Raw genomic sequence first — 54,987 nt, 5'->3', positions numbered from 1 at the left:
CCGGCACGACCACGCAACCGGCCAGGGACAGGCTGCCCACCAACAGCAGGGCGAGGGCAAACATCGATGTAAGGCGCATGAGGCGTTCCTCGGTCTGGGAAGTAAATCCCGGAACGCCCTGCTCGATGCCGCGATGACACGCCGCCGGCGTGCTGCGCGCCGACCGTTCAGCCTGGCGGCAGCTGCCTGAGCCGCTGCACGGTATCGCGGTAGCGCTGCGCGATGCGCGCCTCGTCATGGTGACGGAAATCCCGCACCACCCAGCGCCCGCCGCTCATCACGTCCCGCACCAGCGGCGTGTTGCCGGCGAAGATGAAGCTGTCCAGCAGAGCGGGCTCCTCGCGCGCGGCGAGCAGCGGCGAGCCATCGTCGAGCACCAGCAGGTCGGCGCGATGGTCCGGCAGCAGTGCGCCGACCGGCAGGCCCGAGGCCTGTGCGCCGCCCTTCAGCGCGGCACGCCAAAGCGTCTGGCCGACGCTGGCGCCTTCGCGGCGCGCCGCGATGTTGCGGTGGCGCGTGGCCAGGCGCTGGCCGTATTCGAGCCAGCGGAGTTCCTCCACCGGCGACACCGAAATGTGCGAGTCCGAGCCGATGCCCAACGTGCCGCCCGCGTCCGTGTAGTCGGCCAGCGGGAACAGGCCATCCCCCAGGTTGGCCTCGGTGGTCGGGCACAGCCCGGCGACCGCGCCGCTGCGCGCCAGGCGGGCGGTTTCCTTTTCGCTCAGGTGCGTGGCATGCACCAGGCACCAGCGCGCGTCGACCTCGGCGTGGTCGAGCAGCCATTCGACCGGGCGTGCGCCACGGATCGACAGGCAATCCTGCACTTCGCCGATCTGCTCGGCGATGTGGATGTGGATCGGCGCGTCCTGCGCCAGGCCGCTGGCGAACACGGCCTGCAGCGCGTCTTCCGGTACCGCGCGCAGGGAGTGCAAGGCGATCCCAACCCGCAGGTCCGGGGTCTGCCGGGCGCGCAGGGCTTCGAGCAGGCGCAGGTAGGCGTCGACCTCATGGCCGAAGCGGCGCTGCCGCGCACCCAGCGGCCGTCCATCGAAACCGCCGCGCATGTAGAGAACCGGCAGCAGGGTCAGCGCGATACCCGCCTCGCGCGCCGCATCGACGAGCGCCAGCGACATCGCCTCGGCCGGCGCGTAGGGCGTTCCATCAGGGCGATGGTGCAAGTAGTGGAACTCGCAGACCTGGGTATAGCCGGCCTTGAGCATTTCCACGTAGAGCTGCGCGGCGATCGCCTTCAACTCGTCCGGGCCGACCGCGGCGGCGAACGCGTACATGGTCTCGCGCCAGCTCCAGAAGCTGTCATCCGCCTTTCCCCGCCGCTCGGCCAGCCCCGCCATGGCGCGCTGGAACGCGTGCGAATGCAGGTTGGGCATGCCAGGCAGCACCCAGCTTCCAAGCGTCTCGGCGGGACCGTCCTCCACCGCCTGCAGCATGCCGTCGGCGTCGATGCCGAAGATGCCGTCGCGGGTCCAGCCCTCGCCCTGCCACAGATGGCCGGCATGGCAACGGCGGATGCGGTTGGATGGGGTCATGGACGTCTCCCTGGCAGACGTCCAAGTGTAGCGCCCGTCGGCCTTCCGCCCCGGCAACGGTTCCACGACACACCGTTTCGGATACTGGCGCGCATGCCCAAGAAGACACCCGAGCAAACCGCCAAGCTGCTGCTGCGCCAGGCCCGCCCCGAGGACGTGCCGGCGCTGGTCGCCCTCACCGGCCGGGTCTACTCGCCCGAATGGGGTCATTCGGCCGAGATGCTGCGCTCCCAGCAGACGCACTTTCCCGAGGGCCAGTTCGTCGTCGAATACGCCGGCGCGGTGGTCGGCTACTGCGCGACCTTCCGCATCGACGAAGCCACCGCGCTCAAGCCGCACACGTGGGCACAGATCACCGGCGGCGGCATGGGCTCGCGCCACAAGGCCGACGGCGACTGGCTGTACGGCATGGAAGTGGTGGTGCACCCCGACTACCGCGGCATGCGCATCGGCCAGCGGCTTTATCACGCCCGCAAGCGGCTGTGCACGGACCTGAAGCTGCGCGGCATCGTGTTCGGCGGACGCATTCCCGGGCTGGCGAAGAACATCGGCCGCTATGGCAGCGCCGAGGCCTACGTGCAGGCGGTGGTCTCGGGCGAACGGCGGGACGCTACCTTGAGCTTCCAGCTCGCCAACGGCTTCGAGGTGATCGGCCTGCTGCGCGGCTACGTGCCGTCGGACCATGAGTCGCTCGGCTGGGCGGCGCATCTGGTATGGCGCAATCCGAGTCTGCTCGATCATCCCGACATCCCATCCATTCCCTCGCCCAAACACCTGCCCGACCTGGTGCGCGTGGCATCGGTGCAGTACTCCCAGCGGCGCATCCGCTCGTTCGAGGAATTCGCCACGCAGGTGGAATACTTCACCGACATCGCGGCCGACTACAACGCCGATTTCGTGACCTTCCCCGAGCTGATCACGCTGCAATTGCTGTCGATCGAGAACGAGGAGCTTTCGCCGGTCGACACGATCCGCAAGCTCAGCCAGTACACGCCGCAGGTGAAGGAACTCTTCGGCCGCCTGGCGGTGCGCTACAACATCAACATCATTGCCGGCTCTCACCCCACCGAACAGCCCAACGGCGACATCCACAACGTCTGCTACGTGTGCCTTCGCGACGGCTCGCTGCACGAGCGCGAGAAGCTCCATCCCACCCCCAGCGAGCGCAACGTGTGGAACATCACCGGCGGCGAGAGCGCGGCGACCATCCAGACCGACTGCGGCCCGATCGGCGTGATGATCTGCTACGACTCGGAGTTCCCCGAGGTCGCGCGGCACCTGGTCGACCAGGGCGCGCTGATCCTGTTCGTACCCTTCTGCACCGACGTGCGCGAAGGCTACCTGCGCGTGCGTTACTGCTCACAGGCCCGGGCGATAGAGAACCAGTGCTACGTCGTGCTGTCGGGCAACGTGGGCAACCTGCCGGGCGTCAACAATTTCGACATCCAGTACGGCCAGAGCTGCATCCTCACGCCCAGCGACTTCCCGTTCGCGCGCGACGGCGTGGCCGCCGACTCCACGCCGAACATCGAGACGGTGCTGTTCGCCGACCTGCGACTGGAAAGCCTCGCTCGCGCGCGCAACGCCGGCGCCGTGACCAACCTCAAGGACCGCCGGTTCGACCTGTACGAAATGCGCTGGCGTCCCAATCCCTTGTAGGAGCGCCATGGGCCGCGACAGGAGGTCGGCGTCCTGGCCGTCATCCGCAGTCTGCGATAATGCCCCGATGCCCCCATCCAACCCCCGCCTGCAGGCCCTGCTCGGCCACGAATTCTTCGCCCCGCACCAGTGGAAGCGGCGCATCGCGCTGTGGAGCGGCGCGGTGCTGGTGGCGCTGGCCGCCATCCTGTTCGCCAAGGCCAGCACCTGGGCCTACCAGTTGTTCCTGCGCATCCTGGCGCACGGCGTGTGGATCCCGCTGATCCTGACGCCGGTAGTCTTCGGGCTGTTGTCGTGGGTGACGTCGGGACGGTTCCGGGCCACCCGCGGCAGCGGTATCCCGCAGGCGATCGCGACGCTGCACGTGGAAGACGAATCGTTCCGCAGGAACATGCTTTCGTTGCCGATCGCGGCAGGCAAGATGTTGCTTACGCTGATTGCGCTGGCCGTCGGCGCCTCGATCGGGCGCGAGGGGCCGACCGTGCACGTGGGCGCAGGGCTGTTCTATACCTTCGCCCGGCGCTTCGGTTTCAGCGACCCGAAGGCCGCCTCGCGCTTCATCCTGGCCGGCGGCGCCGCAGGTATCGCGGCGGCATTCAATACGCCGCTCGCCGGCGTCGTGTTCGCGATCGAGGAACTTGCTGGCACCTTCGAGCACCGCTTCAGCGGATTGCTGCTTACCGCGGTGATCGTCGGCGGCGTGGTGTCGTTGGGAATCATGGGCAACTACGCGTACTTCGGCGAGGTCGACGTCAACCTGCCGCTGGGTCACGCATGGCTGGCGGTGCTGTTGTGCGGGGTCGTCTGCGGGCTGCTCGGCGGCCTGTTCGCGCGGCTGATCCTGCTCAGCAAGCGCGGCCCGCTGGCGCGCGTCGGCGCGCTGCGCGCGCGCTGGCCGGTCGCCTTCGCCACCGGCTGCGGACTGGTGCTGGCGGTGCTGGGCGTGCTGTTCCACGGATCGGTGTACGGCACCGGCTACGACCAGGCGCGCGCCATCGTGCAGCAAGCGGCGGTGACGCCGGGCGCAAGCTTCGGGCTGGCCAAGCTCGGCGCCAACGTGGTGTCGTACTGGGCGGGTATTCCGGGCGGCATCTTCTCGCCTGCCCTGGCGGTGGGCGCCGGGCTCGGCCAGAACATCGCCCACTTCCTGCCGGGGGTGCCGGCCGCCGCGGTGGTGTTGCTGGGCATGAGCGCGTACCTCTCGGGCGTGACCGGCGCGCCGCTCACCTCGGCCGTCATCGCGATGGAGCTGACCGACAACCAGTCGATGGTGATCCCGGTCATGGCCGCCTGCCTGCTGGCCCGCGCCGTTTCGTCGCTGCTCAGCCCCACGCCGGTCTACAAGGATTTCGCCGAACGCCTGGTGCAGGAGTTCGAGCGACAGCAAGCCGCCCGGCACGTTCCGCCCGAGCCCGTCGAGCACGTCGGGCGCAGCAGCGCCTTCGATGAACCGGCGGCTCCCGCCGACGCACCGCAGGAGAAGCCGTGACCACGCCGCGCTGGGATCATTTGCTGGTCGACGCCACGTTGGCCACCTTCGTTGGCGAACGTCCGTTCGGCGTGGTCGAACGCGGCGCGCTGGCCATCAAGGACGGCCGCATCGCGTGGTCAGGTCCCGCCGCGGAACTCCCCGGTGCCGCGGATACATTGGCCGCGACCGTCGAAACCCTCGACGGCGCGCTGGTCACGCCCGGGCTGATCGACTGCCACACGCACCTGGTGTTCGGCGGCGACCGCGCGCACGAATTCGATCTGCGTCTGAATGGCGCGACGTACGAGGAGATCGCCCGCGCCGGCGGCGGCATTGCCTCGACGGTGGCCGCCACCCGTTCGGCGGACGAGGACGAACTGCTGCGCCAGAGCCTGCCGCGCGCGCGCGCGCTGCTTCGCGACGGCGTGACCACACTGGAAATCAAGTCCGGCTACGGGCTCAACCTCGACACTGAACGCCGCATGCTGCGGGTGGCGCGGCGCATCGGCGAAACGTTGGGCATCGGCGTGCGCAGCACCTTCCTCGGCCTGCATGCGCTGCCACCGGAGTACCGCGAGCGGCGCGAGGAATACGTGGCGCAGGTGTGCGACGTGATGTTGCCGGCGCTGGCCACCGAGGGCCTGGTGGACGCGGTCGATGCCTTCTGCGAAGGGATCGGCTTCACCCGCATGGAAACCGAGCGCGTGTTCGAGCGCGCCAGGTCGCTCGGCCTGCCTGTGAAGCTTCATGCCGAGCAGCTCTCCGACCTGGACGGCGCGGCGTTGGTCGCAAGGTACCGTGGGCTGTCCGCCGACCATCTGGAGCACCTGAGCGAGTCGGGGGTCCGCGCGATGGCCGCCGCCGGCACCGTGGCCGTGCTGCTGCCGGGCGCCTTTTACGCCCTTCGCGAAACGCATCTGCCACCGATCGACATGCTGCGTGCGCACGACGTGCCGATGGCGATCGCCACCGACTGCAACCCGGGCACCTCGCCGCTGCTTTCGTTGCGATTGGCTGCGAACATGGCCTGCACGCTGTTCCGGATGACGCCCGAAGAAGCCTTGCGAGGGGTCACCGTCAACGCGGCGCGCGCGCTGGGCCTGGCCGACCGGGGATCGCTGGCCGTGGGGCAGCGGGCGGACCTCGCCGTCTGGAAAGCCCGCATGCCCGCACAGCTGTGCTACTGGATCGGCGGCGATCTGCTGCAGTCGCTTTGGAGCGCAGGCGCTCCCGTCAGGCTGTAGCGCTCGCCTACCTTCCCGCCTGACGGGAAGTATCCGGGCCGGGTCGCCGGATCAATCCTCCGGCGTCTTGGCCGGAATGAACGGCGAGACCGGATCGCTGGCCGGGAAAGTTTCCTCCACCGCTTCGTCGGTGAGTTCGCTCTCGTGTGCCTTCCGGCCCTGCCGCTCGGTTTCGGTTTCCGGGCGCTGCGGTTTGTTGCAATCGGGGTGCTGCACGTCTTTGCGGTCGTGACTGCTCATTTTCTGGCTCCGCTGAGTGTTGTCCCATTCCGACAGGCGCGCGTCGATGCGGGTGATGTCGGCCTTGGCCACCTCCTGCATGCACGCCAGCGCACGCTGGTTGCGCAGGGTGGTCTGCGAGGCGATGCCGTCGGCCGGCACCCACAACGGGAACTGGCGCATCTGCGCGTCCAACGCGGTGCGCAGCACGCAGTCGTCCCCGGCGATGCCGACCACGGCGAGCGCCTTGATATCGAGTTTTTCCAGCAACGTGGACAGCGGCGTTTCGTAGAACGCCGAATGGCGCGGCTTGAGAACGAAATAGTCTTCGACGCCCGGAAGCAGCCCGTCGCTCAGCTCGGCGCCGCGGGAACCGACGCGCCGGCAATGCTCGATGACCTTGGCCAGGTCGGCATGCCAACGCCCGAAGTTGTCGTTGGCGTAGATCACCGGCAGGTCGTGCGCGTGGTACCAGTCGCGCACGTGTCCGATCGCCGTGGCCACCGGCATGGCCTGCTCCAGCAACTCCTCGCCTCCTACGAATTCGAGGTCGTTGAGCATGTCGATGATGACCAGGGCGCTACGCCGCGGCTCGAAGGCATCCTCGTGTTGGCGCCGGCTTGGATTTGCCATGTTGGCCGCCGCCACCTCAGGCCGCTTCCAGCCGCTTCTTCAATTCCATCTTGCGCTGCGCCATCTGTTCGCCCAGTTCGTCCAGCGCCTTCTTGCCCAGCAGCGCCTTGGCGCGCTTGAACATTTCCTTTTCTTCCTCGTCGGCGTGGTGCTCGAACAGTTCCTTGAGCACCTTGGCTCGACCGGAAAATTTCTCGCTGTCGACCTCGGTCTTGAGAAGGTCCGGCAACACCAGGTCGCCGGCGGCGCGATGTTCCTCCAGCGCCTCGAAATACATCTTCGCGTCGTCCTTGCCGTCGCCTGCTGTCTTGAACGCCGGGTAGAAGATCTCTTCCTCGATGGCGTTGTGCATACGCAGGTCGGCTTCGATCTTTTGCACCAGTTCCCTGCGCTTCTTCACGCCGCGCGTGGTGGTGCCGACCAGCTCATCCAGCAGCGCCCTCATGGTCTCGTGGTCCTGCTTCAAAAGCTCGATTGCGTTCATGCCTGCTCCGGTCCCACCCCTGCCAGCCGCACGTTTCCATGTGCGCGGTGAAGCGCGTGTCTTCCCAGGTTAATCGCCGCGGAACGCCAAAAAAAAAGCCCCGCTCATGGCGGGGCTTTTTCGATCCGCGAGCGGAAAGCTCAGGCGGACTTTTTCTTCGGCGCTGCCTTCTTGGCGGCGGCCGGCTTGGTCACGGTGGCCTTGGCGCCAACCACGGCCGGCTGCGCATCGTGCGCACGGGTGTTGCCGTAGCTGCCGCGGTAGGTCTTGCCGCGACGGGTCTTGCGATCGCCCTTACCCATGGGAACTCCTTGATTCGTAATGCGTGAACGGCCAGCCATCGTAGCAGCGAAGAGGTAAAGCGCAAGAGCGACGAAAGAGCTTTACCGCCTGCCCGACACGCTCAGTGGTGCCCGTGCCCCAGGCAGTCGCGCGCACGGTCCGTGCACGGACCCGCGTCCACCTGGACCGTCACGTGCAGGATCCCGAATTGCTTGCGCAACTGCCGATGGATTGCCGCCACCGCTCCGGCCTCCTCGCCATCCCGTACCTGCGCATGCAGCGTGGCCATGCGCGAGCCGGAAGCAAGCTGCCACACGTGCAGGTGGTGGATGTCGCGGATCGAGGCGTCGGCCTGGCGCAGGGCCTGCTCGACCTCGCCCACGTCCAGGTCTTCGGGCACGCCCTCGAGCAGGATGTGCGCCGACTTGCGCAGCAACCGCCAGGCGCCCCCCAGGATCAGCAGGGAGACCAGCAGCGAGAGCACCGGGTCGGCCCAGTTCCAACCCATGAAACGCACCGCCAACGCGGCCAGCACGGCACCGAACGAGCCGAGCAGGTCGCCCATCACGTGCAGGCTGGCGCCGGCCATGTTGACGTCGTCGTGGGCGTGGCCGTGCAATACGCGCAACACCAGCAGGTTCACCAGCAGGCCCACTACCGCCACCACCAGCATCACGCCGGAAAGGATCGCTCCCGGATGCAGCAGGCGCGTGACCGCCTCGTAGGCGATAAATCCCACGAGCACGAACTGGGTCAACGCATTGACGAAACCGGCCAATACCTCGAGCCGCCCGTACCCGTAGCTGCGGCGCGCATCGGCCGGACGCAGCGCAAGCCGTGCGCCGATGAATGCCAGCGCTAGCGCCAGCGCGTCGACCGTCATGTGCCCGGCGTCGGCAAGCAACGCGAGCGAACCCGACCACAGGCCGCCAACGGCCTCGGCCACGAGCATCAGCAGAGTCAGCAGGAAGGCCGCCAGAAGCTTGCGTCCGCGCACGCTCGAGTGGTCGTGTTCGTGGTGGCCGTGCGAATGGTCGTGCGGCCCGTGCTCGTGCGATTTGCTCATCGCGGCATCGTAGGAACGCCCCCGCGCGTTACACAATCACCGACGCTCAATGCGCGCAACCGGCGTCGTGCACGTGGGGAAGCCGGCGATCGAGCCGCAGGTTGATGAAGTGCGCGCTCGCCAGTAGCACGCCGCCGCAGGTGACCAGCACGCTATGCAGCGCGACCGGATACCGCTCGGCCACGGTGACGCCCAGCAGCAGCAACGTCAGCCCGGGAAACGCCAGCATCAGCGATCCGGGTCGGCGGTGCCTGCGGTAACCGTTGACCAGGGTCAGCAGGGCCAGCGCGCAGGCGAACACGACGAACGCCCGCTCGAACCGGTGATCGGCCAGGAACTCGAGCCCGACCAGCGGCAACACCGCGAGCACGAACGGCAAGGCCGCGCAATGGATCGCGCACAGGAACGAGGCGACCGCGCCGAACCGATCGGCGATCTGCCATGCGCGTGATATCGGTGGTCGGGCCATCGTCGGCATCGGTAGGAGCTGGCTGCAATGTTACTTTATAACGCGATCTGCTGCCACGATGCTGTAACGGATCGTCAACCCAGCTGTCGCCGCCGCGTTCTAGAATGGCTGAATGCAAGCCATACGGGTCGCAGCCCGGACATGCGAGCTTGCAGGCGAGTTAAGCGGTTTTCCGGTGCGGCACAGTTCCCTCCCCGCCAACACCGGGAAAAGCGGGGCGCGATACAGGATGTATCGCGCCCCGCACTTTTGCTTGCGCCCTGAAACGGTCATGTCATTCCCGCCGTGATCGCGGGCGGTCCGATCGATTGCGCAACCGCGGGTCGGGCTTTTCCTGGTCAGCCCTCGCGGCACTGCTTGCAGAGGCCGTGGACCTCCAGCGTCTGGGCCTGCGGCCGGAAGCCGAAAGCCCGCGCCTGCGCCTCGATCAACTCGGCCACCCGTGCATCGCAGACCTCCTGCGCACTCGCGCAGCTGTCGCAGATCAGGAACGGCACCTGGTGCGCCTCGGCGGGGTGGTGGCAGGAGACGTAGGCGTTGATCGACTCGAGCTTGTGGATGAAGCCCTGCTCGAGAAGGAAATCCAGCGCGCGATAGACAGTGGGTGGCGCGGCATTCCCGTGGCGTTCGCGCAGTTGATCGAGCAGGTCGTAGGCCTTGACCGGCTTGCCCGCCGCGGCGACAAGCGCCAACACTTCCCTGCGCAAGGGAGTGAGCCGCAGTCCGCGCTCCTCGCTGGCCTGTTCGACCGCCGCGACGAAACTCTCGGCGTCTTCGACGTGATGTGAGTGGAGCTTGGCTGACACGATCGGCCCATCCGGGTTGATGCCGCGATGATACCGCGCGCCCGGCAACGCCGTGGAAAGGCCGATGCGACCTCGACGACCTCGCCGCAAGGCTTGCCCTCCTACCTGACCTGCGCCTGCGGCAACTGCCGTTGCGGCTGGCCAGGCTGCACAGTCTGGACCGCCTGCGGGAATGTCTGGTGGTTGCCGGAAACTCGCCCGAACCTAGCGGCCACGCAACCGACCATTCGGCAACGGCGGTGGCATCTTGCGCCGAGGCCGGCGCAGAACGACCAGCCAGCCGATCGGGCCCAGCACGAATGCCCAGGCGATGCCCTCGGCGGTGCGACCGCGCCACCAGCCCAGCAGCGCACCGACGGCGAGGAACAGGAGGTTCCACCAGATCAGCGCGCTCCAGGGGACCAGCGCCATCAGGTTGAGGAAGATACGCAGGAACGCATCGGGGGCGTCGGGATCGACACCCTGCGTGGCGCGGGCAAGGAGTTCGTCCATCCCGCGCGCCCTGGGCTCAGCCCTGCGCGCGGGCGATCGCGTCGTCGATGCGCTTGAGCGCCTCGGCGCGCCCGGCCAGGAAGATCGTGTGGTCGATCGACGGCGAGACCTGCGTGCCGGTCATCGCCACGCGCAGCGGTTGGGCGATCTTGCCCATGCCGAGCTCGAGCTTCGCGGCGATCTGCTCGATCGCCTGGTGGATCGGCTCGGGCCTCCATTCGACGTCGGCAAGCAACGCCTTGGCCTGCTCGAGCACGGCCACGGCGCTCTCGTTCTTCAGGTGCTTGGCGACCGCCTTGTCGTCCCATTCCGCGATCGGCGCGTACCAGATCTTCGCGCGCTCGGCCATTTCCTTGAGCGTATGCACGCGGTCGCGCAGCGCAACGATCACGTCGGCGGGCGCGGGGCCGTTGGAGATGTCCACGCCGGCGCGCGCCAGGTGCCACTCGAACTCGGGCGCGAGCTTGTGGGGATCGTCGGACTTCAGGTAGTGCTGGTTCAGCCAGGCGAGCTTCTCGGTATCGAAGCGCGAGGCGGCCTTGTTGACGTCGGAGATGTCGAACAGGCGTATCATGTCCTCGCGCGAGAAAATCTCCTGGTCGCCGTGCGACCAGCCCAGCCGCACCAGGTAATTGAGGATCGCGTGCGGCAGGTAACCCGCGTCGCGGTATTCCATCACGCTGACCGAGTTGGTGCGCTTGGAGAGCTTCTTGCCCTCCTTGTCCAGGATCATCGGCAGGTGCGCGAACTCCGGCACCGGCGCGCCCAGCGCCTTGTAGATATTGATCTGACGCGGCGTGTTGTTGACGTGGTCGTCGCCACGGATCACCTCGGTGATGCCCATGTCGATGTCGTCGACCACCACCGCGAAGTTATAGGTCGGCCAACCGTCGGAACGAAAGATCACCAGGTCGTCCAACTCGGCGTTGGCCCACTCGACGCGACCCTTGACCTTGTCCTCGAACACCACCGAACCCTCGGTCGGGTTCCGGAAGCGGATGACGCGGTTGGGATCCTCGCGCAGCGGCTCGTTGCGGTCGCGGTAGTAGCCGTTGTAGCGGGGCTTCTCGCCCTTGGCCATGGCCGCCTCGCGCATCGCCTCGATCTCTTCCTTGCTCTCGTAGGCGTAGTACGCCTTGCCTTCGGCGAGCAGGCGGTCGGCCACTTCCTTGTAGCGCGCCAGGCGATGGGTCTGGTAGATCGGTGCCTGGTCGGCGGACAGATCGAGCCACTGCATGGCATCCAGGATCGCCTGCACGGCTTCATCGGTGGAGCGCTCGCGATCGGTGTCCTCGATGCGAAGCAGGAACTCGCCGCCGCGACGGCGCGACTCCAGCCAGCAATAAAGCGCGGTGCGGGCGCCGCCGATGTGCAGGAAGCCGGTAGGGCTGGGAGCGAAGCGGGTGCGGACGGTCATGGGAATTCTGCGGCTGCGGAGGGCAAACGCAGGATTTTAGCCGATTGCCGCGACTTGGCTGCGGCGGCCCGCAGCGAGGCAGTCACGGCCTTCGCTGGCAACCCCAGCTTGTGCAGACGAGCGTGTTCGGGTCGCGCTCGATGGCGCCCAGCGTTGTCGCGGAAACATCCTTTCCTGGCGGCATGATCTGCGCCGACGGATCGTCCATGACGATCTGCGGCGTCTCGGGCGCGGGACGCCGCAGCACGTATTTCACGATGAACAGCGGGCGATGCGAGCGAGCGCCGGCCGGTACCGGGTGGACGACATCTGTCGATCCGGTGGTGGCTTCCTGCGCTTCCATGGCGACGGTCGCCCATACGGAAACCGGCAAGGCCAGGACCAGGGCGACCATCAACGTCAACGGCTTCATTCGGCACCTCCGGCGGGTGCGCTCACTTCACGTGGATGGTAATCCTTTTGGACACCACGGGCGGCGCGAACGGCACATGGTTGGCGTCGCCCAGCTCCAGCTGCAGCGTATGCGTGCCGGGGGTGAGCTTGAGCGTGGCCTGGGTCTGGCCGCCGCCGAAGTGCATGTGGTGTTCGTCGTTGGGAATCGGCCGGCCCGCAAGCGGCAGGTCGGTCGCATCCACCAGCAGGTGGTGGTGCCCGGTGTGCTCCTTGCCTACGCCAGCAGGCGCCACGCCCATGCCCTTCAGGCCGAAGCGCACCGTGACCTCGCGACCGACGGTGGCACCGTCGACGGGCGAGATGATGTAGGCCTCGGCACCGGCCGGTGCCTTGGTGACCGGGAGCGCAGGCGTCTGTGCAAAGGAAGCGGCGCCAACGATGGCGAACGCGGCGGCGAACATCATCCGTTTCATGCGTGGGATCTCCTCGGGCGTGGCAGGCCAGTATGCCGGCAGCATCCAACCGCGTCATGCCGCATCTGCGATCCGCATGGACGCGAAGGCGCGCTGGTCACTTCCTGCGCATCGTGTCGCCCTGCGCTTGTCGATCAAGCAGATAGGCCACCTATCCACAGGCTTACCCCAGCTGGCTCCACAAGCATTGTGGACAACCTGCGAAGGCGATGTTGCCGCTGCGTAAAAACTGACCAGCGCGTGCCAAGTAACTGACGACAAAGCCGCCTCCGCGGTTTGTCCACAGGGTTTACCGCAGGGCATCCACATCGGGTGTGGAAAACAGGACCCGCACAAACGACGATGCCGCCTTTCGGCGGCATCGTCGTTGTTCGTGGCGTTCGATCAGGCCGCGCGCGGCGCCTTCATCAGCAGGCCGAAAAGCTCGGCCAGCTTCTCGCGCATCTCGCGTCGGTCGACGATCAGGTCGATGGCGCCGTGCTCGAGCAGGAACTCCGAGCGCTGGAAGCCTTCCGGCAGCGTCTCGCGCACGGTTTGCTCGATCACGCGCGGGCCGGCGAAACCGATCAGCGCCTTCGGCTCGCCGATGTTGATGTCCCCAAGCATCGCCAGACTGGCCGAAACACCGCCCGTCGTCGGATTGGTCATCACGCTGATGTAGGGCACGCCGGCGTCGCGCATGCGCGCCAGCGCGGCGGAAGTCTTGGCCATCTGCATCAGCGAGAACAGCGCTTCCTGCATGCGCGCGCCGCCGGTGGCGGAGAAGCACACCAGTGCGCTCTTCTCGGCCAGTGCGCGCTCGGCCGCGCGGGTGAATTTCTCGCCCACCACCGAACCCATCGAACCACCCATGTAGGAGAACTCGAACGCGGTAGCGACCAGCGGGCGGCCCTTCAGGCGGCCGCTCATGGTGATCATCGCGTCCTTCTCGCCGGTGGCTTTCTGCGAAGCGACGATGCGGTCGCGGTACTTCTTCGAATCGCGGAATTTCAACGGATCGGTCGGTTCCAGGCTGGCCCACAGCTCCTGCGTGGAGCCCTCGTCGAGCAGGGCGAGCAGGCGCTCGCGCGCACCGATCGGGTGATGGTGGCCGCACTTGGGACAGACCATCAGGTTGCGCTCCAGCTCCGGCCGGTACAGCACCGTGCCACAGCCGCCGCACTTGTCCCACACGCCCTCGGGCACCTTGCCCTTGTTGGCCGGAGTGCTGTGCGTGCGTGCACGCGGGGTCATGATTTTCTGAAGCCAGTTCATGGGGACCTCGTCAACTATGCTGTGCCACACCGCGAGCCCCGGGCCCTCACCCGTTCCTCATCGAAAAGGAACGTGCGCAGGTCAGGGCGCGTCCAGTGCTGCGCGGATCGGCGCGAGAAACTCGCGCGCCCGCGTGGCGATGTCATCCGCTTCCGTGGCGCCGGCCAGGCGCTCTACCAGCGCACTGCCGATGACCACGGCGTCGGCGAATCCGGCGATCGCTTTCGCAGTCGCCGCATCGCGGACGCCGAAGCCGACCGCCACCGGCGCCTTCGCCCCGGCGCGCACTTCGGCCACGCGCGCGGCGATGTCCGCCGTGCTCAGCCGTGCCGCGCCGGTGATTCCGGCGAACGACACATAGTACAGGAAGCCCCGGGCCGCCTCGCACAACTTCGCCATACGCGCGGGTGCGGTGGTGGGCGCGGCCAGCAGGATCTGCTGCAGGCCTACGATGCGCAGCGGCTCCAGCACGGCCGACTCCTCCAGCGGGCAATCGACGACCAGCACGCCGTCGACACCCGCCTGCACGGCGTCCTGCGCGAAGCGCGCGTAGCCGTGCATTTCGATCGGGTTGAGGTAGCCCATCAGCACGACCGGCGTGTCCGCGTCGCGCTGGCGGAATTCGGCGACCCATCGCAACACATCGCCCAGGCCGACGCCGCTGGCGATCGCCCGCTCGCTGGCGTGCTGGATGACCGGACCGTCGGCCATGGGATCGGAAAATGGAACACCCAGCTCGATCAGGTCCGCGCCCGCCGCAACCAGGGCGTGCATCAGGGCGACGGCATGTTCGGGCGACGGATCGCCCGCGGTGACGAATGGAATCAGTCCGGTGCGGCTATCGGCTTCAAGCGCGGCAAAGCGCCGATCGATGCGGCTCATACCTGCACTCCCTCGCGCGCGGCGATGGTGTGCACGTCCTTGTCGCCGCGTCCGGAGAGGTTGCACAGCACCAGCGCGTCCTTCGGGTATTCGCGCGCGAGCTTCATCGCCTGCGCCACGGCGTGGCTGGATTCAAGCGCGGCGAGGATGCCCTCGGTACGGGCGAGCAGGTGGAACGCCTCCAGCGCTTCGTCGTCGGTGACGCCAACGTACTCGGCACGGCCGGTGTCCTTGAGGAAAGCGTGTTCGGGGCCGACGCCGGGGTAGTCCAGACCGGCCGAGACCGAGTGTGTCTCGGTGATCTGGCCGTTGTCGTCACAAAGCACATAAGTGCGGTTGCCGTGCAGCACGCCCGGCCGGCCGGCTGCCAGCGACGCCGCGTGATGTCCCGTGTCCATGCCCTCCCCCGCCGCCTCGGCGCCGACGATGCGCACGACCGCATCGTTGAGGAAGGCATGGAACAGGCCGATCGCGTTGGAACCGCCGCCCACGCAGGCGGTGATCGCATCGGGCAGACGGCCGTAGCCCTCCAGCATCTGCTCGCGCGCCTCGCGTCCGACGATGGCGTTGAAGTCGCGCACCATCTGCGGATACGGATGCGGTCCGGCCACGGTACCGATGATGTAGAAGGTGTCGGCCACGTTGGTGACCCAATCGCGCATGGCTTCGTTGAGCGCGTCCTTGAGCGTTTTCGAACCCGAGGTGACGGGCACCACTTCCGCACCCAAGAGCTTCATGCGATAGACATTGATTTTCTGCCGCTCGATGTCGACCGCGCCCATGTAGACCACGCACTGCATGCCGAAGCGTGCGGCCACCGTGGCGCTGGCCACGCCATGCTGCCCGGCGCCGGTCTCGGCGATCACGCGCTGCTTGCCCATCCGTCGCGCGACCAGGGCCTGCCCGATGGTGTTGTTGATCTTGTGCGCGCCGGTGTGGTTGAGGTCCTCGCGCTTGAGCAGGATCCGCGCGCCGCCGACATGCTTCGACAGCCGCTCGGCGTGGTAGATCGGGCTCGGACGGCCGACGTAGTACTTGAGATCGCGGTCCAGTTCCGCCAGGAAATCCGGATCCCGGCGCAGCCGCTGGTAGGCCTCGGTCAGTTCGGCCAGCGGCGCCATCAGCGTCTCGGCGACATAGCTGCCGCCATAGGCGCCGAACCGGCCGTGCTCGTCCGGCCAGCGGTGGAAATCCTGGGTAGCGGGCATGGGGGGCTCCATCGGCAGCGGCGGGTCGCCGCAGGAAGCCTCACACCTTAGTGCCGGCCAGCCTTGTGAAAAAGCGAAAAATTCGTAGCCGCGTGTGAGCTAGACTCACAGCATGTCGGACCGCGACCTGCCCTCGCTGCATGCCCTGCGCGCCTTCGAGGCCGCCGCCCGGCTGGGCAGCATGAGCCTGGCGGCGCAAGAACTGCACGTCACCCACGGCGCCGTGAGCCGGCAGGTGCGTTCACTGGAAGAGGCGCTGGGCCAGCCCCTGTTCCTGCGCCAGGGCCGAGGTATCCAGGCCACCACCGCAGGGCGGCGCTTGCAGGAAAGTTGCCATGCCGCGTTCGGACAGTTGCGCGAAAGCTGGGCCCGGTTGCGGCGTGAGCAAGCGGACGCGGCCCTGGTACTGGGCTGCTCGGGCAGCGTGCTGGCGCGCTGGGTGATTCCCCGGCTGGAACGCCTGCGGCACGACCTGCCCGCGCTGACCCTGCACCTGGCAGCGCAGGAGGAACCGGCCTCCCTGGCTGGGGTGGACGTGGCCCTGTTGCTGGAAGCACCACCCTGGCCGGCCTCGTGGCAGGTGTACGACCTGGCACCCGAGCGCATCGGCCCCGTGCTCAGTCCCCGCCATCCCGACCTCGAGCGCCTGCGCACCCTGCCCCCCGCCACGCTGTGCGACGAGCCGCTGCTGTACACCGCCTCGCGCCCGCAGGCCTGGCCGGACTGGGCAAGGGCGATGGGGCTGGCGCCGGAATCCATGCAGCAGACGCAAGCCCTGCCGCATCTTTATTTCCTGCTGGAGGCCGCCGCCGCCGGGCTGGGCGTAGCCATCGCCCCGCAACCGCTGGTCGCCGACGACCTGGCCAGTGGCCGATTGCTCGCGCCATGGGGTTTTCGCGAAACGGGCGGTCGCTGGGTCCTCGCCACCACGCGCGCGGGCGACGCGCGCCTGGAAGCGCTGGCCGCCTGGGCACGGAACGAACTGACCGAACGCGCTTGAGGTCCCTCTCCAGCGTGCGAGCGGGCGCAGCCCTTCCCGTGGCGGGAAGGCGGAAGGCGTCCGGCTTTCTACAGATATCGCTTTGCCAGTTCCCTTAGTCGCTCGAGCGACTGCGGCGTGCGCGTGCCCAATACGCCACGCCTCTCCTTCGGCAGGTGTTCCAGCGGATCGCAATCGTCAAACGCGTAGTGCTCCATGAGCCGCTTCCAGCCAGCCCTCTCGGTGGGTGGCAATCCACGGAAGGCCAGGATGGCGTGGTACAGCGCCGAAAGCGCATGGCCGGTGGTGTAGCCCGCCTCGTCCACGGAAAGCCACCAGTAATTCACCAGCGCGTTGAGCCGCTCCAGCGACTCGACGTGATGCCACCACAGCGGCGGCATGTAGATGGCATCGCCGGGGTGGAGCTCGGTCACCTGCGCGGCGGCAAGCGCCTGCTTCAAACGCGAAAAGCGCGGATCGTCCAGCCGGTCCAGGCGCGCCATTCCGATCATCGTGCTGGTGGGGGCGAAGTCGAGCGGACCGATGTACAGGTTGGGCAACTGCTCGGGCGGAAACAGCGTGAAGCGCCGCCGGCCGCACACCACGCAGGCAATGTTGTGCTGCGAGTCGAAATGCGTGGGCGTGGTGACACGGTTGCCAATCCACAATCGGGGTGGAACATCTGGGCCGATCAGCGGCAGCGCGTGGTGTTCCAGGAATCCGGGCAGGCAGGCGGCGATCGATGCGCTCTGGATCGCCAGGCCCGGCGGATGATCGACCCGGCTGTAGCTGGCCAGCCGCTGCAGGCCGAGCGTCAGCGGGATGCGGTAATGTTCGTAGTTGAAGCCGTCCAGCGCCTCGTTGTAGCCGATCAGGCCCTCGGCCTCGGGCGGCATCAGCAAGGTGTCTACCGGCGTGCCGTTGTCCAGCGCGGCCAGATCCTCGGCAAAGACGGTGTCCGATGTCTGCGCCAGCCTGACCAGCGGCCAGTCGCGAACCAGGCCGCGCATCACCAGCGGGCGGTCGCGAGCCATCAGGACCGCCCGGTCCGGCACTGCGCCGGCGTCGATTTCCTCGATGGCCTGCGGCAACGCCATGCTCAGCGTGGAACCTTATCCGCGGCGCGCACCGCCGCGATGAAGGCTTCCAGTTGCGCCGGATCCTTGATGCCCGGCGCCGATTCGATGCCGCTGGATACGTCGACGCCCCACGGTCGCGCGATGCGGATGGCCTCGGCCACGTTGCCGGGGTGCAACCCGCCGGCGAGGATCAGCGGCTGCGCTAGGCCGCGCGGCATCAGCGACCAGTCGAAGGCTTTGCCGCTACCACCCACCTCGCCCAGACCGTGGCCGTCGAGCACCAGTCCCGCCGCGCCCGGGTACGCGCGCAGCCGTGGCAACGCATCGCTCCCGTCGCCCATCGCGATCGCCTTGAGGTAGGGCCGTCCGAACTGCGCGCACCAGTCGTCGCGCTCGGCGCCATGGAATTGCAGCAGCGCCGGCTGCACCGCAGCGATCACCTCGTCGACGAAAACGGCATCCTCGTCCATGAACAGCGCCACGGTCGTGACCATCGGCGGCAGCGCGCGGGCGATCGCGCGGGCCTGGCCGATATCTACCCGCCGGCGGCTGCGTGCGGTGAAGATCAGCCCGATCGCGTCGGCGCCCAGTTCGGCGGCCAGCACGGCATCCACGGCGCGGGTCATGCCGCAGCACTTGATGCGGATCATGCGCTCACCTCCGCCGGCAGCCCCCAGTGCGCCTCGTAACGCGGGCCGAGAAAGGTCAGCCCGGAGGACGGCGCGGTCGGCCCTGCCACTTCGCGATCGCGCCCGGCAAGCAGATGCGCCAGCCAAGTGACGGCCTGTTGCCCGCGCCCTACCGGCAGCAGGGAGCCGACGATGTTGCGCACCATGTGATGCAGGAAGGCGTTGGCCTCGATCTGGACGATCACCTGCTCGCCCTCGCGCCGCACGTCCAGGCCCAGCACGCAGCGTCGCGCGTGCGCGGCCTGGCAGGACACCGCGCGGAAAGCCGAGAAATCGTGCTCACCCAGCAGCGCCTGCCCGGCCCGATGCATGGCCGATGCATCCAGCGGTGTCCGCTCCCACGTGACGTAGCGAGCGTCCAGCGCAGCGCGAACCGGGCGGTTGAGAATGATGTAGCGATAGCGCCGGCTGCGTGCGGAAAAGCGCGCATGGAAGGCACCAGGCACCGGCTGCGCCCACAGCACCGCCACGGCGGTGGGCAAGTTGGAACATGCACCCAGCACCCAGCTCCGCATGTCGCGCTCGGCGTCGGTATCGAAGTGCACTACCTGGCAACGCCCGTGCACGCCAGCGTCGGTGCGTCCGGCGCAGGTCACCGTGACCGGTTGCGCGGCCACGCGCGAGAGCGCCTGCTCCAGCGCGCCCTGCACGGTCGAACCGTGGGACAGGCGCTGCCAGCCGAGGAAATCGGTGCCGTCGTACTCGACGCCCAGGGCAATGCGCATGTGTTGGTTCCTGCGAAACAGCCCGGAAGCGTAGGGTGGGCTCCAGCCCACCGCAACCGATCCGGATGCGGAGAACGAAAACGGAAAGCCAGTTTACGCAGCCCGGACGCAAGAAGGGCCGGCATGGCCGGCCCTTCTTGCAAGCGATGGAGAACGCTTCAGGACAGCGAATCGAGCAGGCGCTGCGCCGCATCCCTCTGCATCTGCGTGCCCTCGTTCATGACTTCCTCGAGCATGGCGCGGGCGCCATCGGCGTCGCCCATGTCCATGTAGGCACGGGCCAGGTCCAGCTTGGTGTCGATCGGGTCGTCGCTGAACTGGCCCATTTCCTGCGGCTCGGCGGCGGTCGCGCTGCCGGTGGTGTCGTTCACCGGCTCTTCGAAGTTCCAGGTCGAGGGCGTCGCGTCTTCCACCGGGGCCGGCTCGACGTTCCGCATGACCGTAAGGTCCTCGTCCTCGTCGGCGACGCGGGCATCCATCGCGGGAGTCCCGGCCGGGGCCGGGCGTGTCGGGGTGAGGTCGAAATCGAAGTGGTACTCGCTGACCTTGGGACGCTCGCCGCCGGTCGGCTCGTCGTGGATCCCGGTTTCCTCAGCGTGGTCGGCGTAGTTGTCCAGATCGAACGGTTCCATCTCCTCGCCGATCACCTGGTGACGCTCGTCCTCGCGCGAATCGAACGCGTCCTGCGCACCCTGGCCGGCAAACAGCGGATGGCCCGGCACCAGGTCCTCGCCCATGGCAACCACGTCCTGCCACTCGTCCTGCTCGGGATCGACGATATGGGCGTGCATCGCCTCGGCCGCGGCTTCGAAATGGTCCACGTCCCGGCGGGAGTAGTACAGGCTCACCAGTTCCAGGTGCAGGCCGATGTCGTCCGGATGTTCTGCCAGCTGGTCGAGCAATTCGTCCTGGTCCGGATCCGCGCTAACGGGCGTGGACGTATCCGGCACCGCGCCGAAGCGGTCGGCCAGCGAGGGGGCAGTGGAAACGGCGCGCGGACCCGCCGGCTTGCGGCGACGACCCAGCAGCGCAAGCAGGATCAGCAGCAGGACCGCGCCACCGGCAGCGGCCCACGCCCACGGCTGCATGAACCATGGCTGCTCCGCCGACGCGGGGGGCACCGGCTTGCGGACCACCGGCTTGACCGGTTTGCTGGCGGGCTTGACTGCCGGGGCGGCCGCAGGAGCTGTCGCCGCGCTGTGTGCGGACGGTACGGAGGTCGTCGTGGCGAGGGAACGGGCGCTACCGGGCACGGCCGGCGCGATCGCCGTAGCCGCGGCGGCCGGCTTCGTGGTGGTTTCGGCGACCGCTGCGGTGGCACCCGTGCCGGCCGTCGAAGTCATGGCCGGCAGGCCGGCCTTCTTGCGGGCGTCGGCAAGCTTGTGCTGCAGCTCGGCGATCTCGTTGTCCTTGAGCGCGAGCAAGCGGGTGTTCTTGTCGTTGATGTCCTGCAGATCCTTCAGCCGCGACTTCAGGTCCGCACTCTGTTGCTGCAGGGTGGTCAGCGCCTCCTGGGTGCGCATCAAGTCCTGGCGCAGGGCTGCATCACCCTTGCCGCCCTGGACGCCGGCGCCCTTGCCGCCTTCCTTCGCCGGCACCAGGGCCAGCCGGTCTGCTGTCGTGCCTGCGGAGGAGCCGGAGGCTTCCGTACGCGCAGCCGCATCGGCCACGGTGGTGGTCGAGCCCGTCGACTGGGCGCGCCAGTCGCCGTTCTGCTGGCGGATCTCCGCCATCGCGGCGGCCACATTCATGGCCTGCGCTTCCTGGCTGGTCGGCACGCGCAGGACCGCGCCGCTCTTCAGCGCGTTGATGTTGTCCTGGTAGAACGCGTCCGGATTGGCCTGCTTGAGGGCCAGCATCATCTGGCTCGCATCCACGCCGGCCGGGGCGACCTGGCGGGCGATGCCCGACAGCGTCTGCCCACGTTCGACCTGGTATTGGCCGCCGGCTGCGACGCGACCGGCGCCCGGCTGGGCGGCGGTGGAACCGGCCGTCGCCGGACGCGCGGTGGCGCGGGGCGCGTTGCCGCGCGGAGCACGTACGGTGGGCGCCGTTGGCGCGGTGCCAGGCGGGTCGAGCAGGACCGGAAACTCGCGCAGGCTTCGGCCCGATGCGTTGTCCACTTCCACCAGCAGGTCGAGGTAGGGGTCGTTGACCGCCACCGCGCTGGTGATGCGGATCACCTTGCGTCCGCCCACGTCGACGATGCTGAACTGCAGCGGCAGGTCGGGCCGGACACCGGCCAGGCCAGCGCGGGCGAAGTCTTCCGGCGAGGCCAGGCGCGCGGTGAGGTTGCGCAGCTCGGCGGGGCTGTCCGGCGTCAGCGGGATCTCCGCGAGCAACGGCTGGCCGAGGGCCGATTTGACCTGGATCTGACCCAATTCGAGCGCCGCCGCCTGGGTGCTGCCCAGAGCCAGCGCCAGCAGCATCGACAGTTTCAACGAACGATTCATCGCTTCGATTCCCCCAAACGCCCGAGACGCTTCATGCCATCGCCGCGGGCTGCGGCGACACCGGAACGCGCGTCACTTTAGTTATATGTAGGCCAATCAACAATAGCTGCGGCGACCGCTTAGCGCATATTGCTGCGGTCTGTTCTCGCTCCAGCGGCGGGTCATCGGCCCGTATTGCCCTTCTGCCGTTGGCCGGCAAGGGCCTCCAGCTGGCGCTGCAACCGGGCGATTTCGCGGTCCTGCTCATCCAGGCGGTCGCTGGCCTGGCGGCTATGCGACTCCTGCTCGGTAAGCTGGCGCTGCAGCTGCACGATCTCGGCCCCCCGGGCGCGCAGCTGCCGTTTGAGATGCACCTGTGCGGGCGCCGCCTGCCCTGCCACCGCGGCCTGTTCGGGCCCACCGTCGGCCAAGGCCGGCAGCACCGGGAGGGTCAGCAGCGGTAGCAGGAGCCAGGGTTTTCGCATCAGAGATAGTCCTCGATCAGCCGCTCGGCGATCTGTACCGCATTGAGCGCAGCGCCCTTGCGGATGTTGTCGGCCACAATCCACAGGTCCAGGCCGCGCTCGTGCGAGATGTCCTCGCGGATGCGGCCCACGAACACCGGATCCTTGCCGGCGGCATCGCCCACCGGAGTCGGATAGCCGCCCGGCTTGCGCTCGTCCATGACCACGACACCCTCGGCCTGCTCCAGCAGCGCGCGGGCCTCGTCGGCGCCGATCTTGTCGCGGGTCTCCACGTGCACCGCCTCGGCGTGGCCGTAGAACACCGGCACCCTGACGGCGGTGGGGTTCACCGCGATGGAGTCGTCCTCCAGGATCTTGCGCGTCTCCCACACCATCTTCATTTCTTCTTTGGTGTAGCCGTTGGGCTGGAACTCGTCGATGTGCGGGATCACATTGAAAGCGATCTGCTTGGGGAATTTCTTGCCCGGTTCCACATCCTGGAAGTTCAGCAGGGCCGCGGTCTGGCGGCCGAGCTCCTCCATGCCGCTGCGGCCGGCGCCCGAAACGGACTGGTAGGTGGCCACGTTGATGCGTTCGATGCCCACGGCGCGGTGGATCGGCGCCAGCGCCACCAGCATCTGCATGGTCGAACAGTTGGGATTGGCGATGATGCCGCGGGTGGTGTAGTCGGCGATGGCGTGCGGGTTGACCTCGGCGACCACCAGCGGGACGTCGTCCTGGTAGCGGAACTCGGAAGTGTTGTCGATCACCACGGCGCCCGCCGCGGCCGCGCGCGGCGCATGCTCGCGGCTGACCGAGCCACCGGCGGAGAAAAAGGCGATATCCACGCCGTCGAAGTCGTAATCGGCCAGGTTCCTGACGGTGACCTGCTTGCCGCCGAAGGAAATCTTCTCGCCGGCCGAGCGCTCGCTGGCCAGCGGTACCAGTTCGCCGACGGGGAAATCCCGCTCGGCCAGGATGCCCAGCAGGGTTTCGCCAACCGCGCCGGTGGCGCCGACCATGGCGACCTTGTAGCTGCTCTTCTTGCTCATGGGATGTCTTGCTGCCTGTGTGGGGAGGTGGTCAGGGCGCCGGCCGCACGGCCAGCACCCCGGGGTTTAGGAGGGAGGGCGGATGCCCCGCGTCAGGGCCATGGCCGAACAACGCCAGAACGTTGTCCACCGCCAGCGCGGTCATCGCGCGGCGAGTGTCCCAGGTGGCGCTGGCAATGTGCGGACTGAGGATGACGTTGTCGAGCGCGAGCAGGGCCGGGTGCACGGCCGGTTCCCCTTCGAACACGTCCAGCGCGGCGGCGGCCAGGCGTCGCCCGGCCAGGGCGGCGGCCAGCGCAGCATCATCGACGACGCCGCCGCGGGCGATGTTGACCAGCACGGCGGTGGGTTTCATCGCCGCCAGCTCGGCCGCGCCGATGGCGTGGTGGCTCTCGGCGGTCAGGGGCACCGCCAGTACGAGGAAGTCCGACTCGGCCAGCAGCGTGGATTTGTCCACGTAGCGCGCCGCGCATCCGGCCTCGACAGCGGCCGGCAGTCGCGAACGGTTTTGGTAGGCCACCTGCATGCCAAAACCCGTGGCGCGGCGCGCGATCGCCTGTCCGATGCGTCCCATGCCGAGAATGCCCAGCGTGCGGCCCCGCGTGTCGAGCCCCAACCAATCCTTGAACCCGTTGGCACGCCAACGCCCTTCCCGCAGCCAGCGCTCCGCCGCGCCGATGTGGCGCGCCGAACCCAGCAGCAGCGCCCAGGTGAAGTCGGCCACGCTTTCGCTGAGCACGTCCGGGGTATTGGACGCGGCGATGCCCGCCGCGGTCAATGCGGGGATGTCCAGGTTGTCGTAACCGACGGCGAGGTTGGCGACGATGCGAAGCCGCGGCGCGCTCGCCACTTCCATCGCGCCGATACGCTGGTTCAGCCCCACGATCGCGGCATCACAGGACGCGAGCTTGCCGGCAAGTACGACCGGCGGAAACACGGTTTCTTCCGCCTCGGTCGCCACCTCGAAGTGCGGCTCCAGGCGAGCGACGATGTCGGAAAAGGTGGGACGGGAGATCCACACCCGCGGCTTGCCGATCATTGGTGTTCCGTAGTGAAAGCTCAGGCGATTCGCGGGGCGACCGGCCCCACGTCGCCGCATTGCGCGCGATGGCGCAGCGCGTGGTCCATCAGCACCAGCGCCAGCATGGCCTCGACGATGGGCGTGGCGCGGATCCCCACGCAGGGATCGTGCCGCCCCTTGGTGACCACCTGCACCGGCTCGCCGGCCAGGTTCACGCTTTGCCCCGGCACCAGGATGCTGGAGGTCGGCTTGAACGCCACCGACACCGTCACCGGCTGACCAGTGCTTATCCCGCCAAGGATGCCACCCGCATGGTTGGACGTAAAGCCGTCCAAATGCATTTCATCCCGATGTTGCGTGCCGCGCTGCGCGACCGCGGCGAAGCCAGCGCCGATCTCCACGCCCTTGACCGCATTGATCGACATCATCGCTGCCGCCAGGTCGCCATCGAGCTTGCCATAGACCGGCTCGCCCCAACCCGGCGGCACGCCTTCGCCCACCGCACTGACGCGTGCCCCGACCGAATCGCCGGACTTGCGCAACGCGTCCATGGCTTTTTCCAGTTCCGGCACCTGCCCGGCGTCCGGCCAAAAGAATGCATTGGCTTCCACTGCATTCCAGTCGAAACCGCGCGGCACGATATCGCCCAACTGGGCCAGGTGGCCGCGCACCCGCACGCCGTGGCGCTCGACCAGCCATTTTTTTGCGACTACCGCGGCGGCCACGCGCATGGTGGTCTCGCGAGCCGAGGCGCGGCCACCGCCGCGCGGGTCGCGGATGCCGTATTTCTGCCAGTAGGTGTAGTCGGCGTGGCCGGGGCGGAAGGTCTGCGCGATGTCGCCGTAATCCTTGCTGCGCTGGTCGGTATTGCGGATCAGCAGCGCGATCGGCGTGCCGGTGGTCTTGCCCTCGTAGACGCCCGAGAGGATTTCCACTTCGTCTGCCTCGTGGCGCTGCGAGGTGTGCCGGCTGCGGCCAGTGGCGCGGCGCTCCAGGTCGTGACGGAAGTCCTCCGGCGCGATCGCCAGGCCCGGCGGGCAACCGTCGATGACGCAGCCGATCGCCGGACCGTGGCTTTCGCCGAAGGTGGTGACGGTGAAGAGCTTGCCGAAGGAATTGCTGGACATGCCGCGCGCCCGCTACGAGGAAGCCGAAGCATAGCGGCTCGCCGGCAAGCCCTGCAGGAGCGCCCTTGACGCGACCGCGATCCCCGCTGCCGCCACGACCATCGGGATGGCGGTCGCGCCCAAGGGCGCTCCCGCGAGGAAGCTCAGGCCGCTTGCCACTCGCGCGAGAGGATGGCGAACACTACGTCGTCCACCCACTCGCCGTGCAGCCACAGGCTCTCGCGGAAATGCGCCTCCTGGCGCATGCCCAGCGCCTGCAGCAGGCTCATGCAAGCAGCGTTGCGCGGATCGACCGAAGCATGGATGCGGCGCCAGCCCAGTACGTCGAAACCTTGATGGAACAGCGCCTGCAGCGCCTCGCACGCATAACCCATGCCTTGGTGCGCGGGCGCCAGACTGATGCCGAACTCCACCGAGTCGCCTGGCGTGGCCGGCAGGCACACGCCCAGGTCGCCGATCAGCGCCCCGCTCTGTCGCAAGCGGATCGCACGCTGGAACCAAAGGCCTGGCGCCGGTTCCGATTGCGTGTCGATGAACGCGCGCGCCTCCGCGACGCTCGCCGGACGCCATCCCTGGAAGCGTGCCACCGCCGGGTCGGCCCGACAGGTGTAAAGCGCTTCGGCATCGCCCGTGTGCAGCCGATCGAGCAGCAGGCGGTCGGTGGTCAGTTCCATGCGGCCGCTTCCCTCGATGCTCAGCGGCGCGCGTCGGCCGCGGCGCGGATCGCCGCGGCATGCTCGACCAGGTCGCGGCGCTCGAGCGCGAACACGCCCATCGGCCCGACCTTGAACTCGATCCACACGAATGGCACTTCGGGCAGCAGTGCCGCCAGCGCGTGTTCGCTCTCGCCCACCTCCACGATCAGCAGGCCGTCGTCGCTCAGGTGGTCGGCCGCCTGATCGAGCATCTGCAGGCAGATGTCCAGCCCGTCCTCGCCCGAGGTCAACCCTAGCTTGGGTTCATGGCTGTACTCGCCCGGTAGCGCCGCGTATTCGTCCTCGGTCACGTACGGCGGGTTGGACACGATGAGGTCGTAGCGACGGCCTTTCACGCCCTCGAACAGGTCCGACTTGACCGCTTCCACGCGCCCTTCGACGTGCTGGAACACGATGTTCTCGCGCGCCAGCGACAGTGCCTCGTCGCTGATGTCGACGATGTCGACCTGCCAGTCGGGGTTGTACTCGGCCATGGCGATGCCGATGCAGCCCGAACCCGTGCACAGGTCCAGCGCGCGCTCGACATGACGGCCGTCCAGCCAGGGCGCGAAGCCCGACTCGATCAGCTCGGCGATGGGCGAGCGCGGCACCAGCGCGCGGCGGTCGCTCTTGAACTTGAGCCCGGCGAACCAGGTCTCGCCGACCAGGTAGGCCACCGGCAGCCGCTCGGTGACACGCCGCTCGATCAGCTCCAGCACGCGCGCGCGTTCCTCGGCGGTGAGCTTGCCCGCGCCGTAGGCCGGCGGGATGTCCGGCGGCAGGTGCAGGCTGGCCAGCACCAGGTGGGTCGCCTCGTCGATCGGGTTGTCGTGGCTGTGACCGAAGGTCAGTCCCGCGGCGGAGAAGCGGCTGGCGCCGTAGCGGATGAAGTCGATGATGGAAGACAGTTCGGCAGTCACGGGCCTTTCCTGGCGGGCGCGGCGTGGAGGATCGGCGATTATCCCTCACCGCCACGCTCAGGGCGAACGGCTTGGCCCTTATACTGGCTGGATGACTTTCGCCGTCCTCATCCAATATCTCCTGCCCCACCGCGCCCTGTCGCGGGTGGTCTACTGGGCCACGCGCTGGACCTGGCGGCCGTGGAAGAACTTCCTGATCGGCCAGATCGTGCACCGCTACAAGGTGGACATGGGCGAAGCGGCGCAGCCGGACCCGTTCGCCTACCAGCACTTCAATGCTTTCTTCACCCGCAAGCTCAAGCCCAACGCGCGGCACGAGGACGGCGATCCGACCACGCTGATCTCGCCGGCGGACGGGCGCATCAGCCAGTCCGGCCGCATCGTGGACGGGCGCATCTTCCAGGCCAAGGGACAGGAATACACCGCCGCCGAACTGCTCGGCGACGAGGAAGCAGCCGCCCCGTACCGGGAAGGCGACTTCGTCACGATCTACCTCTCACCGCGCGATTACCACCGCGTGCACATGCCGCTCGGCGGCACGTTGCGCGAGACCGTGCACATCCCCGGTCGCATCTTCAGCGTGGCGCCGTTCGCGGTGGAGGCGATCCCGCGGCTGTTCGCGCGCAACGAGCGCCTGGTATGCCATTTCGACAGCCCGAACGGCCCGTTCGTGGCAGTGATGGTCGGCGCCGTGCTGGTGTCGTCCGTGGCCACCGTGTGGGACGGACTGGTGATCCCGCCCTATGCCTCGGACATCCGCCGCAAGTCGTTCGCCGGCCAGGGCATCACGCTGGCGCGCTTCGCCGAGATGGCGCGCTTCAACATGGGTTCGACGGTGATCCTGCTGCTGCCGCCCGGGATGATCGAACTGGACGCACTCCAGTCCCAGCAGACGGTCAAGCTGGGCCAGCGCCTGGGCCGCCGGCCGCTGCCGAACGACTGACGCAAAGCGTCATTCTGTGACGTTCTAGGCGCACCCGTGCACAACGCTTGGCTATGCTCCGGCCGTCAAACGGCTCCGGGGGAGAACCCATGCGATCGATCGTCCCGCTCATCGCCTTCGTGCGCGGCCAGCAGCTGGAACGTCAGTTCCGCGGCATCAGCAAGGGCCTGGCGGCGTTGCCCGCCGGCGCCCGCGCGAGGCTGAGCCTGCTCACGCTGCGCGAAATCGGCCAGGCCGCGCGCAGCGAGTTCCCCCATCTCTATGGCACCCCGCCGCAGGACCGCTATCTGCCCTGGGGTCGTGGCACCGCCACCGGTTTCGCCCGCGCCTGCTCGGACAACCCGGAAGTCGCGCTGCGCGGCATGGCGCTGTGGCTGGCGGTGGCCTATCACGAGACCAAGGATTCGCCCCATGCGTTCGTGCGTTCGCGCCACCGGCAACTGCTGCGCGTGGTGCGCGAGCTGAAGGAACTGCACGGTAGCGGCGCCCGCGAGCGCGAGGACGTGGTGGAGCGCTGGATGCAGCCCAGCGCCGCCGCCTGAGTCGGTGATGGGAACGGTGGGCTAAGCCACCCTACTTGGGCTGCTGGGCATAGGGTGGGCTTAAACCCACCGCCCCAAACACCTCAGCGCCGGCAGGACGGCAACCGCAGCACCTGCCCCGCGCGGATGCGGTGGTGCTTCAGGTCGTTGATGTCCGACAGCTCGCGCACGTCCGAACATCCCAGCTTGTGCACGATGCCCAGCAGCGTGTCGCCGCGGCGCACGACGTAGCGCGAATGCGGATGCGCGGGACGCTTCGGCTCCGGCTTGACCACCTCCGGCACCACCGCCGAATGCAGGTCGCTCGCCAGGATCGGCCACGGCCCATCGATGCAGCGCGATGCGTAGACCGACTCCAGTTCCTTCGGCACCTGCAGCTGGCTGCCGGCCGGCTGCTCATCCTGCGGATTGAGTCGCGGGTTCAAGTTGCGCAGCGTGCGGAACCAGCCATCGTCCATGCCCTGCGCCGAGCCCATGCAGATGGTCAGTTCGGATAGCGAGGCGGGGCGCTTGAGCGTGATGCGGCCCGGTGCACCGTCGATCTTCGGGAGGTTCAGGTTGTAGCTGTCCGGATGCAGGAACAACCACGCCGCGGCCAGCACTGCGGGCACGTACTCGCGGGTTTCCTCCGACAGCTGGTTGTAGATCGTCGGGTCGTAGAAGCTCACGTCGGTGTTGTCGCCGACCATCCGGCGCATGCGCCCTTCGCCGCCGTTGTAGGCGGCCAGCGAAAGCTCGAGGTTGTCGTTGAACGCCTTCAGCTGCTCGTCCATGTATGCGGCGTTCGCGCGCGCCGCCTCGGACGGATCGAAACGCGTGTCGAAACCGCTCTGGTTGTTCAGGCCGAAACGCAGGCCGGTGGCATACATGAACTGCAGCGGGCCGGCGGCGCCGGAGCGCGAGACGGCGTGCACCTTGCCGCCGGATTCCTTGGCCATGATGCCGAACAGCAGCGCCTCGGGCAGGTCGGCCTTGTCGTACTGCGGCCACATTTCGTAGCGCATGTACTGGTAGTTGATCCAGGTATCGACCAGGTTCGAGCGCCACTGCGTCAACCACATTTCCAGCGCGGCCTTGACCGGGCCGTTCATGGCGATCAGTTCGGATAGCTTGTGCCCACGCAGCAGGGTTACCGCACGCTGCGCCTGCGGCAGCGCGGCTACACCACCGGCCTGGCCGGCCACGGCCTCCTCGGGCGCTTCCTCGCCGACGGTTTCCAGGTCGTCACCGGCGAAGAAGCTGCCGTCCTTCAGGCGCAGCAGCCGGTCGAACACCGAGTAGAAGCGCTGAGAGTCGCAACCGGGCGTGGCGCCACAGCGGGCGGCAGCCTGCTTGAGGCTGTCCAGCGAGTCCTTGAGGCTCTGCTCGGACGCCTGGTCGTCGCCCTCGCGCGCCTGTTGCAGCGCGGTCTCGTAGCCCTTGCTGGCCTGATCGAGCTGCGCATACAACGCGTTGACCTCGCCCGGGGCGCGACTGCCGCCTCCGCTGGCGCAGGCAGTGAGCAGGACGAGCCCGGCAGCCAGCGGCGCGAGGCGGAAACGATGGGCAAGAGTAGACAGCGGCATGACGAAAGCTTGACGGCGGGAATACATTCACCTTAGCGCATGCAGACCCGATGCCAAAACCGCGGCGCCCGCCAGAACGCACGAACTGCGACCTGCATCCGCTTGGCTACAATCGCGCATCCGACGCACGGAGCGCCTGCATGCCCGAGATTCTGATTGGCCGCAACGACACCGCCGAAGTCGCGCTCGAATCGCGCTACGGAAACCGCCACGGCATGGTCGCCGGTGCCACCGGCACGGGCAAATCCGTTTCGTTGATGGTGCTGGCCGAGGGGTTCTCGCGGCTGGGCGTGCCGTGCGTGCTGGCCGACGTCAAGGGCGACCTGGCCGGGCTCGCGATGGCGGCAAGCGAGCCCAACGACAAGATCAAGGCGCGCCTATCGAAACTCCGTCTCACCGACTGGCAGCCGCAGGCCAATCCGGTGATCTTCTGGGACCTCTACGGCAAGCAGGGCCACCCGCTGCGCACCACGGTCAGCGACATGGGCCCCACCCTGCTCGGCCGCGTGCTGGAACTCAACGACACCCAGCAGGGCGTGCTGGAGATCGTGTTCAAGCTGGCCGACGACCAGGGCTGGCTGCTGCTGGACCTGGCCGACCTGCGCGCCCTGCTCACCTTCGCCGCGGACAACGCCAAGGACATCTCCACCCAGTATGGATTGATCGGCAAGACCAGCATTGCCGCCATCCAGCGCGCGCTGCTGGCGCTGGAGCAGGCCGGCGGAGACAACTTCTTCGGCGAGCCCGCGCTGGAACTGGCCGACCTGATGCGCCAGGACATGAGCGGCCACGGTGTCATCAACGTACTCGCCGCCGACCAGTTGATCCTCAAGCCCCGGCTCTACACCACCTTCCTGCTCTGGCTGCTGTCCGAGCTGTTCGAGCAGTTGCCGGAAGTGGGCGACCTGGAGCAGCCCAAACTGGTGTTCTTTTTCGACGAGGCGCACCTGTTGTTCGACGATTGCCCGCCGGCGCTGCGTCAGCGCGTGGAGCAGGTCGTGCGGCTGATCCGCTCCAAGGGCGTGGGCGTGTACTTCTGCTCGCAGAACCCGGACGACGTGCCGGACGAAATCCTGGGCCAGCTGGGCAACCGCATCCAGCACGCGCTGCGCGCCTTCACCCCGCGCGACCAGAAGGCCGTGCGCGCGGCCGCCGAAACCTTTGCACCGAACCCCAAGCTCGACGTCGCCGAGGCGATCGGCCAGCTCGGCGTGGGCGAGGCGCTCGCCTCGACATTGCGCGAGGGCGGCGTGCCCTGCGCGGTCGAGCGGGTGATGGTGACCACCCCGCGCTGCCGCATCGGCGCGATCAGCGAGGCCGAGCGTGCCACGGTGCGCCAGCGCTCGCCGGTGGGCGGCAAGTACGACACCGCCGTCAATCGCGACTCGGCGGCGGAAATGCTCGCCCGACGCACCGACACCAGAGCGGCCGACGCCACCGCCGTTGCCAACCGCTCGCAAGAACCGGAGAGCAACGCCTGGAGCGGCGCGGTGCACGACGCGCTGCTCGGCACCAAACGCCGTCAGGGCATGATCGAAACGATGGGCAAGCAGGTCGTGCGCACGATGGGCAGCCAGCTTGGCCGGCAGATCCTTCGTGGCGTGTTGGGCGGCATCTTCGGCGGGAGCCGCCGATGAGCCGCTGGCGCCCTCCTGCGCCCTCCTCGACCGCGATCGTTACGCGGGAGGGCTTCGAGAAGCTCAAGGCCGAGCTCGATCATCTCTGGCTCACGCTGCGGCCCGAGGTGGTCAAGGCGCTGGCGGCGGCCGCGGCCGAAGGCGACCGTTCGGAGAACGCCGAGTACACCTACCGCAAGAAGCAACTGGGCGAGATCGACCGACGCGTGCGCTACCTCAGCAAGCGCATTCCCCTGCTCAAGGTGGCCGAAGGCGCGCCGGGCGACCGCGAGACGGTGTTCTTCGGCGCCAGCGTGGAATTGGAAAACGTCGACAGCGGCGAGGCCGTGCGCTATCGCATCGTCGGCCCCGACGAGACCGACGCGAAGCGTGGCTGGATCAGCGTCGATTCCCCGCTGGCCCGCGCGCTGCTCAAGAAAAAGCTCGACGACGAGTTCGAGGCAGAGCTGCCGGTTGGCCGCACGCGCTTCGCCGTGGTGGCCGTGGATTACACGTCCGGCTGAGAACCGAGCGCCGCCAGTTCCTGGCCCACGTAGACGACCAGGAACAGGCCCAGCAGCACCAGGATCGCGGCCAGCAGCTTCTCGCCCACCGGGCCGGCGTAATCCTCCATGCGCTCGTGGGCGATGTCGCGCCGGTTGCGCAGGAAGCGTGCCGACGCGAGCAGGATGATCAGCGCGCCGAACACGATCAGCATGAGCCCTACCCACTCGGTCAGGCGCAGGTGCATGTGCAGCCTGTGCGCCGCGCGCGAGGCGTTCGACGAGGCGTAGGTGATGAACAGGTCGAAACGCTCGACCAGGAAGCCGAACGCCATCACCGCGATCGCCGTGCGCACCCAGGCCAGGTAGGTGCGCTCGTTGGCAGCGTGGTCGTTGAAGCGTGGGATCACGCGGGCGCTCCACCGTGCGGGAGGGCCACTTTGCCCGGAGCGGCGTCAACGGGCCGTGGGGTGGACGGGTCGCGCTCCTAGTCCGGCAGCGGCTCGGGATACACCCTTCCCGGGCGCAACGGCTGGTAACAGACCGCCTGCCGATGGAACGCCTCGCTCGCGTTGCCCGCGCACCATCCAGGAATCCCCGACAACGGCAGAGGCCGCAACTCCTGCGGATCGCGCAACAGGCGCCCTTGCGCAATCGCTTGCGCCACCCGCTCGCAGGCCGCCTCATGCCCGATCACCGCGATCGCCTTGCCGACGAGCAAGCGATCCGGCGTCAGCGCGTGTTCGAGCAGCGCATGTCCGAACACCATCAGTTCCAGCGAACCGTCCAGCCACGCATCACGCCGGCGCCAGAACAGGCCATGCCAGTCGTGTGCATCCCACAAGGCCAGTAGCGTGGGATCGCGCAGCGCGAGGATCACGCCCGCTTCGTCGAAATGCGTCAGCGCGCACTGCGGACGGCTGCGGCTCTTCGTGCCAACCCGCGCGATCTCAGCCATCTGCTGGGCATTGAGCGCACGCTTGAGCGGCGCGTGGCGCAGCCAGGCCAGTGCGTTGAACAGATCGTGCCAGTTGCGCTCCCGAGTGGCGATGACACCGGTTTCGGCGATGCGTTGTTCGTAATGGCGGCCGTCGGCAAGCAGCGCCGGCGTCTGCCCGACGAAGCGCTCGCGCGAGCCGGCGGGCCAGTGCGCATTGAGCGCGTCGAGCATGGGCCAACCCGGCCCGCGCAACAGGTCTGCGTACTCGCTCCAATCCGACAGCGGCGGTCGCCCGAACACCGCCGGATCAACCGCCTCGCGCGCCGGCGCGACGTAACGCATGGACGGCTAGACGACCTTGAGCAACGGTTGCGCCAGGCGCGCGTGCAGGTCGTGCTCGTCGGCGCCTTCGACCACCACCTGTACGAACTGGCCGGGCTTGAGGCTCTGGCCGTCGGCGATGTGCACCAACCCGTCGATCTCCGGCGCATCCGCCGCCGAGCGCGCCACCACGCCCTCGGGGCCAGCCTCGTCGACGAGCACGGTCAGCGTGCGGCCGAGCTTGCGCTGCAGCTTGGCCGCGGAGATCTCCGCCTGGACCGCCATGAAGCGCTCGAGCCGGTCTTCCTTCAGCTCCTCGGAAACGGGGTTCGGCAGTTCGTTCGCCCGGGCGCCTTCGACCGGCGAATAGGCAAACGCGCCGACGCGGTCGAGTTCCGCCTCGCGCAGGAAGTCGAGCAGTTCCTCGAACTCCGCATCGGTCTCACCGGGAAAACCGACGATGAACGTGCTGCGCAGCGTGATGTCCGGCACCGCGACGCGCCAGTTGCGGATGCGCTCGAGCGTCCTGTCGATGTTGCCGGGGCGCTTCATCAGCTTGAGGATGCGCGGGCTCGCGTGCTGGAACGGGATATCGAGGTAGGGAAGGATTTTTCCTTCGGCCATCAACGGCATCACCTCGTCCACGTGCGGGTACGGGTAGACGTAGTGCAGGCGGGTCCAGACGCCCAGCTCGGACAGTCCCTGGCACAGCTCGGTCATGCGCGTGCGATACACCTTCCCGCGCCACTCGCGCTCGGCGTACTTCAGGTCCACGCCGTAGGCGCTGGTGTCCTGCGAGATCACCAGCAGCTCCTTCACGCCGCCCTTGACCAGCTTCTCCGCTTCGAGCAGCACCTGGTCGACCGGCCGCGAGACCAGGTCGCCGCGCATCGAGGGGATGATGCAGAAACTGCAACGGTGGTTGCAGCCCTCGGAGATCTTCAGGTACGCGTAGTGCTTGGGCGTCAGCTTGATCCCGGTGTCCGGGATGATGTCCAGCAACCGGTTGCGCTGCGGCGGCAGCGCCGTGTGCACCGCGCTCATCACGCTGGCGTAATCCTGCGGACCGCTGATCGAGAGCACTTCCGGATACGCCTCCCGGATCAGCTCCGAACGCTTGCCCAGGCAGCCGGTGACGATCACCTTGCCGTTCTCGTGCAGCGCCTCGCCAATGGCATCCAGTGACTCTTGCACCGCCGCGTCGATGAAGCCGCAGGTGTTGACCACCACCGCGTCAGCCGCCTGGTAGCTGGGTACGATCTCGTAGCCCTCCACCTTGAGCTGGGTGAGGATGCGCTCGGAATCGACCAGCGCCTTGGGGCAGCCGAGGCTGACGAAACCGATCTTGGGGGAGGCCTGCGACATGAAAGTACCGAAAGAAGTGCCGTAAAAACCGGCCATTATACGTGAGCGGGCCTCTCACCACCGGGCCGTTATGCTTGGCGCTTCAGCAACATGCAGGGAGCCGTCCATGGGGCAGTCGATCAACATTCCCACTAGCGGCACGCAGTGCATCGGCGGCTACCTGGCCAGGGCACAGGGCAAGCCCAAGGGCGGCGTGGTGGTGGTCCAGGAAATCTTCGGTGTCACCGCGCATATCCGCGAGGTGGCGGATCGCTTCGCGGCCGCGGGTTATACGGCGATCGCGCCGGCGTTCTTCGACCACCTGGAAAGCGGCCTGGAGCTTCCGTACGACGAGGGCGGCATGCGGCGTGGGAAGGCGCTGGTCGATGAACTGGGGCTCGAGCGGGCGGTGGAAGACGTCGCCAGCGCGGCCGAAGCGATCGCCTCGGCCGGCAGGATCGGTACGGTTGGCTACTGCTGGGGCGGCACCGTGGCGCTGCTGTCCGCGCTGCGGTTGGGCATGCCGTCGGTGAGTTATTACGGTGCGCGCAACCTGCCCTTCCTGGGGGAGACGCCGAAGGCGCCGGTGATGTTCCATTTCGGCGAGCGCGACAGGAGCATTCCGCCCGAAGCGGTAGCCAAGCATCGCGAGCGGCTGCCGCAGATGGACGTCTTCACCTATCCGGCCGGGCACGCCTTCAATCGCGACCACGACCCGCACTACGACGAAGCCAGCGCCACCCTGGCCTGGCAGCGCACGCTGGCCTTCTTCGACAAGCAATTGGCGGGCGCATGAGCAGCGTCGGATTCCAGCTTGATCCACGCCTGGCAGCCGACACGCTTCCGGTGGTCCGGCTGGACCTGTGCGATGTGCTGCTGATGAACGACTCGCGCTTCGCCTGGCTGGTGCTGGTGCCGCAGCGCGCGGGACTGGTGGAGATCGCCGATCTCACGCCTTCGGAACGAACGCTGCTGTGGCACGAAGTCGATCGCGCTGGCGCCGCTCTGCGTGCAGTAGTGCCGTGCGACAAGCTCAACCTCGGCGCGCTGGGCAATATCGTGCGCCAATTGCACGTGCACGTGGTGGCGCGGCGCGAGGGGGACGTCGCGTGGCCGGGCCCGGTATGGGGCAGTGGCCCGGCGGAGCCTTATGGGGAGCGCGGGCGGGAAGCCTTGCCCGACCGCCTGCGCGAGGCTCTGTCGCGCTAGCCCGCTATCGCCTTGCAGGAGCTCGCAAAGGTCTCCTGCAACGCGGCGCCTGTCACATCGGGATTCGCAGCTCAGTACTGATCGGTACGCCCGGCCGCGCTCTTGTCCTGCTGCTCGTCGTTCATCTTGACCGGGGCGTGGTAGTCCTCCAGCGCGCGCGCCTTGGTCTCGACCGGGTTGATCTTCTTGAGCGTGCCGTCGTCGTCGTAGTACGCGGCGAAACCGTAGTCGATCACCATCCGCGCCATGAACTGCAGGTGCGCCTTGCGGATCTTCGAATCGTCGCTGGGCACCAGCAGCACGGTCTTGGGCAACTTGCCGACATCCTTCAGGTAGGCGAAGTGGCTGCCCGTATCCAGCGCGGAAAGCACGGCGCCATCGACCAGGAACTGGCCGCTCTTGTAGGCCTCCAGGGTGGCGTCGAACTCCGTCTGGGCCTTGGCGATGGCGGCCTCTTCCTTGACGCTGTTGCCGTGGCAGCCACCGAGCACCAGCAGGCTGCCCAACAGGAGCGCGGCGCCAGCGCGGTGGAACATCGTGGTGAAGCGGGTCATGGGGATCTCCTGGGTCGAACCTGGGAACAGACGCAGTGTAGCGCCGGGCAAAGACACGTCGACCGCTCTTGGCCGATGCGATTCAGGCGGCCGCTCAGGTACGCGGCAGGGTCACGCCCTGCTGGCCCTGGTACTTGCCGCCGCGGTCCTTGTAGCTGGTTTCGCACTCCTCGTCGGACTCGAGGAAGAGCATCTGCGCCACGCCCTCGTTGGCGTAGATCTTTGCCGGCAGCGGCGTGGTGTTGGAGAACTCCAGCGTCACGTGGCCCTCCCACTCCGGTTCCAGCGGCGTCACGTTGACGATGATGCCGCAGCGCGCGTAGGTGCTCTTGCCCAGGCAGATGGTGAGCACGTTGCGCGGGATGCGGAAGTACTCGACCGTGCGCGCCAGCGCGAACGAGTTCGGCGGAATGATGCACACATCGGCCTGGATGTCGACGAAGCTTTCCGGATCGAACGCCTTGGGGTCGACGATGGTTGAGTTGATGTTGGTGAAGATCTTGAATTCGCGTGCGCAGCGCACGTCGTAGCCGTAGCTGGATGTCCCGTAGGACACCAGTCTGTTGCCGTCGCGCAGCTTCACCTGGCCCGGCTCGAACGGCTCGATCATGCCGTTCTGCTCGGCCATGCGGCGGATCCACTTGTCGGACTTGATGCTCACGCTCGCGCTCCATCGGTGGCCCGTTCGTCGGGCGCAAAGCGGGGAAAATACATGGTCGGGCCGTGGAGGCGCCAGCCGTCTCTGTGTCGGCGCGCGTTCCTGGCGGACTGTGGATCACGACCCTGTGGAGATCGCGGTCGCGCCCGAGGGCGCTCCTACGGTGAGGCCTTCGCGGCAAGCGCATGCTCCAGCGCGGTCAGCAACGAGCGCAGTTCGGCGCAGCGCTCCGGGCTGGCCAGCACTTCGTCGCGACCGCAACCGGCGCCCGGCAACGCCACGGTGGCGCACGCGCCGCCGAGGACGCGCGCCGACATCGTCCGCAGGATTTCCTCCAGCGCCTCCTGCGCATGGTACGAACCGCGACCGGAAGCATTGAGCAGTGCCACCGGCTTGCCGGGAAACTCCAGGCTTCCGACCAGCCAGTCCAGCAGGTTCTTGAAAGCGCCGGGGACGCCGTGGGCGTATTCGGGACAGGCGATCAGCAGCGCGTCGGCCCGGCCGACCGCCTCGCGCAGCGCCAGCGCCTGTGGCGGCACGGCGAGCGTTTCGATGTCCGGGTTGAACAGCGGCAAATCGCCCAGGCCGTCGTACGGCACCAGCTCAAGGCCGTCAGGCGCGAGCGCCTGCGCCGCCTGCAGCGCCGCGGTGTTGGACGAGCGTCGGCGCAGGCTTCCGGACAGACACAGGACCCGCTTGCGCCCTGCCCTCATGCCGAGGGCGCGTTCTGCACCACGATCTTGCCCAGCCCCAGCGACTTGTTGCGCGGTTGCCGGGAGAGCCGCCCGGCGGCGTTGCGCGCGATCTCGCGGTAGCGCGCGGCCAGGTCGGAGTCCGGCATCGCCGCCACAGTGGGCGTGCCGCCGTCGGCCTGCTCGCGGATGCGGATGTCCAGCGGCAGCGAACCCAGATACGGCACCGCGTACTTCTCGGCCATGCGCATGCCGCCACCGCTGCCGAAGACGTGCTCTTCGTGGCCGCAGTTCGAACACACGTGGGTGGCCATGTTCTCGACCAGTCCCAGCACCGGCACCTCGACCTTCTCGAACATCTTCAGCGCCTTGATCGCATCGAGCAGCGCGATGTCCTGCGGCGTGGTGACGATCACCGCGCCGGCCACCGGCACCTTCTGCGAAAGCGTGAGCTGGATGTCGCCGGTGCCGGGCGGCAGGTCGATCACCAGGTAGTCCAACATGTCCCAGCGGGTGTCGTTGAGCAGTTGCATCATCGCTTGGGTGACCATCGGGCCGCGCCAGATCATCGGCGTTTCCGGGTCGACCAGGAAACCGATCGACATCGCCTGCAGTCCATGCGCCTGCATCGGAATGATGCTCTTGCCATCCGGCGACTGCGGCTTGCCCTCGATACCAAGCATGCGCGGCTGGCTGGGTCCGTAGATGTCCGCGTCGAGCACGCCGACGCGTGCGCCCTCGGCCTGGAGCGCCAGCGCCAGGTTGGCCGACACCGTCGACTTGCCCACGCCACCCTTGCCGGAGGCGACCACGATGATGTTCTTGACGTTCGGCAGCGGCGCCAGCACGCCCTGCACCTTGTGTGGCTGGATGCGGCTGGCGATGGATACGCTAGCCGCATCGATCGCGGGATCGGCTTCCAGCGCCTGGCGAACACGTTCGGCCAGAGCGTCGATCACCGAACCGGCCGGATAGCCCAACTGGATGTCCACCGACACCCGCGCACCGTCGACGCCCACCGCCCTCACGGCATCGGCGACGGATGCGCCGGTATGCGGGTCGGTCAGGCCGCCGAGCAACTGGCGCACGCGCGCCTCGTTCACTTCGCTCATGGGGAAACTGCTTCGGTTCGTGGGGTGGCAATTATGCCAGTGGCGACCCCTGCGCCGCCTGATGCAGGTCAGTCGCGGACGTTGCGCATCGCAGCTTGACGGCCTCGCGGCGGCTCGCCAGTCTGCTCACCGTACGCTTTCGTACGGGAGGACAACCATGAAGCCATTGTTCCGCCTTGCGCTGTTCGCGGGCCTGCTGCTCGGCAGCGCCGCCGTCTATGCCGCCACCGACACCCCGGTCGGCACCTGGAAGACTATCGACGATGCAACGGGCAAGCCGAAGTCGATCGTCGAGATCACCGAACAGAACGGCGAGCTGCAGGCCAAGGTGCTGCAGGTGCTGCAGTCCGACGAGGGCCCCCACCCGCTCTGCACCAAGTGCGAAGGCGAGCGCAAGGACCAGCCGGTCGAGGGCATGGTGATCATGTGGGGCGTGAGCCGCGACGGCAACGAGTGGGACGGCGGCAAGATCCTCGACCCGCACAACGGCAAGACCTACAAGGTCAAGCTGAGCCTGCTCGAAGGCGGGCAGAAGCTCGACGTGCACGGCTACATCGGCTTCGCGCTGCTGGGCCGCAGCCAGGTGTGGGAGCGGCAACCGTAAAGCCGCGTATCCCGTAGGGTGGGCTTCAGCCCACCCTCCACTTGCAGTGGGCTAGAGCCCACCCTACAGCCCAACCTGCAGAATCAATCGAACGGCAGGTTGTCGATCAGCCGGGTGTTGCCCAGGCGCGCGGCGATCAGCGCCACCAGGCCCTGGCGTTCGTCATCGGCCGGCTCCGCCAGGTCTTCGGCGCGGCGGATGACCGCGTAGTCCGGTTCGAAGCCCGCGCGCTCCAGCGTCGAGGCGGCAACCTGCTCGATCACCTTGCGCGCATGGCCCTTCTCAAGCAGCTCGCGCATCTTCAGCAGCGTCTGGTGGATCTGCGGGGCCAGCGCGCGCTCGGCCTCGGTCAGGTACTGGTTGCGTGAGCTCAGCGCGAGACCATCGGCCGCGCGCAGGGTCGGTGCTGCCAGCACCTTCAGCGGCAGCGACAGGTCGCGCACCATGCGCTCGATCACCTTCAGTTGCTGGCAGTCTTTCTGGCCGAACACGGCCACGTCCGGCTGTACCAGGTTGAACAGCTTGCACACCACCGTGGCCACGCCATCGAAGTGGCCCGGCCGATGCGCCCCCTCAAGCGTGTCGGTGATTCCGGGCACGTGGACGCTCACGCTCTGCGCCGCACCGAACGGGTAGATCGTGGCGACATCCGGTGCGAACAGCAGATCGCAATCCATTTCGGCGAGCCCGGCCTGGTCCTGCGCCAGGGTGCGCGGATAGCGCTCGAAATCCTCGCCGGGTCCGAACTGGGTCGGATTGACGAACACGCTCGCCACCACGCGATCGGCGCGCGCGCGCGCCAGCTTGATCAGCGAATGGTGGCCTTCGTGCAGGTTGCCCATGGTGGGCACGAAGCCCACCGTCTGGCCCTGTATCCGCCAGCCGCGGATGGCCGCGCGCAAACCGGCGGCGTCTTGCACTGTCTGCATGGCGTCGGTACTCGGAAGATCAGTCGAAGCAGTGTTCGGGCGCCGGGAAAGCGCCGCTGCGCACATCCTCGGCGAAAGCGGCGATGGCCTCGCCCACAGCATTGCGACCGGCAAGGAAATCCTTGCTGAACTTGGGGCGCTTGCCCGGCGTGATGCCCAGCATGTCGTAGATCACCAGCACCTGGCCGTCGCAATGCGGGCCGGCGCCGATGCCGATCACCGGGATCTGCACGGCACGGGTGATCCGTTCGCCCAGCGCACTGGGCACGCCCTCCAGTACCAGCAGGTCGGCGCCGGCGGACTGCACGGCCAGCGCTTCGGACAGCACGCGGTCGGCCGCTTCCTGCTCGCGCCCCTGGATGCGGAAGCCGCCGAACTTGTGCACCGATTGCGGGGTGAGGCCCAGGTGCGCGCACACCGGCACGGCGCGTTCGGTGAGCATGGCGATGGTATCCAGGATGTGCGGCGCGGCGCCTTCGATCTTCACCGCCGCCGCGCCCGCCTCGCCGACCAGCCGCGCGGCCGCCTCCAGCGAATGCGCCACGTCACGGTCGGCCATGAAAGGCAGGTCGGCGATCAGCAACGTGGCGGTCAACCCGCGAGCGACCGCGCGCGTGTGGTAGGCCATGTCTTCCAGGGTCACCGGCAGCGTGCTGCGATGGCCCTGCACCACCATGCCCAGCGAATCGCCGACCAGCGCCACATCGACGCCGGCTGCCTCGAGCTGCCAGGCGAAGCTGGCGTCGTAAGCCGTCAGCATGACGATCTTGCGCCCTTGCGCCTTCATTGCGCGCAGGCCGGGCACGGTCACCGGCTTGCGGGCGGGAACGCTGGCGTTGTCCACGTACACGGCAGTTCCTTGGGGATGGCTAGCGGGCGATTATCCGGCCGGCAGGCGTCAAAGGCCAAGCCGCGATGGTCAGACCTTGCAGGGGCCGCTCGCGGGCGATGTCTTGTTCCGACCCGCCAGCTGGACAAGAGCATCGCCTCAAAAACGGGCTTCTACGTGGGCAGTGGGTCGCAGCCGGTGGTATCGGCGTTGGCGAGCAGGTCGCTCACCCGGCCCTGCCCCTGCAACTCCAGGTCCGGCGCGAGCTCGGCCAGCGGCAGCAGCACGAAGGCGCGCTCGGCGATACGTGGATGCGGCAGGGTCAGGCGATCGTCGTTCAGCACGAGGCCGTCCATGTGGAGCAGGTCCAGGTCGAGCGTCCGCGGCCCCCAACGCTCGCCATCGCGCACGCGGCCCGCGTCGCGCTCGATCCGCAGCAACGCATCGAGAAGCTCGTGGGGCCCGAGGGCGGTATCCAGTGCTGCAGCGGCATTGAGAAACGGCGGCTGTTCGCGCAGCCCCCACGGCGGCGTGCGGTAGAAGCGCGACTGCGCCACCAGGTGCGTGCGCGGCAGCGCGCCCAGCGCATCGAGCGCCTGTCGCAGGATCGCGCGCGTGTCGCCCAGGTTGCCGCCGAGCGCGACGAAAGCGCGAGTCATGCGCGTTGGATCAGGCTGAACCGGACTTGCCCGACGGCTTGCGGCGCCTGCGCTTGCGCGGCGCGGCGCCCGTCGAGCCAGCGGCGGTCGAACTCGCGCTGGCCGGCAAGGCGCCCGCCAACACGTCCTGCGGCAACTGCTGCGCATGCGCCCACCACTGGCCCAGTTCACGCAGTGCCGGCGATTCGGCCGCACGCAACAGCAGGAAATCGAACGCGGCGCGGAAGCGCGGATGCGCCATCAGGCGGAACACCCGCTTGCGCTGGATCTGTTCGAAGCGCGGCTGCAGCGACCAGATCTCTTCCATCGTGATGGTGAAGCGGCGCGGAATCGCCACGCGCTGGCACTGCTCACCCACCACGTGCGCGGCGGCGCGCGCCCACGCTTCGCCGTCATCCACACCCTTGCCGATCCAGGCATGCGCCAGGTCGCGCACCTCGCCCCACAGCAGCACGGCGAACAGGAACGCCGGCGTCACCGACTTGCCCTCGGCAATGCGCTGGTCGGTATTGGCCAGGCCCTGCTCGATCAGCGAGCGCAACGCCTCGTCGCCCCGCTTGAGCGCGCGTGCGGTGGCCGGGAACAGGAACTTCAGCAGTCCGCACTGCTCCAGCATGCGGAAGCTCTTCAAGCCGTTTCCGGCCAGGAACATCTTGAGCGACTCGTCGAACAGCCGCGCTGGCGCCGCGTCGCACAACAGCGGACCCAACTCCTCGAACGGGGCGGATGCCTTCGGGTCGATGGTGAAGTCGAGCTTGGCCGCCAGCCGTGCCGCGCGCAGCATGCGCACCGGGTCCTCGCGGTAGCGGGTGGCCGGATCGCCGATCAGGTGCAGCACGCGGTTCTGCAGGTCCTGCATGCCGCCGACGTAGTCGCGCACCGAGAAATCGCTGATGTCGTAGTACAGCGCATTGAGGCGGAAGTCGCGGCGCACCGCGTCTTCCTCGATCGACCCCCACACGTTGTCGCGCACGATCAGGCCGTCGACGATATGGCGATCACCTTCGGCGGCATCGTCTGCGCCGGTGCCGCGAAAGGTCGCCACCTCGATGATCTCCGGACCGAAGACCACGTGCGCCAGACGGAAACGGCGGCCGATCAGGCGGCAGTTGCGGAACAGCTTCTTGACCTCGTCCGGCGTGGCGCTGGTGGCAACGTCGAAATCCTTCGGGTGTCCGCCCAGCAGCAGGTCGCGCACGGCCCCGCCCACCAGGAAAGCGTCGTAGCCTGCGTCGTGCAGGCGGTAGAGCACGCGTAACGCAGCCTTGCTTATGTTCTTGCGGGAAATCACGTGCTGCTCGCGGGGAACGATCGCGGGCACGGGCGTGACGGAAGTCCTTGCTTCTGGGTTCAAGCGGTCTGGGTCCTTGGCGGCGCACGGCGCCGATGCAACAAATCGCCGCGCAACGCGCTGCGGTCCGTCCGCGCGGCTTGAAGTGCCGGCGGCTGTTCCGGACGGCAGCGCGAAGAAGTCTTCACGGGGCATTGCCGGGCGAAACAATTTCGCTATACTAGCGCGCCTCGCAGCTCTGCGCTCCCTTCGTCTAGTGGCCTAGGACACCGCCCTCTCAAGGCGGGAACACGAGTTCGAACCTCGTAGGGAGCGCCATTTATTTGTGCAATCTTCCATGATTGCGGAAGTCGGGCCAGCGAACGGCACCTTGTAGTTTGGCCGTCTCCGGCCAGATCAGAAGCGGCCATCCATGGCCGCACTCTTCACAAGAGCCGCGCCCTGGCTGGTAGTCTCAGAGCCGCCTGGCGTTTCTTCTCTACAAGCCGACTAAAGCCGCCTCCATGACCTTTGTCGTCACCGACAACTGCATCAAGTGCAAGTACACCGATTGCGTCGAGGTCTGCCCGGTCGATGCCTTCCATGAAGGCCCGAACTTCCTGGTGATCAACCCGGACGAGTGCATCGACTGCACCCTGTGCGAGCCGGAATGTCCGATCAACGCGATCTATCCGGAGGACGACGTGCCCGCCGGGCAGGAGCAGTTCGTGGCGATCAATGCCGAACTGTCGCGCGACTGGCCGGTAATCACCGAGCGCAAGGATGGCCTTGCCGACGCCAAGGAGTGGGAAGGCAAGCCGGACAAGCTCAAGCTGCTGGAACGCTGAGCCAACCGCCAGTTCATGCAGACGCCGCCTTCGGGCGGCTTTTTTGTTTACGGCGGGTGGTTGGCGTTCCGACTCCATTCTTCGGGCTACTCCCAACGCGAACGGACTCGTCCCAACTATCCAGTTTCCCGTTCGTCTGAGCGTAGGCCGCGCCGCGCCGAAGTCGCAGGGCCTTGCCGGAAGCTCCAAAAACAAACGCCGCCCGAAGGCGGCGTCTGGCGCAGAACGGATGAACCGGCAATCAGCCGCCGAGCTTTGCCTTCAGCGTGTCGACCACTTTTGCCACTGCCGCGGCCTGGCCCTGCGCACGCACTTCGCTCGCGTTGTCGCCGCTGGCGGTCACGCTCACCTGCACCTGGCGCGCGGCGTTGCCGGCGGTGGCCGCATCACCCTTGCCGTTGCGGTGGAACAGGCGGCTGAAGAAACCGCGCTTCTTGGTCGCGGCGGCCGTCACGTTGACCGTGTAGGTGTGCGCGGCGTCGTCGTGCGCGGTGACTTCGCCCACATCGCCCAGCACCTCGCCAACCCGGCGATAAGTGTTGTCCGCGCTATCGGGCAACACGAAGCCGTCGGCGATCGTGCCACCTACGCCGCCCACATCAGCCGTGACGCCCGCGGCCGTGGGGTTGTTCGCACCCGGCGGCGGGATCACCAGCGCGTCGCTCGCCGGCGGCGTGTCCAGGTCCGGCGGGATTTCCAGCGGGGCCTCCTGGCGCGCGGTTTCCCAGGACTTGTGCGAGCGGAACATGCCGCAACCGGAAAGCAGCAGGCCGCCCAGGACCAGGACCGGCAGAGTGACGACGAGCGAGGTTTTCTTCATGGAGAGTTTTCCGAAAAAAGGGATTCGAGCGGCGGCCGGAAGATCAGGCGTCGGCCACCAAGGATGCCAGAGCAGCCAGTGCTTCGTGCAGGCGCTTGCGGTCCGGACCGTCGGCCAGTTCCACCAGCGGCAGCCGGGGCTTGGCCGAACCGAGCCCCAGCGCCGGAAGCATGGCCTTCACCGCGATCGGATTGGGCGCGCAGTTGAGCGCCTGCACCAGCGGATCAAGTCGGTCGTGCGCGCGCCCGGTCGCCTCCCGGTCGCCCGCCGTGGCCGCATCGCACAACGTGCGGAATGCCTGCGGCACCAGGTTGGCTACCACCGAAACGGTACCCGCCGCGCCGGCCAGCATGGCCTTGCCCGCCGTGCCGTCGTCGCCGGACAGGTAGACGAAATCCGCGCGCACAAGTTCCGCAAGCGCATGGATGCGCTCCTCGCTGGCGACCGCCTCCTTGATGCCGACAATGGCCGGATGGTCGCGCAGCTGCGCCACGGTATCGGGCAACAGATCGCAGGCGGTGCGCGTGGGCACGTTATAGAGCAGCACCGGCAGGCCCCCGTGCTCCGCAACCTCCAGGAAGTGCCGGCGCAGCCCCTCCTGGGTCGGTCGCACGTAGTAGGGCGCGACCACGAGCGCCGCGTCGGCGCCCAGCGAAGCGGCGCGGCGGGTCTGCGCCACGGTGCACGCTGTGCCCGCCTCGCCCGTGCCGGCAATCACCGGCACGCGGCCCGCGACGCGCTCGACCGCAAAAGCGAGCAGGCGGTCGAACTCGTCATGCTCGAGCATGTGCGCCTCGCCGGTGGACCCTGCGACCACCACCGCCTGCGTGCCACCGGCGAGCTGGTAGTCGAGCAGCCGGCCGAAGGCCGCCAGGTCGAGCGAGCCATCGGCGGCAAACGGTGTCGCCAGCGCGCAGATGCTTCCACGAATGTCCACGACTCGATTCCGGCCTGAAGGCAAGCGGAGGATGTTACTGGCGGCCTGCATCCAGTGGAAGGCCGCACGCCCGCTCATCCAGGAGCCTGCCTGCGCGCCATGCCCCGCCAGGGTGCGTCGCAATGGAAGCGTCGCCCACGACACGGCGTCCCGCACCGAACCGAACAGGCTTCCGTGGACTTGCCCGGAGCATCGCAGGTAAGCTCATCGGAGCCCGCAGGCCGCCCCGCGGGATCCGAAAGGTAGCCCTCCTTGAACCGTCCCTCCGCGCGCGCCGGCAACGACAACCAGCTGCTGATCCACGCGCTCACCCCGGCGTCGCGCACGCCACTGCTTACGCTGACCAAGCGCATCGCCGACGCCGGCTGCAGCCTGGCCGACGCGCGTGTGTCGACCATCGGCAGCGACACCTCGCTGCTGATGCTTGCCGCCGGTGCGTGGGACGCCATCGCCAAACTGGAAACGGCGCTGGCCAAGCTCGGCCGCGACGAGGAGTTGCGCCTGTCGCATTACCGCACCAGCCCACGCGAGCAGAACGCGTCGCTGCTGCCTTACCTGGTGGAAGTGGTGGCGGCCGACCGCCCCGGCATCCTGGTGAAGGTGGTGGAGTTCTTCAGCCGCCACGACATCCGCGTCGAGCAACTGAGCTCGATGCGCTACCAGGCGATGCAGACCGGCGCGCAGATGTTCCAGGCGCAGATCACCATCGGCATCCCTTCCCAGATCCATCTCGCCACCTTGCGCGACGATTTCCTGGAACTGTGCGACGGACTCAACCTCGACGCGATCATGGATCCGGTCAAGTTCTAGCTGCACCATCGATGTGCGGGAGAGCGGTCTCGCGAGCGCCGGCTGGCGCGAGGGCCATGCACGCGACTGTCGAAGCCGTTGCCGTCACGCACGAGGGGCTCCCGCAAGGGCTCGTCATCGTGCACAAACACGTCGCCCCGGCAAGCCCCAAGCATCGCGCGAGTCGCCGCCGCCGGCAACCCTGTTGCATGCCACCGCGAGCGCGCTAGTCTTCGCCCGAAGGCGCACGGCGCGCCCGTACTTCGACCGACCTCGCGGAGACCCCATGCCCGAAATCGGCAAACCGATTCCCCCTCTGATCGGCACCACTGGCGACGACATCGAGTTGGAACTTTCCGAACTCGAAGGCCGTTGGGTGGTGATCTACTTCTATCCCAAGGACTCCACCCCCGGCTGCACCACAGAAGCGCAGGATTTCCGGGACCTCTACGACGACTTCCGCAAGCGCAATGCCGAGATCGTCGGCGTTTCGCGTGACTCGGTCACGTCGCATGCCAACTTCGCCGACAAGCAGGCCCTGCCCTTTCCGCTGATCGCCGACACCGACGAAACCTGGTGCAAGGCCTTCGACGTGATCCACGAGAAGATGCTCTACGGCAAGACCCACCTGGGGATCGTGCGCAGCACTTTTCTGATCGACCCCAAGGGCCATCTCGCGCAGGAGTGGCGCGGCGTGAAAGTCCCGGGCCATGCCCAGGCCGTACTGGACGCCATCCCACCCAAGTGAAGCACTCCTTCATTTCCCAGCACTCCCTTTGCACGGCGGCGAGCCGTGCCATCCGGCGGCCTGCGACCCTTCGGTCCAGGCCGCTTTTCTTTGGTCCGACCAGAAGCGAGGCCTCTTCCGCATGACCGGAAGCAAGCGAATCTACGCACTCGACACCAATGTGCTGTTGCACGACCCCACCTCGCTGTTCCGCTTCGAGGAACACGACGTGTTCATTCCCATGACCGTGCTGGAGGAACTGGACGAAAAGAAGAAGGGTGCCTCGGAAGTCTCGCGCAACGGTCGGCAGGTCAGCCGCTTCCTCAACGAGCTGATCGTGCGCGGCAACGGGCACGGCATCAGCAACGGGCTTGAGCTGTCCAATCCCGAGGGCGTGAACCTCAAGCGCGGTGGCGCGGTGGGCAAGCTGTACTTCCAGCAGCGCGCGACCGCCGGCCACGGCAAGGCGGACAACCTGATCCTGTCGGCGGTGATCGAGCTGCGCGACCAGCACCCGGACCGCCAGGTGATCCTGGTCACCAAGGACATCAACCTGCGCATCAAGGCCAAGATCTACGGCATCGATGCGGAGGACTACGAGAACGACCGCGCGCTGGACGATTTCGCACTGCTCTACACCGGTTCGACCGGACTCCCGGAGGATTTCTGGGACCGTCATCCTGAAGTGCAGTCCTGGTCCGAGCGCGGCCGGACGTTCTACAAGGTCGACCACCGCGAGGACGAGGACTGGCATCCCAACCAGTGCCTGTTCCTGCCAGGCGAAAACAGTGTCGAGCTGCGCGTGATGCACGTGGACGAGGAGCAGGCCACGCTGGTGCTGCTGGACGACCACAGCCATCCCAGCCACAGCGTCTGGGGCATCGCCGCACGCAACCGCGAACAGAACTTCGCGCTGAATGTGCTGATGGACCCGGACGTCGACTTCGTCACGCTGCTCGGCACCGCCGGCACCGGCAAGACGCTGCTGGCGCTCGCCGCCGGTCTTGCGCAGGTCATGGACCAGCAGCGCTACCGCGAGATCATCATGACCCGCGCCACGGTTTCGGTCGGCGAAGACATCGGCTTCCTGCCCGGCACCGAGGAAGAAAAGATGACGCCGTGGATGGGCGCGCTCACCGACAACCTCGAGGTGCTCGCCAATCCCGAGGAAGGTGGCTCCTGGGGACGCCAGGCCACCAACGACCTGCTCGCCTCGCGCATCAAGATCCGCTCGCTCAACTTCATGCGCGGACGCACCTTCCTCTCGCGCTACCTGATCATCGACGAGGCGCAGAACCTCACGCCCAAGCAAATGAAGACGCTTATCACCCGTGCCGGCCCCGGCACCAAGATCGTTTGCCTGGGCAACGTCGAGCAGATCGACACGCCCTACCTCACCGAAACCACCTCGGGCCTGACCTACGCGGTGGACCGCTTCAAGAACTGGGAGCATTCGGCGCACATCACGCTCAGGCGGGGCGAGCGCTCGCGGCTGGCCGACTTCGCCTCCGAAGCACTTTGATCCGGGGGCGGGCTCGCCGGCCCGCCGCCCCACTGCAGGAGCGCACCTGTGCGCGACCGCGGCCCTCCCGCAGCTGCGCGGCCCGCACACAGGATGCGCCCCGGCACCCGGACTTCACCTGCGGCAACGCCGCAAGCTACCCACAGGCACCCGCCTGCCTGTTCACGTTGGCTGCGCATCGGGTCACGGATAACAGCGCCCACCCGGCGCTGCGCACGCATGCTGCAGCGCAAAAATACGCTACAGTATGGACATGACCATCCAGCCCGCCATCGACTTCTCCAGCCCCACCCGTAGCACTCCGCTGCCCCCACGAAGCAACCAGCGCTTCGCCCGCTCCGAGGCGCTGCCGAGCACCGGAGAACCCGTCGCCACACGCGACGGGCGCCTGTTGCAGGTGCGTCCCATCGAACCGGGCGACGTCGCGGCGCTGCGCCGATGCTTTACGCGTCTGCCGGCCGAGGACATCCGCCGCCGCTTCCTGCACTCGTTGACCGAGCTTCCCGAACCGATGGCGCAGCGGCTGTGCCACATCGATCCGGAAACCGAAGCGGCTTTCGTGCTGGTCGACGACGGCGTGTCGCCAGCGGAGTTGCGTGGCGTGGGCCGCGTATTCATCGACGTGGCCGCCGACACTGCCGAATTCTCCGTGCTGGTCGAGCGCGAATGGACGCGCCTGGGCCTGGGTGCCGAACTGATGCGTCGCCTGGTCGCCACCTGCCGCGAGCGCGGACTGGCCGAGATCTGGGGCTATGTCCTGGTGGAGAACCGCCCGATGCTGCGCCTGTGCAGCGAACTTGGTTTTACCTCGCGTATGGTGCCGGACGAGCCCGGCGTGGCGCAGAACACCTTGCGCCTCTGAACGACGCCTCACCGCACCGCGTCGTTCAACGGCTCTGGCAGGAACCTTCTTGGGGGCGATGCTTCTGGCCGATGCACTGAGCACCGCCCACAAGGGGGTTCCTGCGATGGCGACGCGCCACCTGCACGGCAGCCACGACCGTCCGCGCTAAACTCCCCTGCTTTCCGCCGCGATTTCCCGGCGCGACAAGCATGCCCATGCCCCCGATTCCCCACCCGCCCCTCCCCACCACTCCCAAGCAGCGCCGCTTCTGGACCTCGCCCCACGGCTCGTCGCGCGCCCTGCTGATCGCCGAAGCGGCGCGCGACCACGCCGGCCTGCTGGTGGCGGTCACGCGCGACACCCAGCGGGCTTCCGCGCTGGAAGACGAACTGCGCCTTTTCGCCGGCGACCTGCCCGTGCTGCATTTCCCCGACTGGGAAACGCTGCCCTACGACATCTTCAGTCCGCACCCGGAAATCGTCTCCCAGCGCATCGCCACGCTCTACCGCCTGCCGACGGTCACCCGCGGCGTATTGGTGGTGCCGGTGGCCACGCTGATGCAGCGCATTGCGCCGCGCTCGCACATCACCGGCGCGGGCCTGGTCGTATCGAAGGGCCAGAAGCTCGACCTGGCTGCCGAACAACGACGCCTGGAAGCTGCCGGCTACCGCCACGTGCCGCAGGTGGCCGAACCGGGTGATTACGCCGTACGTGGCGCCTTGATCGATATCTTCCCGATGGGCACCGCCGAGCCCTACCGCATCGAGCTGTTCGACGACGAGGTCGACTCGATCCGCAGCTTCGATCCGGAAACCCAGCGCTCGCAGCAGCCGGTCGACAGGGTCGAGTTGCTGCCCGCGCGCGAATTCCCGCTCACCGAGGACGCGGCCAAGGACTTCCGCGCCGCCCTGCGCGAGCGCTTCCCGATCGACATCCGCCGCTGCCCGCTCTACCAGGACATGAAGGAAGGCGTGACGCCCGGCGGCATCGAGTACTACCTGCCGCTTTTTTTCAAGCAGACCGCCACGTTGTTCGATTACCTCGGCGACGGCGCCCTGTTCGTGCTGGGGGAAGGCGCTAGCGAGGCCTCCGACCAGTTCTGGACGAGTACCGCCGAGCGCTACGACCAGCGCGCGCACGACATCGAGCGCCCGGTACTGCCGCCGCCGGAGCTTTACCTCTCGCCCGAGCAACTGCGCGAGCAGCTCAACCGGCGCCTGCGCGTTGAAGTGGTCCCCTCCGGCCACGAGCACGCCATCGACTCGGGCACGCTGCCCGCGCCCGAGGTGCCGCTCAACCGCAAGGGCGAAGAGCCGGGCACCTCGCTACGCCACTTCCTCGAAAGCTACCCCGGCCGCGTGCTGATCGCGGCGGACTCGGCCGGCAGGCGCGAGGCGCTCGCCGAAACACTGGCCGCCGCCGGCCTCAGGCCCGACGCGGTGGACGGCTGGAACGGCTTCCTCGCGACCGCGGCCACGCGACTGGCGATCAGCGTCGCTCCGCTCGAACAGGGCTTCGCGCTCAAGCAGCCGGCCATCGCCGTGCTCACCGAGCGCGAGCTCTTCGGCGAGCGCGTGCGCTCCGACCGCAAGCGCCGCCGCGGCGCCGCCCGCGATCCGGAAGCGATCATCCGCGACCTCACCGAACTTTCGGTCGGCGCGCCCATCGTGCACGTCGACCATGGCGTGGGCCGCTACCAGGGCCTGGTGTCGATGGAGCTCGGCGGCATGGAAGGCGAGTTCCTGGTCATCGAGTACGCCAAGGGCGACAAGCTCTACGTGCCGGTCGCGCAGTTGGGCTTGGTCAGCCGCTATTCCGGCACTGCGCCGGAACTGGCGCCGTTGCACTCGCTCGGCGGCGACGCTTGGGAACGCGCACGCAGGAAAGCGGCCGAAAAAGTCCGCGACGTCGCCGCGGAGCTGCTCGCCATCTATGCCCAGCGCGAGGCGCGGGGCGGCGAATCGATCAACATCGACCGCGGCATGGTCGAGGAATTCGGCACGAGCTTTCCGTTCGAGGAAACACCCGACCAGGAGCACGCCATCGACGCCGTGCTCGTCGATCTGGCCGCCCCGCGCGCGATGGACCGCGTGATCTGCGGCGACGTCGGCTTCGGCAAGACCGAAGTCGCGCTGCGCGCCGCGTTTGCCGCCGCCACCGCCGGCAAGCAGGTCGCGGTGCTGGTACCGACCACCCTGTTGGCCCAGCAGCACTACCGCAACTTCGCCGACCGCTTCGCCGACTGGCCGGTGAAGGTCGACGTGCTCTCTCGCTTCAAGTCGACGAAGGAAGTGAACGAGGCGCTCAAGCGCCTGGCCGACGGCCAGATCGACGTGATCGTCGGCACCCACAAGCTGCTGCAGCCGGACATCAAGTTCAAGAACCTGGGCCTGGTGATCGTCGACGAGGAGCAGCGCTTCGGCGTGCGCCAGAAGGAACAGCTGAAAAAGCTGCGCGCCGAGGTCGACCTGCTCACCATGACCGCCACGCCGATCCCGCGTACGCTCAACATGGCCATGGCCGGCCTGCGCGACCTCTCGCTCATCACCACCCCGCCCGCCCACCGCATGGCCGTGCGCACGTTCATCAGCGTGTGGGACCCGGCGACCATCCGCGAAGCGTTCCAGCGCGAACTTTCGCGCGGCGGCCAGGTGTACTTCCTGCACAACGAGGTCGAGTCGATCGAGCGCACCGCCCGCGAGCTCCAGGAACTCATCCCCGAGGCGCGCATCGGCATCGCCCACGGCCAGATGCCCGAGCGCGAGCTCGAACGCGTCATGGCCGACTTCCACCGCCAGCGCTTCAACGTGCTGGTGTGCACCACGATTATTGAGACGGGAATCGATATTCCCACGGCCAACACCATCATCATCAACCGCGCCGACCGCTTCGGCCTGGCCCAGCTGCACCAGCTGCGAGGCCGCGTCGGCCGTTCGCACCACCGCGCCTATGCCTACCTGATCGTGCCCGACCGCAAATCGATCACCGCCGACGCCGAAAAGCGCCTGGAAGCGCTCGCCTCGCTGGAAGAGCTGGGTGCGGGCTTCACCCTGGCGACCCACGACCTTGAAATCCGCGGTGCCGGCGAACTGCTCGGCGAGGAGCAATCCGGCCAGATCCAGGAAATCGGCTTCGGCCTCTACACCGAACTGCTCGATCGCGCCGTACGCGCGTTGAAGAGCGGCAAGGTGCCCGACTTCGACCTCTCGTCCGAGCACGAGACGGAAGTAGAGCTGCACCTGCCCGCGCTGATCCCCGACGACTACCTGCCCGACGTGCACACGCGCCTGACCCTCTACAAGCGCATCGCCAGCGCGAAGAACGAGGACGGCCTGCGCGACCTGCAGGTGGAAATGATCGACCGCTTCGGCCTGCTGCCCGAACCGACCAAGACCCTGTTCGCCCTGTCCAGCCTGAAGCTGATGGCCACCCCGCTGGGCATCCGCAAACTCGACTTGGGCGCCAACGGCGGCCGCATTACTTTCCGCGACAAGCCCGAGATCGAGCCGATGGCCATCATCCGCCTGATCCAGAGCCAGCCCCGCGTCTACAAACTCGACGGCCAGGACAAGCTCAGGATCACGCTGGACCTTCCCGGCGCCACCGAGCGCATCCGCGCCGCGCAGGAAGTCCTCGTGCAGCTCGGCGCGCGCCGCCCCGCCTGATCTACTCCCTCTCTCCTGCGAAGAGAGGGCGGGGGTGAGGGGCGGGGTTCGCGGCAAGGCCTGCGAGCCCTACCCCCGATCCAAGGGACTCACCACCCCACGCCCACCACGATTGAGCACATGCGTGTAGATCTGAGTGGTCGACACGTCGGCATGCCCCAGCAACTCCTGGATCGTGCGCAAGTCATAGCCATCCTCCAGCAAATGCGTGGCGAACGAATGCCGCAACGTATGGCAGGTCGCCGGCTTGGCCAGCCCCGCCCGCAACCGCGCCTGCTTGACCGCACGCTGCAGGCGCGACTCATCCAGGTGATGCCGACGCTCCCGTCCGTCGCGCGGATCGTGGCTGCGCACCGACGCGGGGAATATATACTGCCATCCCCATTCGGCATTGGCCTGCGGATACTTGCGCGCCAGCGCATCGGGCAGCCAGACCCTCCCGAATCCCGCATCCAGATCGCGCTGATGAATCCTGCGGGCTTCGTCCATCTGCGCCTGCAAGGGCGCGATGAGCGTGGAGGGAAGCATGGTGCGTCGATCCTTGCCACCCTTGCCCTGCCTCACGACAAGCTCGGCCTTGCCAAAGTCGACGTCCTTCACGCGCAGGCGCACGCATTCCATCAGGCGCAGCCCCGCGCCATAGAGCAGGCTCGCCATCAGCCATGGCGTTCCCGTGAGCTGGCCCAGCAACGCGACGACTTCCGCCCGCGTCAGCACCACCGGCAACCGCTGCGGCTTTTTCGCTCGTTCAATCCCATCCAGCCAAGGAAGCTCGACCCCAAGCACCTGCTTGTAGAGAAACAGCAAGGCCGACAACGCCTGGTTTTGCGTGGAAGCAGAAACACCGACCTCCACGGCGAGGTCCGTCAGGAATCGCTCGATTTCCGGCGCCCCCATTTCGGCAGGGTGCCGCTTGCCGTTGGCCAGAATGAACCGCCTGACCCAACCGACATACGCCTCCTCAGTCCTCCGGGCCAAGCCCAGCCGCCGGACCCGCTGCCGAACCTGGTCCAGCAATCGCGGTTGCTGCACGGGCACCGCGCTTGCCGCGCAATCCGCTTTGCGAAAGGATGCCAAGGTCCACTCCCGTCCACCAAAGACGGCCAGATTAGGCTGCCGGATTAGGCTGCACACAGGCACGGAAGTCGTTGATTGTTGTAGGCTCGACCAGAAGGGGCATGTAGGCAAACAGACGTTAGGCTGCGCGATTACACCCCGATCTGAAACCTACTTTGAGTTAGGCCGCAGGCATGCCTCTGAAGAATCCCATCATCTTTACGATCCTGGTGGTGACGGTTCTTCTTGGTGCATGCATCGCTACGTACTTCTACGGCCTACCGCTGCTACAAGATGCGGCGCGTTG

General features: G+C 67.6%; 57 protein-coding genes and 1 tRNA gene (1 of these 58 only partly in view). 18 read left to right on the top strand and 40 right to left on the bottom strand.

Translation table 11 applies throughout. From position 1 onward, the window contains the following. Both ACFWZ4_RS15575 and ACFWZ4_RS15570 read right to left on the bottom strand, forming a co-directional pair. Positions 1-79, bottom strand: partial view of a hypothetical protein gene (locus ACFWZ4_RS15575; RefSeq protein WP_439705578.1) — the 5' portion only. 80 nt of this gene lie to the left of the window's left edge; only the first 79 of its 159 coding nucleotides appear in the window; its start codon is at positions 77-79; its stop codon lies beyond the left edge, outside the window. A gap of 88 nt (positions 80-167) precedes the next feature. Further along, positions 168-1,547 (bottom strand): formimidoylglutamate deiminase, encoded by a 1,380-nt coding sequence (locus ACFWZ4_RS15570; protein WP_439705577.1) that lies wholly within the window; start codon positions 1,545-1,547, stop codon positions 168-170. Between the two features lie 93 nt (positions 1,548-1,640). Between ACFWZ4_RS15570 and ACFWZ4_RS15565 the strand changes: the two genes are divergently transcribed. From ACFWZ4_RS15565 to hutI, 3 genes are all read left to right on the top strand, one after another. Beyond that, the gene (locus ACFWZ4_RS15565; RefSeq protein ID WP_439705576.1) at positions 1,641-3,206 is read left to right on the top strand and encodes a GNAT family N-acetyltransferase; all 1,566 of its coding nucleotides are present in this window, start codon (positions 1,641-1,643) and stop codon (positions 3,204-3,206) included. A gap of 67 nt (positions 3,207-3,273) precedes the next feature. Continuing rightward, the gene (locus tag ACFWZ4_RS15560) at positions 3,274-4,695 is read left to right on the top strand and encodes a chloride channel protein (protein WP_439705575.1); all 1,422 of its coding nucleotides are present in this window, start codon (positions 3,274-3,276) and stop codon (positions 4,693-4,695) included. Further along, a complete protein-coding gene (gene hutI / locus ACFWZ4_RS15555) occupies positions 4,692-5,921 on the top strand; it encodes an imidazolonepropionase (RefSeq protein ID WP_439705574.1) in 1,230 nt (409 codons plus the stop codon). Before ACFWZ4_RS15560 ends, hutI begins: the two co-directional genes overlap by 4 nt. Positions 5,922-5,972: 51 nt before the next feature. Here the strand turns inward: hutI and ACFWZ4_RS15550 are convergent, their stop codons facing one another. The 13 genes from ACFWZ4_RS15550 to trpB all read right to left on the bottom strand — a co-directional run bounded on the left by ACFWZ4_RS15550 (position 5,973) and on the right by trpB (position 15,999). After that, positions 5,973-6,773, bottom strand: a complete 801-nt coding sequence (locus ACFWZ4_RS15550) for a cysteine hydrolase family protein (RefSeq protein ID WP_439705573.1) — start codon at positions 6,771-6,773, stop codon at positions 5,973-5,975. A gap of 16 nt (positions 6,774-6,789) precedes the next feature. Then, positions 6,790-7,257 (bottom strand): hemerythrin domain-containing protein, encoded by a 468-nt coding sequence (locus ACFWZ4_RS15545; protein WP_439705572.1) that lies wholly within the window; start codon positions 7,255-7,257, stop codon positions 6,790-6,792. Positions 7,258-7,397: 140 nt separating this feature from the next. After that, the gene (locus ACFWZ4_RS15540) at positions 7,398-7,559 is read right to left on the bottom strand and encodes a 30S ribosomal protein THX (RefSeq protein ID WP_231325007.1); all 162 of its coding nucleotides are present in this window, start codon (positions 7,557-7,559) and stop codon (positions 7,398-7,400) included. Between the two features lie 101 nt (positions 7,560-7,660). Next, positions 7,661-8,605, bottom strand: a complete 945-nt coding sequence (locus ACFWZ4_RS15535) for a cation diffusion facilitator family transporter (protein ID WP_439705571.1) — start codon at positions 8,603-8,605, stop codon at positions 7,661-7,663. 46 nt (positions 8,606-8,651) lie between these two features. Next, positions 8,652-9,074 (bottom strand): MerC domain-containing protein, encoded by a 423-nt coding sequence (locus tag ACFWZ4_RS15530; RefSeq protein WP_439705570.1) that lies wholly within the window; start codon positions 9,072-9,074, stop codon positions 8,652-8,654. 338 nt (positions 9,075-9,412) lie between these two features. Further along, entirely contained in the window at positions 9,413-9,880 is a 468-nt protein-coding gene (locus ACFWZ4_RS15525) for a transcriptional repressor (protein ID WP_439705569.1), read from the bottom strand. Positions 9,881-10,084: 204 nt separating this feature from the next. Next, positions 10,085-10,372 (bottom strand): hypothetical protein, encoded by a 288-nt coding sequence (locus ACFWZ4_RS15520; RefSeq protein WP_439705568.1) that lies wholly within the window; start codon positions 10,370-10,372, stop codon positions 10,085-10,087. A 16-nt stretch (positions 10,373-10,388) separates the two neighbouring features. Further along, the gene (gltX, locus tag ACFWZ4_RS15515) at positions 10,389-11,789 is read right to left on the bottom strand and encodes a glutamate--tRNA ligase (protein ID WP_439705567.1); all 1,401 of its coding nucleotides are present in this window, start codon (positions 11,787-11,789) and stop codon (positions 10,389-10,391) included. A gap of 82 nt (positions 11,790-11,871) precedes the next feature. Further along, positions 11,872-12,192: a hypothetical protein gene (locus ACFWZ4_RS15510; protein ID WP_439705566.1), complete on the bottom strand. Its 321-nt coding sequence runs from the start codon at positions 12,190-12,192 to the stop codon at positions 11,872-11,874. A gap of 31 nt (positions 12,193-12,223) precedes the next feature. Beyond that, positions 12,224-12,655 carry a DUF4399 domain-containing protein gene (locus tag ACFWZ4_RS15505; RefSeq protein ID WP_439705565.1) on the bottom strand — a complete coding sequence of 144 codons (432 nt, stop codon included), beginning with the start codon at positions 12,653-12,655 and terminating at the stop codon, positions 12,224-12,226. A gap of 384 nt (positions 12,656-13,039) precedes the next feature. Further along, positions 13,040-13,909, bottom strand: coding sequence for an acetyl-CoA carboxylase, carboxyltransferase subunit beta (gene accD / locus ACFWZ4_RS15500; protein WP_439705564.1), 870 nt, complete (start codon positions 13,907-13,909; stop codon positions 13,040-13,042). Positions 13,910-13,990: 81 nt separating this feature from the next. Further along, on the bottom strand, positions 13,991-14,791 hold the full coding sequence (gene trpA / locus ACFWZ4_RS15495) for a tryptophan synthase subunit alpha (RefSeq protein WP_439705563.1): 801 nt from the start codon (positions 14,789-14,791) through the stop codon (positions 13,991-13,993). Further along, the gene (gene trpB, locus ACFWZ4_RS15490; RefSeq protein WP_439705562.1) at positions 14,788-15,999 is read right to left on the bottom strand and encodes a tryptophan synthase subunit beta; all 1,212 of its coding nucleotides are present in this window, start codon (positions 15,997-15,999) and stop codon (positions 14,788-14,790) included. Before trpB ends, trpA begins: the two co-directional genes overlap by 4 nt. Positions 16,000-16,111: 112 nt before the next feature. On the opposite strand from trpB, the gene ACFWZ4_RS15485 reads away from it, so the two are divergent. Beyond that, a complete protein-coding gene (locus ACFWZ4_RS15485) occupies positions 16,112-16,999 on the top strand; it encodes a LysR family transcriptional regulator (protein WP_439705561.1) in 888 nt (295 codons plus the stop codon). Positions 17,000-17,067: 68 nt separating this feature from the next. On the opposite strand, the gene ACFWZ4_RS15480 is transcribed toward ACFWZ4_RS15485, so the two are convergent. From ACFWZ4_RS15480 to prmB, 10 genes are all read right to left on the bottom strand, one after another. Further along, positions 17,068-18,075 (bottom strand): cupin-like domain-containing protein, encoded by a 1,008-nt coding sequence (locus ACFWZ4_RS15480; protein ID WP_439705560.1) that lies wholly within the window; start codon positions 18,073-18,075, stop codon positions 17,068-17,070. A 2-nt stretch (positions 18,076-18,077) separates the two neighbouring features. Further along, the gene (locus ACFWZ4_RS15475; protein ID WP_439705559.1) at positions 18,078-18,707 is read right to left on the bottom strand and encodes a phosphoribosylanthranilate isomerase; all 630 of its coding nucleotides are present in this window, start codon (positions 18,705-18,707) and stop codon (positions 18,078-18,080) included. Then, positions 18,704-19,471 carry a tRNA pseudouridine(38-40) synthase TruA gene (gene truA / locus ACFWZ4_RS15470; RefSeq protein ID WP_439705558.1) on the bottom strand — a complete coding sequence of 256 codons (768 nt, stop codon included), beginning with the start codon at positions 19,469-19,471 and terminating at the stop codon, positions 18,704-18,706. The genes ACFWZ4_RS15475 and truA overlap by 4 nt, the downstream gene beginning before the upstream one ends. A 158-nt stretch (positions 19,472-19,629) precedes the next feature. Continuing rightward, complete coding sequence (locus ACFWZ4_RS15465) at positions 19,630-21,924, bottom strand: FimV/HubP family polar landmark protein (protein ID WP_439705557.1); 2,295 nt, start codon at positions 21,922-21,924, stop codon at positions 19,630-19,632. 161 nt (positions 21,925-22,085) lie between these two features. Next, positions 22,086-22,388 (bottom strand): hypothetical protein, encoded by a 303-nt coding sequence (locus tag ACFWZ4_RS15460; RefSeq protein ID WP_439705556.1) that lies wholly within the window; start codon positions 22,386-22,388, stop codon positions 22,086-22,088. After that, positions 22,388-23,419, bottom strand: a complete 1,032-nt coding sequence (locus ACFWZ4_RS15455) for an aspartate-semialdehyde dehydrogenase (protein WP_439705555.1) — start codon at positions 23,417-23,419, stop codon at positions 22,388-22,390. Before ACFWZ4_RS15455 ends, ACFWZ4_RS15460 begins: the two co-directional genes overlap by 1 nt. Before the next feature lie 31 nt (positions 23,420-23,450). After that, the gene (locus ACFWZ4_RS15450; protein WP_439705554.1) at positions 23,451-24,458 is read right to left on the bottom strand and encodes a 2-hydroxyacid dehydrogenase; all 1,008 of its coding nucleotides are present in this window, start codon (positions 24,456-24,458) and stop codon (positions 23,451-23,453) included. A gap of 20 nt (positions 24,459-24,478) precedes the next feature. Beyond that, positions 24,479-25,567 carry a chorismate synthase gene (gene aroC / locus ACFWZ4_RS15445; protein ID WP_439705553.1) on the bottom strand — a complete coding sequence of 363 codons (1,089 nt, stop codon included), beginning with the start codon at positions 25,565-25,567 and terminating at the stop codon, positions 24,479-24,481. A 143-nt stretch (positions 25,568-25,710) separates the two neighbouring features. After that, entirely contained in the window at positions 25,711-26,241 is a 531-nt protein-coding gene (locus tag ACFWZ4_RS15440; RefSeq protein WP_439705552.1) for a GNAT family N-acetyltransferase, read from the bottom strand. A 20-nt stretch (positions 26,242-26,261) separates the two neighbouring features. Then, complete coding sequence (gene prmB, locus ACFWZ4_RS15435) at positions 26,262-27,182, bottom strand: 50S ribosomal protein L3 N(5)-glutamine methyltransferase (RefSeq protein ID WP_439705551.1); 921 nt, start codon at positions 27,180-27,182, stop codon at positions 26,262-26,264. A 91-nt stretch (positions 27,183-27,273) separates the two neighbouring features. Here prmB and asd point away from each other — a divergent pair, with 91 nt between their 5' ends. After that, entirely contained in the window at positions 27,274-28,125 is an 852-nt protein-coding gene (gene asd, locus ACFWZ4_RS15430; protein ID WP_439705550.1) for an archaetidylserine decarboxylase, read from the top strand. 89 nt (positions 28,126-28,214) lie between these two features. Next, positions 28,215-28,667, top strand: coding sequence for a hypothetical protein (locus ACFWZ4_RS15425; RefSeq protein ID WP_439705549.1), 453 nt, complete (start codon positions 28,215-28,217; stop codon positions 28,665-28,667). Between the two features lie 83 nt (positions 28,668-28,750). Here the strand turns inward: ACFWZ4_RS15425 and ACFWZ4_RS15420 are convergent, their stop codons facing one another. Further along, the gene (locus tag ACFWZ4_RS15420) at positions 28,751-30,232 is read right to left on the bottom strand and encodes a transglycosylase SLT domain-containing protein (RefSeq protein ID WP_439705548.1); all 1,482 of its coding nucleotides are present in this window, start codon (positions 30,230-30,232) and stop codon (positions 28,751-28,753) included. Between the two features lie 140 nt (positions 30,233-30,372). Between ACFWZ4_RS15420 and ACFWZ4_RS15415 the strand changes: the two genes are divergently transcribed. Both ACFWZ4_RS15415 and greB read left to right on the top strand, forming a co-directional pair. Then, positions 30,373-31,869, top strand: a complete 1,497-nt coding sequence (locus ACFWZ4_RS15415; RefSeq protein WP_439705547.1) for a helicase HerA-like domain-containing protein — start codon at positions 30,373-30,375, stop codon at positions 31,867-31,869. Continuing rightward, on the top strand, positions 31,866-32,372 hold the full coding sequence (gene greB / locus ACFWZ4_RS15410) for a transcription elongation factor GreB (protein WP_439705546.1): 507 nt from the start codon (positions 31,866-31,868) through the stop codon (positions 32,370-32,372). The genes ACFWZ4_RS15415 and greB overlap by 4 nt, the downstream gene beginning before the upstream one ends. Here greB and ACFWZ4_RS15405 read toward each other — a convergent pair. The 3 genes from ACFWZ4_RS15405 to rimO all read right to left on the bottom strand — a co-directional run bounded on the left by ACFWZ4_RS15405 (position 32,357) and on the right by rimO (position 34,977). Next, on the bottom strand, positions 32,357-32,761 hold the full coding sequence (locus ACFWZ4_RS15405) for a YidH family protein (RefSeq protein ID WP_439705545.1): 405 nt from the start codon (positions 32,759-32,761) through the stop codon (positions 32,357-32,359). The two genes, greB and ACFWZ4_RS15405, sit on opposite strands and share 16 nt — an antisense overlap. Before the next feature lie 77 nt (positions 32,762-32,838). After that, positions 32,839-33,633 (bottom strand): DUF3025 domain-containing protein, encoded by a 795-nt coding sequence (locus tag ACFWZ4_RS15400; protein ID WP_439705544.1) that lies wholly within the window; start codon positions 33,631-33,633, stop codon positions 32,839-32,841. Between the two features lie 6 nt (positions 33,634-33,639). Further along, entirely contained in the window at positions 33,640-34,977 is a 1,338-nt protein-coding gene (gene rimO, locus ACFWZ4_RS15395; protein WP_439705543.1) for a 30S ribosomal protein S12 methylthiotransferase RimO, read from the bottom strand. Between the two features lie 106 nt (positions 34,978-35,083). Here rimO and ACFWZ4_RS15390 point away from each other — a divergent pair, with 106 nt between their 5' ends. Further along, positions 35,084-35,752 carry a dienelactone hydrolase family protein gene (locus ACFWZ4_RS15390; RefSeq protein ID WP_439705542.1) on the top strand — a complete coding sequence of 223 codons (669 nt, stop codon included), beginning with the start codon at positions 35,084-35,086 and terminating at the stop codon, positions 35,750-35,752. Beyond that, a complete protein-coding gene (locus tag ACFWZ4_RS15385; RefSeq protein WP_439705541.1) occupies positions 35,749-36,165 on the top strand; it encodes an HIT domain-containing protein in 417 nt (138 codons plus the stop codon). The genes ACFWZ4_RS15390 and ACFWZ4_RS15385 overlap by 4 nt, the downstream gene beginning before the upstream one ends. A gap of 71 nt (positions 36,166-36,236) precedes the next feature. Here the strand turns inward: ACFWZ4_RS15385 and ACFWZ4_RS15380 are convergent, their stop codons facing one another. The 4 genes from ACFWZ4_RS15380 to apbC form a co-directional block, all read right to left on the bottom strand. Further along, positions 36,237-36,719 (bottom strand): hypothetical protein, encoded by a 483-nt coding sequence (locus tag ACFWZ4_RS15380; RefSeq protein WP_439705540.1) that lies wholly within the window; start codon positions 36,717-36,719, stop codon positions 36,237-36,239. 94 nt (positions 36,720-36,813) lie between these two features. Beyond that, positions 36,814-37,380, bottom strand: coding sequence for a dCTP deaminase (gene dcd / locus ACFWZ4_RS15375; protein ID WP_439705539.1), 567 nt, complete (start codon positions 37,378-37,380; stop codon positions 36,814-36,816). Positions 37,381-37,535: 155 nt separating this feature from the next. Then, positions 37,536-38,090 (bottom strand): NADPH-dependent FMN reductase, encoded by a 555-nt coding sequence (locus ACFWZ4_RS15370; protein ID WP_439705538.1) that lies wholly within the window; start codon positions 38,088-38,090, stop codon positions 37,536-37,538. Further along, positions 38,087-39,181, bottom strand: coding sequence for an iron-sulfur cluster carrier protein ApbC (gene apbC, locus ACFWZ4_RS15365; protein ID WP_439705537.1), 1,095 nt, complete (start codon positions 39,179-39,181; stop codon positions 38,087-38,089). Before apbC ends, ACFWZ4_RS15370 begins: the two co-directional genes overlap by 4 nt. Before the next feature lie 157 nt (positions 39,182-39,338). On the opposite strand from apbC, the gene ACFWZ4_RS15360 reads away from it, so the two are divergent. Then, positions 39,339-39,785, top strand: a complete 447-nt coding sequence (locus ACFWZ4_RS15360) for a DUF2147 domain-containing protein (RefSeq protein WP_439705536.1) — start codon at positions 39,339-39,341, stop codon at positions 39,783-39,785. Between the two features lie 83 nt (positions 39,786-39,868). Here the strand turns inward: ACFWZ4_RS15360 and panC are convergent, their stop codons facing one another. The 4 genes from panC to pcnB form a co-directional block, all read right to left on the bottom strand. Next, positions 39,869-40,714 carry a pantoate--beta-alanine ligase gene (gene panC, locus ACFWZ4_RS15355; protein ID WP_439705535.1) on the bottom strand — a complete coding sequence of 282 codons (846 nt, stop codon included), beginning with the start codon at positions 40,712-40,714 and terminating at the stop codon, positions 39,869-39,871. Between the two features lie 19 nt (positions 40,715-40,733). After that, a complete protein-coding gene (panB, locus tag ACFWZ4_RS15350; RefSeq protein ID WP_439705534.1) occupies positions 40,734-41,564 on the bottom strand; it encodes a 3-methyl-2-oxobutanoate hydroxymethyltransferase in 831 nt (276 codons plus the stop codon). Between the two features lie 152 nt (positions 41,565-41,716). Beyond that, on the bottom strand, positions 41,717-42,202 hold the full coding sequence (gene folK, locus ACFWZ4_RS15345) for a 2-amino-4-hydroxy-6-hydroxymethyldihydropteridine diphosphokinase (protein WP_439705533.1): 486 nt from the start codon (positions 42,200-42,202) through the stop codon (positions 41,717-41,719). Positions 42,203-42,212: 10 nt separating this feature from the next. Continuing rightward, complete coding sequence (pcnB, locus tag ACFWZ4_RS15340) at positions 42,213-43,556, bottom strand: polynucleotide adenylyltransferase PcnB (protein ID WP_439705532.1); 1,344 nt, start codon at positions 43,554-43,556, stop codon at positions 42,213-42,215. Positions 43,557-43,735: 179 nt separating this feature from the next. On the opposite strand from pcnB, the gene ACFWZ4_RS15335 reads away from it, so the two are divergent. Together ACFWZ4_RS15335 and fdxA are read left to right on the top strand one after the other, a co-directional pair. Further along, positions 43,736-43,811 (top strand) — tRNA-Glu (locus tag ACFWZ4_RS15335). A 185-nt stretch (positions 43,812-43,996) separates the two neighbouring features. After that, positions 43,997-44,320 carry a ferredoxin FdxA gene (fdxA, locus tag ACFWZ4_RS15330; protein WP_439665895.1) on the top strand — a complete coding sequence of 108 codons (324 nt, stop codon included), beginning with the start codon at positions 43,997-43,999 and terminating at the stop codon, positions 44,318-44,320. Between the two features lie 241 nt (positions 44,321-44,561). Here fdxA and ACFWZ4_RS15325 read toward each other — a convergent pair whose 3' ends face one another. Beyond that, positions 44,562-45,140 (bottom strand): hypothetical protein, encoded by a 579-nt coding sequence (locus ACFWZ4_RS15325; protein WP_439705531.1) that lies wholly within the window; start codon positions 45,138-45,140, stop codon positions 44,562-44,564. 43 nt (positions 45,141-45,183) lie between these two features. After that, a complete protein-coding gene (dapA, locus tag ACFWZ4_RS15320; protein WP_439705642.1) occupies positions 45,184-46,128 on the bottom strand; it encodes a 4-hydroxy-tetrahydrodipicolinate synthase in 945 nt (314 codons plus the stop codon). 201 nt (positions 46,129-46,329) lie between these two features. On the opposite strand from dapA, the gene ACFWZ4_RS15315 reads away from it, so the two are divergent. The 5 genes from ACFWZ4_RS15315 (at position 46,330) to mfd (ending at position 53,624) form a co-directional block, all read left to right on the top strand. Beyond that, positions 46,330-46,887, top strand: a complete 558-nt coding sequence (locus tag ACFWZ4_RS15315) for a glycine cleavage system protein R (protein ID WP_231324921.1) — start codon at positions 46,330-46,332, stop codon at positions 46,885-46,887. A gap of 265 nt (positions 46,888-47,152) precedes the next feature. After that, complete coding sequence (locus tag ACFWZ4_RS15310) at positions 47,153-47,614, top strand: peroxiredoxin (protein ID WP_439705530.1); 462 nt, start codon at positions 47,153-47,155, stop codon at positions 47,612-47,614. 121 nt (positions 47,615-47,735) lie between these two features. Continuing rightward, positions 47,736-49,115, top strand: coding sequence for a PhoH family protein (locus tag ACFWZ4_RS15305; protein ID WP_439705529.1), 1,380 nt, complete (start codon positions 47,736-47,738; stop codon positions 49,113-49,115). A gap of 259 nt (positions 49,116-49,374) precedes the next feature. Beyond that, on the top strand, positions 49,375-49,977 hold the full coding sequence (locus ACFWZ4_RS15300; RefSeq protein WP_439705641.1) for a GNAT family N-acetyltransferase: 603 nt from the start codon (positions 49,375-49,377) through the stop codon (positions 49,975-49,977). Between the two features lie 191 nt (positions 49,978-50,168). Next, positions 50,169-53,624 carry a transcription-repair coupling factor gene (gene mfd / locus ACFWZ4_RS15295; protein ID WP_439705528.1) on the top strand — a complete coding sequence of 1,152 codons (3,456 nt, stop codon included), beginning with the start codon at positions 50,169-50,171 and terminating at the stop codon, positions 53,622-53,624. Positions 53,625-53,693: 69 nt separating this feature from the next. Here the strand turns inward: mfd and ACFWZ4_RS15290 are convergent, their stop codons facing one another. Beyond that, entirely contained in the window at positions 53,694-54,701 is a 1,008-nt protein-coding gene (locus tag ACFWZ4_RS15290) for an integron integrase (RefSeq protein WP_439705527.1), read from the bottom strand. Between the last annotated feature and the right edge of the window lie 286 nt (positions 54,702-54,987).

Origin of the sequence: Frateuria sp. GZRe12 (assembly GCF_051900535.1) — a bacterium.
Lineage (GTDB): Bacteria > Pseudomonadota > Gammaproteobacteria > Xanthomonadales > Rhodanobacteraceae > Frateuria_A.
Note: the sequence above shows the minus strand (reverse complement) of the source record. Positions and strands in the feature narration are given on the sequence as shown.

Excerpts from the sequence above, each read along its gene's own strand:
- ACFWZ4_RS15310 (WP_439705530.1), top strand. The coding sequence starts at position 47,153 with ATGCCCGAAATCGGCAAACCGATTCCCCCTCTGATCGGCACCACTGGC.
- ACFWZ4_RS15545 (WP_439705572.1), bottom strand. The coding sequence starts at position 7,257 with ATGAACGCAATCGAGCTTTTGAAGCAGGACCACGAGACCATGAGGGCG.
- ACFWZ4_RS15540 (WP_231325007.1), bottom strand. The coding sequence starts at position 7,559 with ATGGGTAAGGGCGATCGCAAGACCCGTCGCGGCAAGACCTACCGCGGC.
- asd (WP_439705550.1), top strand. The coding sequence starts at position 27,274 with ATGACTTTCGCCGTCCTCATCCAATATCTCCTGCCCCACCGCGCCCTG.
- ACFWZ4_RS15505 (WP_439705565.1), bottom strand. The coding sequence starts at position 12,655 with ATGAAACGGATGATGTTCGCCGCCGCGTTCGCCATCGTTGGCGCCGCT.
- aroC (WP_439705553.1), bottom strand. The coding sequence starts at position 25,567 with ATGTCCAGCAATTCCTTCGGCAAGCTCTTCACCGTCACCACCTTCGGC.
- ACFWZ4_RS15460 (WP_439705556.1), bottom strand. The coding sequence starts at position 22,388 with ATGCGAAAACCCTGGCTCCTGCTACCGCTGCTGACCCTCCCGGTGCTG.
- apbC (WP_439705537.1), bottom strand. The coding sequence starts at position 39,181 with ATGAGCGAAGTGAACGAGGCGCGCGTGCGCCAGTTGCTCGGCGGCCTG.
- ACFWZ4_RS15420 (WP_439705548.1), bottom strand. The coding sequence starts at position 30,232 with ATGCCGCTGTCTACTCTTGCCCATCGTTTCCGCCTCGCGCCGCTGGCT.
- ACFWZ4_RS15400 (WP_439705544.1), bottom strand. The coding sequence starts at position 33,633 with ATGCGTTACGTCGCGCCGGCGCGCGAGGCGGTTGATCCGGCGGTGTTC.
- ACFWZ4_RS15465 (WP_439705557.1), bottom strand. The coding sequence starts at position 21,924 with ATGAATCGTTCGTTGAAACTGTCGATGCTGCTGGCGCTGGCTCTGGGC.
- ACFWZ4_RS15550 (WP_439705573.1), bottom strand. The coding sequence starts at position 6,773 with ATGGCAAATCCAAGCCGGCGCCAACACGAGGATGCCTTCGAGCCGCGG.
- ACFWZ4_RS15425 (WP_439705549.1), top strand. The coding sequence starts at position 28,215 with ATGCGATCGATCGTCCCGCTCATCGCCTTCGTGCGCGGCCAGCAGCTG.
- ACFWZ4_RS15305 (WP_439705529.1), top strand. The coding sequence starts at position 47,736 with ATGACCGGAAGCAAGCGAATCTACGCACTCGACACCAATGTGCTGTTG.
- ACFWZ4_RS15440 (WP_439705552.1), bottom strand. The coding sequence starts at position 26,241 with ATGGAACTGACCACCGACCGCCTGCTGCTCGATCGGCTGCACACGGGC.
- ACFWZ4_RS15570 (WP_439705577.1), bottom strand. The coding sequence starts at position 1,547 with ATGACCCCATCCAACCGCATCCGCCGTTGCCATGCCGGCCATCTGTGG.
- panC (WP_439705535.1), bottom strand. The coding sequence starts at position 40,714 with ATGCAGACAGTGCAAGACGCCGCCGGTTTGCGCGCGGCCATCCGCGGC.
- gltX (WP_439705567.1), bottom strand. The coding sequence starts at position 11,789 with ATGACCGTCCGCACCCGCTTCGCTCCCAGCCCTACCGGCTTCCTGCAC.
- dapA (WP_439705642.1), bottom strand. The coding sequence starts at position 46,128 with ATGCAGGCCGCCAGTAACATCCTCCGCTTGCCTTCAGGCCGGAATCGA.
- fdxA (WP_439665895.1), top strand. The coding sequence starts at position 43,997 with ATGACCTTTGTCGTCACCGACAACTGCATCAAGTGCAAGTACACCGAT.
- ACFWZ4_RS15415 (WP_439705547.1), top strand. The coding sequence starts at position 30,373 with ATGCCCGAGATTCTGATTGGCCGCAACGACACCGCCGAAGTCGCGCTC.
- mfd (WP_439705528.1), top strand. The coding sequence starts at position 50,169 with ATGCCCATGCCCCCGATTCCCCACCCGCCCCTCCCCACCACTCCCAAG.
- ACFWZ4_RS15520 (WP_439705568.1), bottom strand. The coding sequence starts at position 10,372 with ATGGACGAACTCCTTGCCCGCGCCACGCAGGGTGTCGATCCCGACGCC.
- trpB (WP_439705562.1), bottom strand. The coding sequence starts at position 15,999 with ATGCCCGCTACCCAGGATTTCCACCGCTGGCCGGACGAGCACGGCCGG.
- ACFWZ4_RS15455 (WP_439705555.1), bottom strand. The coding sequence starts at position 23,419 with ATGAGCAAGAAGAGCAGCTACAAGGTCGCCATGGTCGGCGCCACCGGC.
- accD (WP_439705564.1), bottom strand. The coding sequence starts at position 13,909 with ATGAACTGGCTTCAGAAAATCATGACCCCGCGTGCACGCACGCACAGC.
- ACFWZ4_RS15380 (WP_439705540.1), bottom strand. The coding sequence starts at position 36,719 with ATGACCCGCTTCACCACGATGTTCCACCGCGCTGGCGCCGCGCTCCTG.
- ACFWZ4_RS15325 (WP_439705531.1), bottom strand. The coding sequence starts at position 45,140 with ATGAAGAAAACCTCGCTCGTCGTCACTCTGCCGGTCCTGGTCCTGGGC.
- truA (WP_439705558.1), bottom strand. The coding sequence starts at position 19,471 with ATGCGCATTGCCCTGGGCGTCGAGTACGACGGCACCGATTTCCTCGGC.
- ACFWZ4_RS15450 (WP_439705554.1), bottom strand. The coding sequence starts at position 24,458 with ATGATCGGCAAGCCGCGGGTGTGGATCTCCCGTCCCACCTTTTCCGAC.
- ACFWZ4_RS15530 (WP_439705570.1), bottom strand. The coding sequence starts at position 9,074 with ATGGCCCGACCACCGATATCACGCGCATGGCAGATCGCCGATCGGTTC.
- ACFWZ4_RS15385 (WP_439705541.1), top strand. The coding sequence starts at position 35,749 with ATGAGCAGCGTCGGATTCCAGCTTGATCCACGCCTGGCAGCCGACACG.
- ACFWZ4_RS15565 (WP_439705576.1), top strand. The coding sequence starts at position 1,641 with ATGCCCAAGAAGACACCCGAGCAAACCGCCAAGCTGCTGCTGCGCCAG.
- ACFWZ4_RS15480 (WP_439705560.1), bottom strand. The coding sequence starts at position 18,075 with ATGGCGTTGCCGCAGGCCATCGAGGAAATCGACGCCGGCGCAGTGCCG.
- folK (WP_439705533.1), bottom strand. The coding sequence starts at position 42,202 with ATGACTCGCGCTTTCGTCGCGCTCGGCGGCAACCTGGGCGACACGCGC.
- rimO (WP_439705543.1), bottom strand. The coding sequence starts at position 34,977 with ATGTCGCAGGCCTCCCCCAAGATCGGTTTCGTCAGCCTCGGCTGCCCC.
- ACFWZ4_RS15485 (WP_439705561.1), top strand. The coding sequence starts at position 16,112 with ATGTCGGACCGCGACCTGCCCTCGCTGCATGCCCTGCGCGCCTTCGAG.
- ACFWZ4_RS15370 (WP_439705538.1), bottom strand. The coding sequence starts at position 38,090 with ATGAGGGCAGGGCGCAAGCGGGTCCTGTGTCTGTCCGGAAGCCTGCGC.
- greB (WP_439705546.1), top strand. The coding sequence starts at position 31,866 with ATGAGCCGCTGGCGCCCTCCTGCGCCCTCCTCGACCGCGATCGTTACG.
- ACFWZ4_RS15475 (WP_439705559.1), bottom strand. The coding sequence starts at position 18,707 with ATGATCCGCATCAAGTGCTGCGGCATGACCCGCGCCGTGGATGCCGTG.
- ACFWZ4_RS15360 (WP_439705536.1), top strand. The coding sequence starts at position 39,339 with ATGAAGCCATTGTTCCGCCTTGCGCTGTTCGCGGGCCTGCTGCTCGGC.
- ACFWZ4_RS15535 (WP_439705571.1), bottom strand. The coding sequence starts at position 8,605 with ATGAGCAAATCGCACGAGCACGGGCCGCACGACCATTCGCACGGCCAC.
- trpA (WP_439705563.1), bottom strand. The coding sequence starts at position 14,791 with ATGAGCCGCATCGATCGGCGCTTTGCCGCGCTTGAAGCCGATAGCCGC.
- ACFWZ4_RS15560 (WP_439705575.1), top strand. The coding sequence starts at position 3,274 with ATGCCCCCATCCAACCCCCGCCTGCAGGCCCTGCTCGGCCACGAATTC.
- ACFWZ4_RS15390 (WP_439705542.1), top strand. The coding sequence starts at position 35,084 with ATGGGGCAGTCGATCAACATTCCCACTAGCGGCACGCAGTGCATCGGC.